Source organism: Streptomyces lancefieldiae (genome assembly GCF_031845825.1).
GTDB lineage: Bacteria > Actinomycetota > Actinomycetes > Streptomycetales > Streptomycetaceae > Streptomyces > Streptomyces lancefieldiae.
Window position 1 is genome coordinate 1 of sequence record NZ_JAVRFH010000002.1, and the last position, 57,671, is coordinate 57,671.

Sequence of the window (57,671 nt, forward strand, 5' to 3'; positions counted from 1 at the left end):
CGGGGTCGCCGCCAGCACGGCCGGCCCGATTCCCGAGGACCCCACCCGGGGAGTGCGCAGCGCGAGCCTGTGGGTCCGCAGCGACGGAGCCCAGCTGGCCGAGCTGGTCGCCAAGGTGGACGCCGGCAAGCTCCGGCTCCACGTCGCCGCCCACCGCCCGTTGGCCGAGCTGGCCGCCGTGCATGCGGACGCCGGCGCGGGGCTACTGCCCGGCAAGACGGTCGTGGTCGTTCCCTGATCACCTCCGACCGCACCTGACCGGACCGCCCGCCGTTCGCTCTTCCGCCGGTGAGCGGCCCAGAAGCTCGACGGCGGCGGCACCGGCGGGGCCCTGCACTGGGGCCTCGCCGGTGCCGCTGAAAAGCGTCACGCTGCCGGCGCTTCGGACACGACCTTCCGCCGGCCGAGCGACTCGCCGAGCTGGACGACGAGTACGACACCCTCGACCACGGCGACAGAACACCGGCTCAGGACGACGCCGATGTCACAGCCGAAGCCCGTCGGCTCGCACGGCATCCTCGTGTTCCCACCGAACCCACGGACGCACCGGCCTGAGACAGGGCGGTGGCCCATGGGGTCTCGGAACTCCGTGCACCGCTACCGCTCCTGGGCTCGGTGACATCGACCGGAAGGACGAGAAGAGCACGCGCGAGCGAGCCCCGGAGGTGCAGACGACGCGGCGGGCCGCCGCCAGGAGCGGGGCGCCCCTCACTGGTGTGGCCGCGCTTCTGCAGCGCGCGGGGAACGCGGCGGCGTCCCACTGGGTGCAGCGCCGGACGGGCACCTTGGACGGGCACTACGCCGCGAGGCCCACGGAGCACCCCGAGTGGGGGCAGTACCACCTCAGGCTCTTCCACGACGAGAGCAACACCAAAGCCGCCCCCGCACACAAGAGCATGCAGCAACTGCTCGCCGCCAACGGCCACAAGGACGGCGTCCGAAACGACAGCCCGCCGTCCTTCGCCCGCAGCGACGGCCGGACCCGGCCGAGGCCCGGCCCGGACGCGAACCGACGGGCGCGAACCCACCGCTCCCTTCGGTTCCGGCCGGCTCAGGGCAGGAGATCCGCCACGAGCGCGGCGACCTGCTCCACCTCGACGAGGAAGCCGTCGTGGCCGCAGGGGGACTCGATGACCCGGAGGCCGTCGGCCGTGGGGATGCCCGCCGCCAGCTCCGCCTGCTGGGAAAGGGGGTAGAGACGGTCGGAATCGACTCCGGCCACCAGGGTCCTGGCCGTCACCCGGCCCAGCGCGGCGCGCACACCGCCCCGGCCACGGCCGATGTCGTGGCTGTTCATCGCCTCGCACAGCACGACATAGCTGCCCGCGTCGAACCGGCGCACCAGCTTGGCGGCGTGATGGTCGAGGTAGGACCCGACCCGGTACCGGCCGCCCGACCGCGGATCCTCCTCGGCCTGGGCGGAGCGGCCGAAGCGGGCCTGGAGTTCCGGCTCGCTGCGGTAGGTGACGTGGGCGACCCGCCGGGCGAGACCCAGTCCCGCGTGCGGCCCGTGCGCCGTGGCGTGGTAGTGGCCTTCGCGCCAGTGCGGGTCGGAGCGGATGGCACGCAGCTGGATGCCGGCCCACGCGATCTGCTCGGCGCTCGCGGCTGCCGTCGTGGCGAGCAGCAGCAGCGCGCCCGTCCGTTCCGGGTGCGCCACGGCCCACTCCAGCGCCCGCATGCCGCCCATCGAGCCGCCCACCACCAGGGCCCAGCGGTCGATGCCCAGCGCGTCCGCCAGGCCGGCCTCGGCGGCGACCTGGTCACGCTGTGTCAGGTACGGGAAGTCGCCGCCCCAGTGCCGTCCGTCGGGGCGGCGTGAGGCCGGGCCCGTGCTGCCCTGGCAGCCGCCGAGGACATTCGGGGCGACGACGAACCAGCGGTCCGTGTCGAGTGCCCGTCCGGGTCCGACCAGCCCGTCCCACCAGCCGGGGGTCGGGTGCCCGGGCCCGGCGGGGCCGGTCACGTGACTGTCACCGGTGAGGGCGTGCAGGACCAGCACGGCGTTGGAACGGTCCGGTGCGAGCCGTCCCCAGGTCTCGAACGCCAGACGCGGGGCGGGCAGCTGGCCGCCGCCCTCCAAGCCCAGCGGCGTCCGGCTCTCGTACCACTGGCGACGCCCTGGCGGGTCCCCCTCCCGCCAGGCCCCGGAGGCCGGCGGGAGGGGGACCTGCGACGGCGACAGTACGGTGTTCAGGACGCCCCCTTCGCCGCCCGGAACCCGGCCTCCAGGTCGGCCTTCAGGTCGGCGAGGTTCTCGATGCCCACCGAGAGCCGCACCAGGCCGGGCGAGGCACCGGTGGCCTCCAGCTGCCGTTCGTCCAGCTGGCTGTGGGTGGTGGACGCCGGGTGGATGATGAGACTGCGGACGTCACCGATGTTGGCGAGGTGGCTGAACAGTTCGACTGCGTCCACGAAGCGCTTGCCGGCCTCGACGCCGTCACGCAGTTCGAAGGCCAGAACGGCGCCCCCGCCGCGCGGCAGATAGCGCCGACCGGCTTCGTACCAGCGGTTGGACGGCAGCCCCGGGTAGTGGACGGCGGCGACCTCGTCACGCTGCTCCAGCCATTCCGCCAGGGCCTGGGCGTTCGCGGAGTGCCGCTCGATGCGCAGGCTGAGCGTCTCCACCCCCTGGAGGAGCAGGAACGCGGAGTGCGGCGAGAGGGCGGGGCCGAGGTCGCGCAGCAACTGGACCCGCAGCTTGACGGCGAAGGCACCGGGGCCCAGCGCGGTCCAGTACCGCAGTCCGTGGTAGCTGGGGTCGGGCTCGGTGAAGCCGGGGAAACGCTCGGCGTGGGCGCCGAAGTCGAAGGTCCCGCCGTCGACGACGACGCCGCCGATCGTGGTCCCGTGCCCGCCGAGGAACTTGGTGGCCGAGTGGACGACGATGTCGGCGCCGTGCTCGAGGGGACGCAGCAGATACGGCGTGGGCACGGTGTTGTCCACGATCAGCGGCACGCCGGCTCCGTGCGCGGCGTCCGCCACGGCCCGGATGTCGAGCACGTTGCCGCGCGGGTTGCCCAGCGACTCGGCGAACAGGGCCTTGGTGCCGGGCCGGATCGCCGCCCGCCAGGCCTCGACGTCGTCCGGGTCGTCGACGAAGGACACCTCGATGCCGAACCTGGGGAGCGTGTGGCGGAACAGGTTGTACGTGCCCCCGTACAGGGAGGCGCTGGAGACGATGTGGTCACCGGAGCCGGCCAGGGTGAGGATCGCCAGGGTCTGCGCCGCCTGCCCGGACGCCAGGGCCACCGCCGCGACGCCGCCTTCCAGCGCGGCGATGCGCTGCTCGAGTACGTCCTGGGTGGGGTTGTGGATGCGGGTGTAGATGTTGCCGGGCTCGGCGAGCGAGAACAGGTCGGCGGCGTGCTGCGTGTCGCGGAACACGAACGACGACGTCTGGTAGATCGGCGTGGCCCGGGCGCCGGTCGCCGGGTCCGGAGCGGCACCCGCGTGGATCTGCTTGGTCTCGAAGGACCAGGCCGAGGTGTCGGGCCCGGTGGGCTCCTCGTCGGGCGTGTGACCGGCGGTGACGGAGTCGATCGGCTGGCTCATGGTGCTGCTCCCTTGCACGGAGGGCGGAGTACGTGACGCGCGGGTGCGCACCGCGAAAGGCTTCGCGGCGCGCTGCCGGCGCGGGGGGAAGGACCGCGTGACCGAGCGCCGGGCCCGTACGGGAGGGGCAGAGGTCGGCGCGGCACGGAGGAGAGGCGGGGCGAAGGCCCGGGCGAGGTGTCAGCTCCGGGCGGTACAGCCCGTGGTGGTGACACGCACGTAGTCGACGTGGCGGCGGGTCACGAGCACGGTCATGAGGTCAGGGAAGCACACGCCGGCGTCGCGGCACCAGTACGGCGGACGGCGACGCGGATCCTGACACACGACCGCAACACGACCGGCCGCCGTCCGCAGCGGGCCCCCGTCGTAGCGGTAGCCGGAGTCGAGGGTGTCCTCCGTGCTGACGCCGGAACTTCGCCCCCTGGCCTCACCGTGCGCGGGTGTCTCGCGCCGGTGGGCCCGTGGAACCGCTCACGGGCGGACAGGTCACCGTTCTCGTCCTCACGCTCACGGCCATCGCCATGGCCATCGCCTTCACGCTGTAGACCCGGCCGAACCCCTCAACGGCTCGCCCTCTGCGGGTGGTTGAGCACCGACGGGAAGCCGGGACGGCTCGGCGCGGCGGAGTTCGTGGGCTTCGGCGAGAAGCAGGTAGCTGCCGGCCGTCCAGGTGTAGGCGCGGTCGCGCAGCCCCTTGCCGGTGAGGGCGTCGAAGTTCTCCGCGAACCCCGAGGTCTCGCACAGGGCGCGGAAGCGGGCGCTGATGTCGTCGGCGAGGTGGTGGTGCCCCGCACGGCGCAGGCCGTCCTCGACGAGCACGGTGGACGGGGCCCAGACCGGCCCGCGCCAGTAACCGTCGGCGACGTAGTGCGGTGAGGCGGGATGTTCGGTGGCCAGGCCGTGCTCGGTCAGGTGACCCCGAATCCGCTCGGCCAGCGCGGCGCTGATGTCCTCCGGCAGATGCTCGCCCAGCACGACGGGCATCAGGTCGAGGAGACTGGCGCCGGCCCAGCCGTCGCCGCTGTCGACCGAGCGGGCGACGAACCGGCCGTCACTCCACAGCTCCTCGAGCATCGCCGCCTGCACCGTGTCGGCCGTCCTGGCCCACCTGCGGGCGTCGTCGGGCAGTGACAGCTCCCGCGCCATACCGGCGAGTTCGCGCAGTTGCAGAACGAGGAAGGCGGCCAGATCGGCGGTGACGATGACGCGTTCGGGGTCGAAGGTGGTGGCGTTGTCCCAGCCGCTGTCGTTGCCGTGCTGGTAGTGGGGCAGAGTGGCGCCCGGTGCGCGCCGTGCGGTGAGCCAGAACTCCGTCCAGCAGCCGAGTCTGTCGTACGCCTCGGTCAGTCGTGCTGCCCCGAGGGGGTGCGGGAGTCGTCGGCGCAGGTGGCCGAAGGCCCAGCCGTGGACGGGCGGTTTGACGAAGTTGTGCAGGACTTCCGAGTGCGTGACCGAGTCCGGCAGGGCCCCGCTGTCGTCCTGGTGGTCGAAGGGCAGGGAGAACTGGTCCCAGGCCAGATCCGGATGTCCCGGGGCGAGGGCGAGGGCGTTGAAGCAGTGGTCCCAGCTCCATACCTTGTCCATCCAGTGTTTGGACATCAGCACGGCCGGCCGGGTCACGAAGCCCTTGGGGCGGACGGTCGCGGACCACAGGACGTAGGCGGCGAGTTCGGCGGCAGGGGTGGCGGGCGACCGCCACGGCGCCACGGCGTCCGTGAAGGCCGTGAAGGCGTCGCGCGTGGCACGGACGATCTGGTCGAAGGTCGCCTGGGAACGGTAGGGGCGGCGCGCGGTTTCGTACTCCTCGACCGCGATCTCCCAGCTTCCGTCGCGGTCGGCGCCGATGGTGACGTGGCGATCGGTGCTGCCCAGGACCTGGTTCCCGGCTGTTTCCGCCACGGCTCCCGACAGGAGGGTGATCCGGTAGCGCCGCCCGGTCTCGTAGGAGGTGAAGACGTACGCCTCGGCGTGCGGCTCCCGGTAGAAGTAGGTGCCGCTGAACGGGGTCAGAGCCTGCGCCGCCGCGGAGACGCGCATGCTCAGACCGCTGCCCCGCAGCCGGACGGTGTCGGGCGACTCGTAGGCGAGGTCGACCCGCCCTGCCCGGCCGACCCAGCTGAGCAGGTCGGGTGTCGCCTCGACGCGGGTCTCGGCACGGCCGGTCCGCCCGGCGCTCAGGGGCGTGAGGCGCAGGACGGCGTGCATGCCGGTCTGGTGGGAGACGAGGTGGAGGTCCTCGGCGTACGTCTTCTCCGCCACCACGGGCGAGATGTCGAACCAGGATCCGTAGGTGCTGAAGGGGATGTCGTGGAGGGAGAAGGCCGGGCCGGATCGGGCGGCGGTCATGAAGGGTGACTCGTTTCTCGAGCAGGAGGTGACGGCCGTCCGATGCCCGGACGGCGTGCCATCACGACGTGGAGCGGGTGGAGGTCAGTCCTTGACAGCGCCCGCGGTGACGCCGGCGGCGACGTACCGCTGGGCGAGCACGAGGATGACGGCGGCCGGCACCGAGGCGAGGACTGCGGTGGCCATGATGGCGTTCCACTCCTGGTTGTTGTTGCCGATGTAGTGGTAGATGCCGAGGGTGATCGGTTGGTGGGCGCCGCCGCTCGCGAGCGTGCCGGCGAAGACGAAGTCGGACCAGGACCACAGGAACGTGAACAGGGACACCGTGACCACGGCGTTGCGGCTCATCGGCAGGATGACGGACCGGAAGGTGCGCAGGGCTCCTGCTCCGTCCATCGTGGCGGCCTGGATCAGTTCGCGGGGGATGCCGGACATGAAGGCGGTGAAGATGAGCACCGCGAAGGGCACGGCCAGCGTGGAGTCCGCGACGATCAGGCCGGGCACCGACTGGAGCAGGCCGAGGCTGAGGTAGATGGCGTAGAAGCCCATCGCCATGATGATGCCGGGGATCATCTGGGCGGCCAGCAGGACGAAGGACAGAATGCCGCCGCCGCGCGGCCGCAGCTTGGCCAGCGCGTAGCCGGCGGGCGCGGCGAGGGCCACGGTGAGCACGACGGTGGCCAGGCCGATGACGAGGCTGGTGGCGAGGTAGGGCAGTTGCTCGTCGAGGACCCGGCGGTAGCCGTCCAGCGTGCCGTGCGCGGGGAAGAGGTCCGGGGGGCTCTTGCGCATGTCCTGGTCGCGGGTGAAGGACACGTTGAGCATCCAGTACACCGGGAAGAGCATGACGGCGGTGAGCGCGGTCCCCGTCACCGTCTTCCACCAGTGGCTCCGGCTGCGGCGCGGTCGGGACAGGGAGGCGGTGGTCATGAGGCGTGCTGCTTTCGCTGGACCTTCAGGTAGATCAGGCCGAACACCAGGGCGGCGACGACGAGGAGGTTCCCGACGGCCGCACCCGGCCCGAAGGCGGGCAGGGCGTTGCCGAAGCCGAGCTGGTAGGACCAGGTGGCGAAGGTGGTCGACGAGTCCACGGGGCCGCCCTTGGTCATGATCCAGATGATGTCGAAGACCTTCAGGGTGTAGACGAGGCCGAGGAGGAGCGTGATCGCGGACACCGGGCGCAGCAGGGGGAACGTGATGCGCCAGAACCGCTGCCAGGCGTTGGCCCCGTCGAGCGCGGCGGCCTCGTACAGCGACGCCGGGATGGACTGCAGGCCGCTGTGGAGGACGACCAGGTTGAACGGCACGCCGATCCAGATGTTGGCGAGGATCACGGAGGTGAGTGACCACGACGGGGAGGTCAGCCAGTTCACCGGGTCGACGCCGACCACGCGCAGGGCCGCGTTGACGACGCCGGAGTCGCTGTTGAGCATCCACGCCCAGGTGGACGCCGACACGATGAGCGGCAGCAGCCAGGGTACGAGGAACAGGGCGCGCAGCGTCGCCGACAGCCGGAAGTGCTGGTTGAAGAAGACGGCGAGGGCCAGCCCGATCGCGTACTGGAAGGCCAGGCACACGACGGTGAACACGGCGGTGTGCAGCAGGGCCGGCGCGAAGGTCGGGTCGTCGAATACGGTGAGGTAGTTCTCCAGGCCCGTGAAGGGGGCGTCGCCCTGGACGAAGGAGCGGACGGTGTAGTGGCGCAGGCTCAGGTCGATGTTGCGGTACAGCGGGTAGGCGTAGAACAGGACGAGGTAGAGCGTCACCGGGGCGAGGAAGCCCCAGGCGGCCCACTGCTGAGAGGTCGGACGACGCCGTGTTCGGGCGGGGGCCGGGGGTGGGGCGGCGCCGGCCGTCCCCTTCCTGACGCGCGCGGACCGGCGGTCCGGCAACTGGGTCGTGTGAGTCATCTGCGGACCGGGTCCCTGGGCTACTTGACGGCGGACTGGGCCTTGGCCAGCGCGTCCTCGGGCGACTGCGCGCCGCTGAGGGCGGACTGGACCGCCTTCCACAACTGTTCCGAGATCCTCGGGTACTTGGTGCCGAGGTCGTCACTGGTGCGTCCCTTGGCTGCCTTCACCGCGTCGACCCAGGGCTTCAGCTCGGCGTGCGCGGCCAGCTGTCTGTCCCGCACTTCGCCGGTCGGTGCCACGTAGGACAGGGTGGTGTCGGTGGCGTGGAGGTTCTCGGTGCTGGTCAGGCAGGAGACCAGCTTCTGCGAGGTGGCGTAGCGGCCGGTGTCGCCCTGGGCCGGGATGGTGACGAACTCGCCGCCGGTCGGTGCCGGCGCGCTCCCCCCGCCGGAAGCGGGGATGGGAAGGACGCCGTAGTCGAAGCCCGCCTTCTCGGCGTTGGTGAGCTGCCAGGTGCCGTTCTCCGCGAAGGCGTAGTCGCCGCTGGCGAACTCCTGCCAGCTGGTCGTCTGGGTGTTGTTGAGGACCGAGTTGGGGGCGTAGCCCTTCTTCGTCCAGTCCTGCCACAGGGAGAGTGCGGCGGCCGCCTCGTCGGAGTCGAGGTCGGTCAGCTTCGCGCCCGCGCCCCAGAACCACGGCAGGAACTGGAAGCTGCCCTCCTCCGTGCCGATGGCCGAGAAGGTGATGCCCTTCTTGCCGGTCTTCCTGACCTTGTCGAGGGCTGCCGTCAGGGACGTCCAGTCCGTGACCGAGGAGATGTCGACCCCGGCCTTCTTCAGCACGTCCTTGTTGTAGTACAGGGCGAGGGTGTTGGCGCCGATCGGTGTTCCGTACGTCTTTCCGCCGGACTGCCCGGCCGCGAGCAGATTGGCGTCCACCGCGGAGGTGTCGAGCTTGTTCTCGTCGGTCGTGGTGAGGACGCCTGCCTCGGCCAGCGTGGAGACCGCCGGGTTGTCGACGACGAGTACGTCGGCGGAGTTGTCCTGCTGCGCCGCCAGCAGCGCCTTGCCGGAGAGGTCGCTCGTGTCGAAGGCCGTCCTCTTGATCTTCACGCCGGACTTGGCGCCGCAGGCGTCCAGCAGTTTCGCCCAGGCCGATGCCTTGTCGAACTGCGGGTACGGGTCCCAGACGGTGTACGTTCCGCTGTCCGCGCCGCCGGCGGAGGCGCTGCCCGAACCGGAGGAGCACGCGCTGCCGGTCACGGCGACGAGGGTCGACAGAGCCACCGCCGCGGTGAGACGGTGTCTGGAGGATGTGTGCATCGCGGTTCCTTAGTCTTTGGCACAGGTGTGCGCGGAGGCGATGGAGGCGTGCGGGGGCACGCCGGGACCAGCCGAGGGCGGCACCCCGTGGGTGGGCTGCGCTGCGGGAAGGCTGGGGCGGGCGGAAGTGCAGGGGTGAGGTGCGGCGAGAAGACTGGGGCGGGGCGGGAGGCCGGTGGGACGGGGACTGTGCGGGGAGGCGGGGTCCGCCGGGGCCTAGGCCGTGGCCGTTGCGCCGGCCGGGCCGGTGCTGGCCCGCAGGGAGATCGGTGGTGCGAGGAGGTGGTGCCGGGGTGCGGCGCCCTGGTGGTCGAGGCGTTCCATGAGGAGTTCGACGGCGCGCCGGCCCATCTCCGCCGCCGGTACGTCCGCCGCGGTGAGCTGCGGCGTCACCGTCTCCGCCCACCGGCCGGCCACCACGCCGGTGACCGAGAAGTCGCGCGGCACATGACGGCCCGCCTGAGCGAGCGCCCGGTAGAGGCCGCCCAGAGCCGCCTCGTTCAGGGTGACCAGGGCCGTGGTGGCCGGGTCGTCGTGGAGGATCTGCTCCACGCACGCCTGACCCGACGCGGCGTCGTCCCCGCAGCAGTACGTCCGCACGGTCAGCCCGCGCTCCGCGGCGGCCTTGGTGAACCCGTCGAGTCCCCGATGGGCGGATTCGTATCCGGCCCGCAGCAGTTGCTCCGGCCGGTTCACGAAGGCGACCTTGCGGTGGCCGAGGTCCGCGAGATGGTGGACGCACGCCGCCGCCAGCGCGGTGTGGTCCAGGCCGACCCACCATCCGTCCTCCGGACGCCCGGTGCGGCCGATGGCGACCCAGGGGAAGTCCAGCGCGGTCAGGTGGTCGACCCGGTCGTCCTCCAGTCTGATCTCCATCAGGATGGCGCCGTCCACGCGCCGCTCCCCCAGCAGACGTTGGAACGAGCGGTCGCTGTCCGCCCCACTCGGTGACAGCAGGACGTCGTGATCGTGCGCCGCGGCGGCTTCCACGACGCTGCCGATGAAGTCCAGCTGCATACCTGTGTAGTGGTTCCCGGCCGGCGGGAAGACCAGACCGATCGTGCTGGTCCGGCCGTTGGCGAGGGCACGGGCGCTCGCGTTGGGCCGGTACCCCAGCTCGTCGATGACCTGCTGGATCTTCCGGCGGGTGTCGTCCGAGACGGGGCGCTTCCCACTGAGCGCGTAGGACACGGTGCTGCGTGAGACACCGGCGCGGCTGGCGATTTCACCGATGTTCACGGCGGCTCCTCGGTCGGATCAACGGGCGGCTGCGAGGGGGTGGTGCGGGCAAACGGTCAGATGACGCTGAGGCTGCGGAAGAGGTGGCGACCGGCGGTCGAGGTGGTCGAACCGGTTCGCTACGGCGACGGTAGAAAGGACCCCAGCCGCTGTCAACACTCTGCGCCGACTTTCCCGCGATGGCCCGGACACCCCGCTGTTACCGGACCCAACTCCCTCTGCCCTGAGTATTGCTGGCCGGTTTCGCCGGTGCTAGCTTCCCTCGAACCGGTTCGACAGAGGCGGTCGTTCCTGGCGGCGGTCGTTCCTGGCGGTCGTACCTGGTGGCCGTTCCCCTCCGCGCCGGCCGGCCGCGCAACGTTGTTCCGGCGACGCCTTCCCGTGCGGCGCCCTCGCAGACCCACGTCGAGCACCGGTGAAGCCTCTCCACATCCACCGCACCGACTCCTGGAGACCTCAGTGAGACGATCAAGAACGACGGCAGCGGGTGCCGCGGCGGTGGCCGTCGCGGCCACCCTGCTCGCCGGCCCTTCGGCCGGGACGGCCGGGGCGGCGGAGCCCGAACGGCTCGTCATCGACCTCGCCACCGACACGGGCGCCTTCCACGGCGGCGCGTCCGGCTCCCTGTACGGCGTCTACGGGGACGGCGTGCCGAGCCGCAACCTCATCGAGGGCATGCGGCTGCGCACCGTGTCCACCAAGGCCCAGGACGGTCCGCAGCACCCGGGAGCGGACGCTCTGGAGATGTTGCCGCCGTTCGTGGACTCGGGTGGCGAGGACGTCTACATCTACATGACCGACATCTACCGCGGCTTCCCCTACCAGTGGCCGGGCGCCGACGGTCCCGCCCGGCTCGCGGACTTCAAGGAGAAGATCGCGAAGCAGGTCCGCCAGGTCATGACCATGGGCGACTACAAGGACCACGTCGTCTACGTCCCCTTCAACGAACCCGAAGGGAACATGTTCGGCACCGGCGCCTGGAGCTACGACAACGTCTCCTGGCTGGACGACCCGCAGGAGTACTTCTCGGCCTGGAAGGAGGTGCACCACCTGATCAGGAGCCTGGACCCGGCCGCGCGGATCGCGGGCCCCAACACCTCCCTCCTCTTCGACCAGGTCAAGGGCTTCCTCAGGTACGCCAAGGACAACGGCGTGGTGCCGGACGTGATGACCTGGCACGAGCTGTCCTCGCCCGCGGCGATCCGCACGAGTGTGGCCAGGTACCGCGGGTGGGAGAAGGAGATCGGGATCGGCCCGCTGCCGGTCAACGTCAACGAGTACGGCCACAACTACCACCTCTCGGTGCCCGGCCAGGTCGTCCAGTGGGTCTCCGCCATCGAGGAGTCGAAGATCGACGCCGACCTGGCGTACTGGAACATCGACGGCAACCTCAACGACTCCGCCGTGGAGGCCAACAAGGGCAACGGCCAGTGGTGGCTGTTCAACGCCTACGGCCAGATGTCCGGGCACACGGTGCGGGTGACCGCGCCCCATCCCAACGTGCAGTACACGCTCCAGGGCGTGGCCACCCTGGACGAGAGCAAGAAGCAGTCCAGGGCCCTCTTCGGCGGCAAGAGCGGTGACGCGGACGTCGTCTTCCGCAACGTCGACCCCGGGCTGTTCGGGAAGACCGTGCACGCCACGGTGCAGGAGATCCCCTGGACCGGACAGGTCGGCGACTCGGCACAACCGCTGCGACTGACCGACCGGAAGGTCGAGGTCGGCGCGGACGGCACGGTGACCCTGCCGATGCGGGGCATGAACGAGATGTCCGCGTACCAGGTCATCCTCTCCCCCGGCGGCGGCGGTGGTGTGCAGGCCTCGCCCTCGGTCGGCTGGCGCGGGACGTACGAGGCCGAGGACGCGACGTACACCGGCTCGGGCTACTCCAGGAACGGACCGGAGGGCACGCCCTCCGACGTCGGCAAGTTCGCCACGTCCGGCGCCTACAACGTGGGCGGCCTGCGCACCGGCTCCGACGGCGTCCTCGCCTTCGACGTCGACGTCCCGCAGGACGGCACGTACGACCTGAGCGTCTTCGCCAACTCCTACAACCTGTACGGCCTGGTGAAGGAGCGGGGACCGACCAACGTCTTCCTGCGTGTCGACGGCGAGGACCCGCAGGAGCTGCGGCTGCCCCTGGGCTACAAGTGGGTGGTGTGGGGCCACACCGACACGACGGTGAGACTGAGCGCCGGCAGGCACCGGATCACGCTCGCCGCGAAGGATCCCGATCTCGGCGTCACCAGGGGCGACGCGATCATCGACAGGATGGACCTCCGCCTGCGCGACGCGCACGTCACGCAACCGGCCCTCTACGAGGCCGAGTACGCCACGCTCCACGGAACCCGGCCCGCCTACACCCGTGCCGGCGCCTCCGGTCCCGGCACGGTTCCGCTGACCGGCGGTGCCTCCGCGACCTTCTGGGTCCACTCCCCCGCCGACGGTGAGTCCACCGTCTCCGTCGACCACCTGGGCGGCGGCCGGGCGAGCCTGGCCCTCAACGGCGAGAAACTCCAACTGCCGCTGGCCGGAGGCGACAAGAAGGGCACGGACAGGGTGCGGCTGTTCCTCTCCGGCGGCGTCAACAAGATCACCGTGACCGGCGAGTCGGGCGCGCTGGTCCTCGACCGGCTGCGGGTGGCACCGTCGCGGGGGACTCTCGTGCCCAGCGTCTACCCTGCCGAGAAGGGCTCGCTCTCGGGAGCCGTGAAGGCGACCGACACCTACCGCTTCGCCAACGGCGGCAAGGCCGTCACGGACATCGGCGCCGGCACGGCGAACGCCCTCACCCTCGACGTGGTGGCCGCCCAGTCAGGCCGGCACGCGCTGACCATCCGCTACTCGAACGGCGAACAGGCACCCGCCACCCACTACAACCCCGACCCGGTCGCCCGCCACGCCGACGTCTCCGTCAACGGAGGACCGGCCCACCGCGTCCTGTTCCCGACCACCTTCCACTTCAACGACTTCCGTGAGCTGACCGTGCCGGTCACCCTCAGGACGGGCACCAACCGGCTGACCTTCACGGCGGAGGAACTGCCGGACTTCGACGGCGACACCTACAACCAGTACGACCAGCGGTCTCCGTACGCCCCGGTGATCGACCAGGTCGCCGTCACGCCTCTGTCCGCGAGGTAGGCCCCCTCCCGGCGACGGCCGAGGCGAGGCGCCGACTCCCACGGCGCCTCGCCCCAGCTTTGGCCGTTGAAGAACCGGGCCGTTCCGACGCAGCCTCCCCGCGGGGCCCGGGCCCGCCGGCCCCGGGCCCGATTCACCCGCACCCAGAGGCTCCTCTCCACCCCCGACATCACCGTCGCCCGGACTCACGGCTGGGCCCCGGCCGTTCAGAGCCACCACCTTCCGCGCGCCCTGGTCACCGGCTTCGAGAACCGTGGACCGAGGGTCGGTGCCACCCGCGGCTGATCCTTTGCAGCGGATCAGCGGTCCTACAGCGGTTCGGCGGTCTTGCGGGGGTCGTCGGCTGTGATCAGATCGATGAACCGCCGGGCCTGTTCCCCTGCCGGGTCGTGCCGGGTGACCGGCAGGTCGAAGGTGAAGTCGGGGCCGTCCAACGGTGCCTCCCGACGACGGCTGAAGTACACCTCCACCCCTTCGGGCACCTCACGCCGGAGCTCCACCCGGTCCACGACGCAATCCCACCGTTCGAACCACCCGCTGTCCGCGAACTCCCGGGTCACCAGCCGGGCGACGGTGTCCACGGGCTCCTCCCATCTGGTGTCCGCAACGGCACGTGCCAGTTCGGCGTCGTACTGGGCCGCGTCGAAGTGAACGTCCGCGGGCACGGGTACCCGGATGTCGTTCGTGTTCCGCCAGGACGACCACACCACCCGGTCACCCTGGCGCTGGACGGTGACGAAGACGCCTCCGCAGCAGCCGGTGCAGCAGTCGTTGTTGGACAGCTCGATCTCGCGAGGCTCCTCCAGCGCCGCCAGTGGCCACTCATCGGCCGGCCCGGCCCACTCGCGGCGTGAGCAGCTGGACACCCCTCCGGGGTGGATCTCTTCGAGCACGTCCCGACCGTCGATCAGCGGGCGCACCTCCGCCCATTGCTCTATTGCGAGAGGATGCGGTATCGCATGCTTCAGGGCCAGCGTGCTGAGAGGTGTGGGGCGGTTCATGCCTTCAATGATCAGCGACGACGGCCTGTGCGGTAGCCGTCAGCCCGTGGCTGTCGGCGGATGGCTGACGGCTCGTTGCAGGCGGAGTTGGCCGATCTCCGCGGCGTTCTTCATCAGTTCGGCGTTCACCCAGGCAACCATGTGGGCGACGGTGTGCCGGGGGCCGTTCTGCCACGGGAACGGGGCGGTCGAGTCCAGGTCGGCGTCGGTGAGCCGGTCCAGTGCCCTGCCCCAGTCCGCGCGTAGACCGTAGAGCCACTCGACGGCCGGCTTGCCCGCGCCCGGCCAGGTGATGTCGCTTCGCTCCCGAGGCGTTCTGCCGTGCGCGTGGTCGATGGCCACGCTCCACCACCAGCCGATGTGCCAGCTCAGCCAGCCGATGGTCGGTACCGGAACGGGGTCGGGTTCACTCTCGGCCCAGTCCGGCACCCATGTGCCGTCGTCGGCCCGACGTACCGTCCAGCAGTGTGCGGCGGGTTCCCACAGGAAGTCGTCGGGTTCCAGCTTTTCCAGGTGGTACTCGAACAGCGACCAGGTCAGGTCGAACTGCCAGCGCAGCAGGCCGAGCGCGTACCGCGGGGCGTGTTCTTTCCGGGAGGCAGTCACTGGCCGACTCTCGCACACCGCCGGTGCCGTGGGGAATCGGGTATCCGGCAGCATCATCCTGCTGCCCAGGGGGCATCCCCTCCAGGAACAGGTGCACGCGAGGCACCACCCCACCCCCGGTGTGGCCGGCGGGACCGAAGGCCGGCTCATGGCGCAGCGGGCGGAGGTCGACTGTGTTCGCGTGATCGGTCAGTTCCACCGCCGCAGTGTGTCACCCTCCGGGTCTGCCTGTGCGAGAGGCGAGAGGGTACCGACCAGCGGGGCGGGTGGGACGGCTCCCTCCCACGGCGAGCGTTCGAGGCAGGTGGGGGACCCTGGTGAACGGGGGCCGTAACCGCCCAGCGTTCCGTGGCCGGCCGTCGGCGCCGCCCTGTTTTCGCTCACGCCGCAACCCGCTTGGTCGCCGCAGCGTCCAACTCCACGACGAACGAACGCCGATCACCCGGGAGAGTACGTGAAGAAGGGCCAGACGACGGACGCGGCGAGGGAGAGGGACCGCGAGAAGTGGATGGCGCGTTTCCAGGTGCGGCTGGCCATGCAGCCGGGCGTGGACCGGGAAGTCGTGCTCCGGGCGGTCAAAGACGTCACGGCCCACTGCGCGGATACGGGAGAGCATCCGCAGACTGCCTTCGGTGACCCGGACGCCCACGCCGTGCAGGCCGCCGCGCGGCTGGTACCGGCGGACCGGGCGGCGCGCGAGAGGCGGCACAACGCCGTGGTGGACAAGCTCCGCTCCGTCGTCAAGAGGGCCGAGGACGTCACAGGTCTGTGACCGGTCGAAGGGGCTTCCCTCAAGGTCCGGCACACGGGTTCCGACACGGGGCGAGGTCCGCCGGCAGGCGGTCGGCTCACTCCTTGCCTGATCTCCCTCCTCGCCCGGGAGGACGCGGCACGACACGCTCGGGGCGGCCCGGCGTCGTCGTTCACGGGACGGCGGTTCCCCGTGCCGGGGCACGATGGTGGTGACGATGATGCGAGGCGGGTGGGGGATGCGGTCGGTGGGCCGGTTCGGTGCGGGCCTCGCGGGGAGCGTGCTGGCAGCGGTCGCCGGTGTGTCCGGCTGCCAGAAGCCGGATGTCGTCCGTACCGGGGCGGAAGGCTCGGGCATCGCAATCCGGTACGAGGCGCCCACGGACACCGACCGGGACGACGCGGCGTTCCTGCGAAGGCGGAAGGTGGTGGAGGAGGCCGCGTCGGCGATTTCCGCCCTGGTCGAGGTGGACCGGCGGGTATCCGTCGGCGTGGTCTCGTGTGGCGGCGAAGGGTCCTCCTACGATCCCGAGCTCACGCACGTGGAGGTCTGCTACGACGAAGTCTCCGAAACGCGGGAGCTCTTCCGGCGGGCCGGGCCCGGTCGGGCGGACGACGACGTGGCAGCCGTCATGCTGGAAACGCTGTACCACGAGATGGCGCACGCCCTCGTGGACGTCCTCGAACTGCGCGTGCGCGGCCGGGAAGAGGATGTCGCCGACCAGTTCGCCGCCCTGATGCTGCTGCGCGAGGGCGCCTCCGGTGAACAGCGGTTGCTCGCCGCCGCCGACGCCTGGCACCTGTCCGAGGTCGCGAACGAGGATGCCGACGACGGGCCCGACGAGCACTCCTCGGACGGTCGGCGTGCGGTCAACCACCGCTGCTACGTCTACGGCGCCGCCTCCGGCCGCCACCGGGGCCTGGTGGGCGCGGACGCCCTGCCCGCCGAGCGGGCGAAAGGGTGCGCGAAGGAGTGGAACGCCGTACGCACCTGGTGGACGACAGCGCTCGCACCTCACCTGCGGGCGGGCTGACCCCCCGTACGGACCGACGCTCAGCGACCGGCGGTCATCGCTGGGGGGTACGCGGACGACGCCCGGTGGCCCGGCCGTTCCCGGCCCGGCGAGGCGGGCGCCGGACCGGGAACGGCCGACGCCGCCGCCGGAAGGCCCGTGTCCTGCCGCAGGCGTCGAAGATCCTGGTTGTTCGGACGCGGGGTCGGGGGCTCCTCCAGTGGCACGGCCGTCGTTGTGTCTACGGCACCAGGACGACCTTGCCGACCACGGTGCCGGATTCCGCCAGTCGTACCGCTTCCCCGACCTCGGTGAGCGGGACGCGCGCGGCGACCTGGGGGGCGAGTGCGCCGTCGGCGAGCAGGGAGAGGACCTGGCCCAGGTCGGCGTGCAGCTTGCCGCGGAAGGTGCCGAGCCTGCGCCGGCCGGCCCAGATGTTGTAGAAGTGGGCGCCCTTGCCGCCCGGCAGTGCGTTCCAGAGCATCAGGCGGGCGAACAGTTTGAGGACCGGGGCCCTCGAGGAGCCCGGGACATCGCGGGTGGAGGCGGTGCCGTAGGCGACGAGAGTGCCCTGGGCGGCGAGCAGGCGGTAGGAGGCGACGATGCCCTCGCCGCCGACGTGGTCGAACACGGCGTCGTAGCCCTGCGGAGCGCGTGCGCGCAACTGGTCGTGCATGTCGTGGGCCCGGTAGTCGACAGGGGTGGCGCCCAGTGCCCGGACGGCGTCGTGGTGGTTGCTCGAGGCGGTGCCGACGACCTGGGCGCCGGCGATGCGGGCGAGCTGTACGAGGGTGGAGCCGACGCCGCCGTTCGCGCCGTGCACGAGGACGGTGTGTCCGGGGCGGATCTTCGCAAGGCGGTGGAGCATCTGCCAGGCGGTGATGCCGTTGACCACGAAGGTCTCCGCGTCGGCGGAGTCGACGGACTCGGGTACCTCGGTCAGGTCGCCGGCCTCGACCGTGACGTGGCTGGCCCAGGCCCCGGTCTTGGTCAGGACCGCGAAGCGGCGCCCCAGCAGGTCGCCGGGGACGCCCTCTCCCACGTCGACGGCGCGTCCGACGAGGTCGTAGCCGGGGACGAAGGAGAAGGGCGGCTGGTCGTAGTACTTGCCGCGGCGCATCTGCTGCTCGGCGAAGGAGACACCTGCGGCCTCCATCGCCAGCCCCACCTGACCGGGGCCGGCCGGGCGGGCGGGCCGCGTGCGGACCTGGATGCCGTCCGGGTCGACGATGCCGGGCAGCACCGCTTCGGTGACGGTGGACGGTACGTGCGCGGGGACGTCCGCCGGCCTGGACCGGGAGGCGTCGGTGGGGCGGCCTTCGGCGTCGTACATGGGCTTGCTCCTTCTGGGATGTGATGACCGGTGACTGAGGGCGGACGAGTGGTGGGGCTGCCCGGGCACCCGGCGCGGGCGGGCGCCGAGGGCTCGAACACGGGTCAGAGGGCGGAGTCGGGGATCCAGGAGCCGTGGATCATCGCCGGCACCCGTCGGGGGAGGTGGATGGTGGCGACCGGGGGCATGGCGAGGTCGGAGGCGTCGAGGACGAGCATCTTCGACGCGTCGGCGTTCAGGTCGCTCACGAGGGTCAGTAGGTATCCTTCGTCCTCGCCGGTGGTGCCTTCCGCCTGGACGAAGACCGCCTCGCTGGGGAGTTGGCCGGTACCGAAGGGCAGGAGCTGACGGGCGCCGGTCATGCGGTCGTACTTCACCAGGGTGTGGACGCCGATCCCCAGGTCGTCGGGGAACGACAGCGCGTACTGGAAGCGGTGCTCGCTGCCGGTGAAGGTGTCGTTGATCGTGGGAAACTCCACGATCAGGTCGTCGGTCTGCTGCTCGTGGACGGTTCCGGCGGCCAGGTCGACGGTCCAGCGGCGGCTGCGGGATCCGGAGACCGGCTCGGCGCCCCGGTCATCGGCGCCGACCCACCAGTTCCAGGAGCGCTGCCAGCCCTCGCGGCCCACCGTGGGGCCTTCGACGACGATGTGCCCGCGGGCGTCCTCGTAGGCGTTGGCGAAGTGCATGCCGTATCCCTGGCCGATCTCGAACCAGCGGATCCGCCGGGCGCCGCCCGCTCCGCGCGGCATGACGCCGATCCGTGAGGCCTGCGCGTCGCTCCAGCCGTACGGGATCCCGGAGTGTTCGGCGGGGTCGAAGGTGACCGAGCCCTCCAGGAAGACGACGTGGTGCTCGGTGATCGCGAAGTCGTGCTTCAGCGCGGCGCTCGCGCCGGGTACTTCCTGGCTGTACAGCACGTGGCCGTCGGCGGATGCGACGTGGTGGATCAGGTACGGCGGGAAGGGCGAGGAGGCGAAGAAGTGCAGCTCGCCGCTGACCGGGTCCTCCTTGGGGTGGGCGGTCATGGCGGAGGTGAGCTTGCCGCCGAAGTCGTAGGCGCCCACCGTCTCCAGGTCGGCCGTCAGCTCGAAGGGCAGCGCCGCCTCCGACAGGGCCAGGAGCCGTCCGCCGTGTTCGATGACGTGCGTGCCGGCCGTGCTGGCCGTCAGGTCGGGGCCCTGGTCGGTCATGTAGGGGGCGCCGCCCAGGGCGGGGGTGTGGACCCAGCGGTTGCGGTACCACTCGGCGCGGCCGTCGCGCAGCCGGATGCCGTGGACCATGCCGCTGCCCTTGAACCAGTGGGTGGGGGTGATACCGGGCTTGGGGTTGTGGCTGTTGCGGATCAGACGGCCGGTCAGTTCTGGCGGCAGGGTGCCCTCCACGGTGAGCTCGGTCGCCGTCATCTCGTCGGCCACGGGGGCGTAGTGACCGGTCAGGTAGGGCTTGCTGGCCATGATGAACCTCGGTTTCGAGTGGAGGATGTGCCGGACAGCAGGAATGTGTGGTTAACCACTCACTTTTCGGTGCGAAAAAACGGGCGGCCGCCGGGTACGCCGACGCGGGGCCGCCCGTCCGTGGCGTGTCAGTAGTGCGTGATCCCGGCGGTCAGGGTGCGGGTCCAGGGCGCGGAGATCGCCTCGGCGTCGATGGAGACCAGCAGGTGGCACAGCATGCCGGTGGCGAAGAACTGCTGCACCTGCTCCTCGCTGCCCCCCGACGCGCCGCGGACGTACTCGACGCTGCGCGCATACCCCGCCCGTACCGCCTCCCTGATCGCCGGTTCCGAGACCGCGGCAGCCTGGGCGTGCAACTGCACCAGCATGAGGTCGTTGTCGCTGATCAGGCGGGCGTAGGCGTCACCCATCGAATCGAGGACCGCTTCGGGGGCGCTGCTCTCGGCGTTCGCCGCACCCCCTTCGAGAGCGGCGCGGACCCGGACGAAGCAGTGCTCCACCACCGCGGTGAACAGAGCCTCCTTGTTCGGGAAGAGGCGGTAGACGTAGGCCTGCGAGATCCCGGCGGCCTTGGCCACCTCGGTGGTGGTGGTCCCGAAGTACCCGCGAGCCGCGAACGCCCCGATGGCCGTGCGCAGTACCGTCTCCCGACGCTCTTCGGCTGTGGACAGTTGGCGGCGCTCCGTCTTCATGTGAGTACTCAACCACTCACTCTTTTGAGGTGTCAAGTGCGGGAGCCCGGCCAGGACCGCAGTCCAGGGGCGTAGCGATTGACGCCACTTGATGAGAGTGGTTGACTACTCACACGCCGTCGGGAAGCCGTTCGGCCGCACTCCTCCTGCTTTTGCGCCCTTCATGCGCCCACTCCCCCTGCGACGCGAGGTCCACCGCGACCCGCACCACCCTCAGATAGTGAGTGAGTAACCACTCTTTCCACTCTTCCCACTCTCATGACGCCTCGCCGTCATCGGCTCACCTGCCGGGAGGAACACTCGTGCTCAGCTTCACCACCGCACTCCTTGCCGCACTGCCCCTGGCCCTCGGGAGCGGCGGCCCCGCGCCGGCCGGGATCGACGAGAAGGCCCCGGTGATCAGCCGGGACGACATCGTCATCGACGCGCCGCTGGACCGTGTCTGGCGCATCCAGACGAACGTGGAGAACTGGCCCGCCCGGCAGCCGGGGGTCAGCTCTTCGGTCAAGCGGACCCCGGGGCCGCTGCGCCCGGGTTCCTCGTGGGTGTGGTCCGCCGAGGGCCTGGAGGACATCACGTCAACGCTCAAACAGGCGCAACCGGGACGCCCCATCGTCTGGGGAGGACCGGCCCAGGGCATCACCGCCGTGCACATGTGGACCTTCACCCAGGCCAAGGACGGCGTACACGTCCACACCGAGGAGTCCTGGACCGGCGACCCCGTCACCGCCGACACCGCCTACCTCCAGAGGGCACTGGACGCCTCGCTGGACGACTGGCTGCACAACCTCAAACAGCGGGCCGAGCAGCGACACCCCGAACCCAAGGGCGACACCTGCCCCTGACCGGCGGGCGCAACCACGTCCCTCCCTCCCGGCCCGGCCGTCCGGCGCCGACCAGCATCCCGAAAGGCATCATGTCGCTCCCGCCGTCCGTCCCTCCCCCGCACCGCCCCGGCCCCGTCCTCTTCCTGCTGGCCGGTGCGCAGTTCCTCGTCGTACTCAACACCTCCATCGTGAACGTCGCCCTGCCCGCCATCGGCCAGGACCTCCGTCTGGCACCGACAGGCCTGGCCTGGGTCGTCAACGCCTACCTCATCGCCTTCGGGGCCCTGCTGCCCGTCGGTGGCCGCCTCACCGACCTGCTCGGGCACCGCACCGCCTTCCTGTCGGGTCTCCTCGTCTTCGCCTCTGGCTCCCTCGCCGCGAGCATCCCCTCGGAGGCCGGCCCGCTCATCGCGGCCCGTGCGGTCCAGGGAATCGGCGCGGCCCTGCTGTCACCGGCCGGCCTGGCGATCCTGCTGGCCCACTGGCCGCCGGGGCCCTGCCGCGGGAAGGCCCTGGGCATCTGGGGGGCGGCCTCCGCGGCGGGCGGAGCCGCGGGAGTCCTCCTCGGCGGGGTGCTCACCAGCACCCTGGGCTGGTGGGCCGTCTTCGCCGTCAGCGCCCTCCTGGCCCTGCCGGGAATCGCGGCCGCCCCTCCGCTCCTGGGCCGGGGCGAGCGGGTGCGCACCACCCGCCTCGACGCACCCGGCGCGCTCGTCGTGACGGCCGGCCTCACGCTCCTCGTCTACGGCCTGGGCGCCAAGGACGAGATGCCGTGGCCGGACTTCGTCCTCCCGGCGGCCGGGTCGCTCCTGCTCCTGACGCTCGTGCCGATCGAGCGACGCGTGAGGGATCCCCTGCTGCCCCCGGCGCTGCTGCGCAACCGCCCGGTCGTGACGGGCAACCTCCTGATGCTGCTGCTCGGAGCGGTCTGGGTCGCCACCTTCTTCTTCCTTCCGCTCTACCAGCAGAAGGTCCTCGGCTACTCGCCCCTCGAAGCAGGCCTGACGCAAGTCCCGCTGGCCGCGGCCCTCATGGCGGCGTCCTGGGGCGCGGGACGGCTGCGGGGCACGCTCCTGCCCGGTCTCCTCGTGCTCACGGCCGGCCTGCTGTGGCTGGCCCGGCTGCCGGTCGACGGAGCCTTCCTCACCGACCTGCTCGGACCGTCCGTACTGATCGGCTCCGGCCTCGGCCTCGCCTTCGTACCCCTGACCGCGCTGGGCGTCGCGGAGGTGGATCCACGGCACGCCGGCATCGCAGGCGGACTGATCAACACCTCCCGGCAGATGGGCGGCGCCCTCGGACTCGCGATCCTCACCACCCTCGCGAACCCCGCTGCCGACCGGGTCACGCCCGGACCCTCGTCCCTGGCACACGGCTACCGCCGCGCTCTCGTCGCAGCGGCCCTCATCGCCCTGCTCGCCTCCGCCGGAACCGGCATCCACCTGCTGCGCGGCCGACGCCGTGCGACGGTGACGCCGCCGGCTCCCGCCGGGAAGTCCCCCGTAGGCCGCCAAGGCTGACACCCCGGTGTTGCCACCGACTCCGACCATGCCCACCTTTGGAGAAGCCGACGGGCGCCGACCGCAGCGCGGCCGTCGTCGCCTCACACCAGACCGTGCACGCATCGCCGGTGACAATCGGCCGCACACCGAAGCCGACGCCGTAGCCGAGCCGACGCCGGTGCGCCGCCCCGTCCGGGGCCGGCCCGCCCACGGCCTCACCGGCACGCACGTCCGGGAGTTCGAGGAGACCGACGCGGGAAGTAGTCATGCGGGGGGGGTGGCTCCTTCGTCGGCGGTGAGGTGGGCGGTGATGCGCTGCTGGTTCTGGACCAGGCGCAGGCACAGGTGGCGGAGCCGCTGGAGTTCGGTGTCGGGGCCAGCGGACAGGCGAGTGGGGCGGCGAGGCGAGCAGGGCGGCGAGGGCGGCGCAGGTCCACCAGGCGGCCTGCCAGGTGGACGCCGTCTGCATGGGGACGACGAGCAGACCGGACATCAGCGGGCCGTGCCGGTACGGCGGGAGCCCGCCTCCGCAGCGGGAGTGGGTCACCGGCCCGCGCCCGCCCATGACCGGACAGCTCGGCCTCACAGGTACGCCGGACGCCCCATCCACCAGTTGCCCGTGGCGTCGGGGTCCGGACTGGACCAGAACTCGATGACCGCGGTGGTGAACTCGGCAGCTGACAGCACACCGTCGCCGTCGGTGTCGAGGTGGCCGAACGCCTCGGCCGCCGACTCCTCGGAGAGTCGAGGGAAGTGCCCCCGCTGGAAGGCGAGGAACTCGTCGGGGCTGATCCGGCCGTCCTGGTCGATGTCGGCGATTGCCAGGTAGGTTTCGGCGAGCTTGCCGAGGGTGGCCCTGGCGGCCTCGGGATTCTCGGCCAGCGTACGGGTCGAGGCGACGAACTGTTCCTTGGGGATTCCCTGCATGCCGGTCGGGACGAACGGCAGGTGCACTTCACGCCAGATCGCCAGGTAGGCCTCGACGATCCGCTCCGTCTCCGGAGAACCCTCGGCATGACCGAGGGACGACGCCATCCGACGCCCCATCTCCACATGGTCGCTCTCCGTGAGGACGCCGTTGCCGCTCACATCGAGCTGGTCGAAGCCCTGCTCGATCTTCGCTGTCAGAAAGTCCTGGTCAGCCAATGCCGCCACCCCTCACACGTACCCGAAGCCAAGAGACAGGACGGCCAAGCCCCCCTGCCCCGTCGACCGTACGTCCCGGTGGCCGGCAGCGGCGCCACTTGCGCGCATTCGTACACCTACGTGTCACCGGGCGTGCCGGCGCCGGGCGGACTCCGCCGCGGGGCCGGGTGGGCGGTGTGACGGGAAAGCCCGAGTACTTGCCGACGCGAGAACGGTGTCCGGCGGCAACGGGCCGGGCATGCAACGAGTGGTCGAGCCGGTGGGCGTGAGGGGGGCAACCGATGATGTCGAAGGTCGGAGCCGGGGCGCTGTTCCTGTTCTGCTACGTCGATGCCCTCACGGTTCTCGCGATCGGCGACTGGGTCTCGGATGTCGGACCTCCTCTGCTCTATGGCAGCCCGGCCGCTTTCCTCGCCGGGTTCTTCAGCCCTGCTGTGCATGCCGCCTACCTGCGGTACGAGAAGCGCGGCACGGACCGATAGGCAGGGGCCGGGCCGGGCGGATTGGCTGCCGGAAGATCATCCCGAGAGGCTGTTCTCTGGGCCGGCGCCACGGCGAGTTGGCCCATGCGCACCGATCCTGGGGGGAGCGGGGGTCTCGACGACTACTTCACTGCCGACGATCAGGGCGCGGACCGCCGGCGCAGCACGGCCTCCGTCCAGCGCACGCCCAGAGGGGTGCGTCCACCGGGCACGGTCCCGTGCCGGGCACGCCTGCCCAGGCCCGGCGACATGCGCCGGCTCGGGTTCGCGCCGATCCCGGGAACGAGCGCACGGCCGGCCATGCCCAGGAGAGCGGGAAGCAGCCCCAGCGCCAGTACGACGGCGGAGGTGACGGCGCCCGCGAATGCCAGCCCCATGGAGGTAAGCATGGGGACGCCGGCGACCGACAGCCCGGCGAGGGCGATGACGACGGTGGCGCGGCGAAGACCACGGCGCTTCCCGCGGTGGCGTTGGCCCTGGCGACGGGCTCCACCACGGGCATGCCGGTGGCCAGTTGGGCCCGGTGTCGCGAGACGATGAACAGGGCGTAGTCGATACCGACGGCGAAGCCCAGCATCATCGCCAGGGTGGGTGCGTTGTCGCTCACCCCGAGCATCGAGGCAGCGCCCATCATCGCGGCCATCGTGCCGACGACACCGAGGACGGCGGTCAGCATCGGCAGGCCGGCGTCGACCAGCGAGCCGGACGTGACCACGAGGATGACCAGCGCCACCCTCAGGCCCACCAGCTCGGTGGGCCCGATGGGCGCGGTCGACTCGGCGAAGGCGTCACCGCCGTGCTGACGTGAGTCGTTGAGCACGTGCTTGTGCCGGTCGCGGACGGCTGCCTTCGCTCAAGATCGTCTGCCGGCGGATTCCCACCACATCGCGAAGCAGCCCGAGGTCGAGGTCGACGTCGCCCGCCCGGCAGCGGACCAAGACGTGCCGCGGCGTGGCAGGCAGCGGTCCGATCTGAGCCTGTCAGGCATCGCCGTCAGCCACGCATACTGCTCGGAAGCGCGAAGATGATGAGCCAAACGGATTCGGGGGGGGCGGATGCGGCCACAGGACGTTCTCGGGCATCGTTACGAACTCGCGAAATTACTGGGGAGTGGCGGGTTTGGCCAGGTTTGGCAGGCCTTCGACACCAGGGTGAAACGTCAGGTGGCAGTCAAGATCGGCCATCCGCAGTCGGCCGAAGAAGCGCGACGTTTCGCAATGGAGGCCCAGCTCGCGGGTAACCTCACCCACCCGAACATCGCAGCCTTGTACGACTATGGCGAGACCCTGCACGAGGGTCGAGCTCTCGTCTATCTGGTGATGGAACTGGTCTCGGGCGAGACCCTTGCCGAAGTCCTCAGCCGCGGCGTTCCTCCGCTTGCGTCCTCCCTTTCCTGGGCGAAGGACATCTGTGCAGCGCTGGGCGCCGCACACGTCAAGGGAGTGGTGCATCGGGACATCAAACCGGCCAACGTGATCATCATGGATCGCGGAAGAGGCACGGCGAAGGTCCTCGACTTCGGTATCGCCAAGCACCAGGCGGACACGGGCATCACCGCCGATGGACAGGTCATCGGCTCCTGGTTGTACATGGCGCCGGAACGATGGGACAGCGCTGCCGCGGTCGACGGACGCGCCGACCTGTACGCCCTGGGTTGCGTCCTGATGGAGATGTTGACGGGACAACTCCCCTTCACCGGACGGGGAGCCCACGAACTGTTCGCCCAGCATGCCGCCGGCGCACCGCCCCGCCCCAGTTCGTTGCGGCCGGGGTTGCCCGAGACGGCGGACCGTCTGGTCATGGACCTGCTGGCCAAAGATCCCGTTCAGCGACCGGCAAGCGCCCAGCGGGTGGCAGACCGTCTGGCGGACATCCTCGGGCACGCCCGGTATCCGACCTTCGGCCGCACGACGCCCGCCCACGACAACCCGAGCCCGCCCCTGGGCCACACCCCGACGCTCCAGCAGACCGAGGGCGATCCCGTACACGAACCCGACCCTGTACGCGTGGCCCTGGAACGACGGCTCGACCGCGTCCTGGCCCACTACGCCAACAGCGACGAGGCAGAGTTCGCACGGATGCTCGATCTGCTGATCCACGACCTCGACGAGGCACTCGGAGCGGATGATCCCCTGTCCGTCGAGGCGGGCTATCAGCGCGCTATGCACTCCTGGCAGTCGGCACACGACCAGGGCGGTCTGGAGAACATGCTGCCGCGGCTGATCCGGGTGCTGGGCCTACAGCATCGCCGCACCATTGATGTCCGAGCCGTCCTGACCGGAAACACCGCGGCTCGCGGGCACATCGATGGCAGACGGTACCTCCCCGAACTCAGAGAGATCATCGCGCAGGCCACCCGAGTACTGGGTGCCCGCGATCCCATCACATTGACCGCCCGACTGGACCTCGCCGAAGCCCTGGACCGCGAATACGACGCGTACGGTCGGCCCTTGCCGAGGCACGGACCACGCGACGACGCGCAGGCGGCCCGCCGCCGTGTCCTGCTGGAACCACTCCTGCCCGACCTCGAGCAAGGGCTGGGCGACGACTCTCGCGTCGTCGAGGTGAGGCTGCGGCTGGCCCTCGACACCTACCAGCTCGGCGACTACCGCGCGGCTCTTCCCTTGTACGAACAGCTGTTGCCCACCAGTCCCGCAGCCCTGGCGAGGAGCGACGTACGCCTGCGGATCCAACACGCACACTGTGTAGCCGAAGCCGGAGAGCCCGAACGCGCGTTGTTACTACTGGAAACACTGCTCACTACGGTCAGGAACAGGCCTGGCAACGAGCACCAAAGGCAGGCGGCGACGGCACTCGCCCTGCGCACAGCACTCAAGAAGCAGATCCGGCAGAACAGACGGGCCGGCAACCGCACCTGGTTTCACCTGTGAGCTTGTCTGCCTTCCCGGAAGACCACGATCCTGAAGTCGCTGATCAAAGGATTGGTGTGTCGGGGTTCTGATGCCACAGGCAGGACGCTCTCAAAGAGTCGACGCACGCTCAGTCACCGCCGATCGTGACAGCCTTCGCCCGCGTACAACCCTCCGGTCCGAACGGAAGTCTCATGGAACGGCGCCAGCGGGATCACGCGTCGATTCGATGTCCTCAGGAGGAACATTTGATGTCCGCAAGCACGACCCGTCGGGGTGTCTCGGCCGCGATCACCACTGTCCTTGCTGTCACGCTCGGTGCGGGCGCCCTGTCCGTCCCGGCCACCGCCGCCCCCCTGCCCACCGCCGTGACGGCCGAGACCGGGACGAAGACGGCACCCGTCACGTACCCGGTGAACGGGTACTTCAGCGCAGCCGGAAAAACCGGATTCCTGACCAGCGCGCGGCCCGTCAGCCGCCGCGCGCACACATGGACCCGGTTCGCGGACGGGTCGACCACCACGATCGGCGCCGCTGTGGTCGAATCCACCGGATCGGACGTGGTCGTACTCGGGGAAGGGCCGTCCCTCCGTCGTTCCCCGGTCGTGAAACTCCGCGACATGGCCGTCGGCGGCAGGACCGTCTCGATCGGCCTCGGCCCGCTGAACGGCGTCTATGTGAAGGCCGTTTCCAAGGACACGGTCCTGGCGGAGGTGACGAAGGCGGACGGCTCCATGGAGCTGCACCTCGTCACCCGCACCGACGACACCATCACGCAGCGCAAGATCGAAGGCTTGCCGTCCGGGGCTTTGGGCATCGCCTCCACTTCGCCCCATGACGGCTCGGTCCTGGTCTCCTACGCCCTGCGGACCGAGACGTCGCAGCGGCACGAGTTCGCCGTGGTGGACCTCGCCGCCGCCAAGGTGGTCTTCACCCACAGGACCGACGCGCGCTACACCAGCGGACGCTCGTTCTCCGCCACGCATCTGGTCTGGGCGGAGGATGCGGGCAGGGTCCACACCGTGGACCGTGCCACCGGCGTCGAGACCGTGACCGACTTCGGCCTCTATGAGGGCGAGAGCATGGCCGTCGGCCTGCTGGGTGCGTGGCAGATGTACGGGACCCCGGGGACCCTGGAGGGAGACGGCAGGGGTGACTCGCGACCGCTGGTGCCCTTCACGGCGAAGTCCCTGGCCTCGGGCGAGACGGTCAAGCTCGTCGACTACGTCACCAGCGTCGAGCCCGGCCCCGACAACACGCTGTTCGTGCGCGGTGGCACCGTCGAGCACGGCGACGGGCTCTACCGGATCTCCCTCGGCGCGGACGGCAGGCCGGCCGCCGAGCTGGTCGCCTCCACCGGGAAGCCGGTGCAGCTCCTCTACCTTGGTGCGCAGATTCCGCACACCTTCGACCTCACCTCCCCGATACCGCTCAAGTGGAAGCTCTCCCGGGACAACGTCGACGTCGACCTGAAGATCACCCACCGCGGCACCGGCAAGTCCTTTACGAAGAGGCTGTACATCTACCGCGAGTCCGCCGGCAGCCCCTACTTGTACAGCGACGGGTTCATCGGCATCACGTGGAAGGACATCGCGGCCGAATCCCAGATGGGCAAGGACGCCGAGGCCGGGGAGTACGACTGGTCGTTCACGGCCCATCCGCAGAACGGTGTCGGTCCGGCCGTGGAGGCCTCCGGCAGCTTCACGGCCGCCAAGGGCCTCTCCTCCCCGCACGACGTCAACTGGAACGGCACCCCCGACCTGCTGGCCCGAGATGCCCAGGGCGTGCTGTGGCGGGCCGACACCACGTACGACACCACCAAGAAGACCCTCGTGGCGTCGAACTACAGGCCTGACCGGGTCGGTGGCGGCTGGCAGGTCTACGACCGGATCGAGACCATCGGCGGCATCGGCACCGGTTCCGCCGACTTCATCGCCCGGGACAAGAGCGGCGTCCTGTGGCTGTACGACGTGACCGGCAACGGCTACGGGGCGTCGTTCGCGGCCCGCAAGCAGATCGGCGGCGGCTGGAACACGTACACCCAGATCACCGGCGGCAGCGACCTGAACGGCGACGGCCGGGCCGACCTGGTCGCCACCGACAAGGCAGGTGCCCTGTGGCTCTACAAGAACACCGGCAACCTCAACGCCCCCTTCGCCAAGCGGCAGAAGATCGGCAACGGCGGCTGGGGCGTCTACACCCAGATCACCGCCACCGGCAACATCGGCGGTGCCGCTGCCGGTGACCTCGTCGCCCGCGACAAGAACGGCGTGCTCTGGCTCTACCTCGGCAAGGGCGACGGCACCTTCGCCGCCCGCCAGAAGATCGGTGGTGGCTGGAACGCGTACACCGACACCATCGGCACCGGCGACGCCAACAACGACGGCCGCCCCGACCTGTTCGCGTACGGCCCGGGCAACACCGGTTACTTCTACGCCGGAACCGGCGACTACAGGAAACCCTTCGCCGTCCGGGTCTCCAGCCCGGTCCTGACCGGAGACCCCGCGTACAACCACGTCTCCTGACCCACCCAGCGCCACACACCAGGGAGTCGAGCCGCTTGCGCGACCGGCGGGGCGGAGCCGAAGGCTCGGTCGTCGCGCAGCAGGGCCCAAGAACGCTCGTCGGCGGGCCAGACCAATGACGGCCTGGACGTGTTTGCAGCCCTCGCCGGGCTTCTTGAGGTAGAAGACCCGGTTCGGTCCCTCGCGGATGGTGCTGGTCTGCGCGGACGCAGAGAACGGAGGCCAGGTGGCCGGCGTCCGCGTAGGAGGTCAGGTAGCCCGCGGCGACGACGAACTCGGCGCCGAGTTCGGGCCCATGCCGGGCAGGGACTCGATGATCTCCGCCTGCGGATGGCCGCGGAACGTCTCGCGGATCTGCTTGTCCATCTGCCTGAGCCGGTCGTCCAGCGCCAGGATCTGTGCCGCCAGGTCAGCCACGATCCGGGCGGCGATGTCCTCGCCGGGCAACGTGGTGCGCTGGGCCTGGCAGCCTTCCAGCGCGGTAGCGGCGACTGTTCCGGCGCTGCGCACGCTGCGGTTGGCCGACCACGTCGTGAGCCTGACTCGGCCGCGCCAGTGGATCGCTGCCGGGGTCTGGCAGCCGGCCGGCAACACCGGGGTACCCTCACTGGCCGGCCATCGATGCGTCTTCCCTGATCGGAAGTTGCACCGGACGACCTACAGTCCCAGCGCTCTACGGGCTCGCGGGTCGGGGGCGTGGGTCGGGTCGGGGGGCGAGTACGACTTGGGCTCCGATGAGTGTGGGCTCGGGCAGGCTGCGGTGTTCGGCCCATTCGAGCAGGTAGTCGGAGATGGGCGCGGGCCCTGTGCGACGAGTCGCTCGGTCCTACTGAGCACGGGTTCGCAGAGCGGCATGGCGGGGTGCCGGCGGGTCGGTCCCGTGCCGGTCGGGGCAGCCCCAGCGGTGAGACGGCGGGTCCAAGGGCCTGCTTGACAAGGGGGCTGACTCCACCCTCGGGACACCGGCCAGCAGGATTCCCGTCCGGTCCGGGGCATCCTACCGTCGGCACTGCCGGCAGCCACTTCCGTGCTCTGCCGCGTGTCCCAGCATCCCGCGGAAGGGAAGCGAGCCATGCCCGAACACACTCGACGTACCGTCCTGCGCACCGCTGCCGTCGGCGCGACCACGGCCGGGGCGGCCGGTCCTCTGCGTGCGTCCGCCGCCCCTGCCCGAACCGCAGGGACGGGGGCGGACGGAGCGCCGCCGTCGCAGGCTGACATCGTCCTCGAACCCGGCGACCCCCGCTATGAGGCCCTCGCCGCCCGCGGCTACAACAGGCGCTTCAGCGGCCACCCCCGGCGCATCCACCTTCCCACCACGACCGCCCAAGTCGTCCACGCGGTGCAGGAGGCCGTACGCCGACGCCAGCACGTCGTGGCCCGCAGCGGCGGTCACGGCTTCGAGGACTTCGTGGACAACGACAGCGTCCGCGTCGTCGTGGACCTTTCCCGAATGACGGCCGTCCGGTACGACGACGACCGCGAGGCCTTCATGGTCGAGGCGGGCAGCGGGCTCGGCGCGGCGTACCGGGACCTGTACGTCGGCTGGGGTGTGACCCTGCCCGCCGGATGGTGCACCGATGTGGGACTGGGCGGTCACGTCCCGGGCGGGGGTTACGGCACGCTGTGCCGTCTGCACGGTCTGTCCGTCGACCGCCTGTACGCGGTGGAGGCGGTCGTCGTGGACGGGGCCGGGCGGGCTCGTGCGGTGGTCGCCACACGTGAGGAGGACGATCCGAACCGCGACCTGTGGTGGGCCCACACCGGCGGCGGGGGCGGCAGCTTCGGCGTCGTCACCCGCTTCTGGTTCCGGGACCTGCCGGAACCGCCCCCCTCCGTGCTCTCCTTTCACGCCGAGTGGCCCTGGAAGGACCTGGACCGCGACACCTTCACCCGGCTCGTCGGCGCCTACGGCACCTGGGTGGAGCGCAACTCCGCACCCGGGGCCCGCGCCGCCCGCCTGTACAGCGAGCTGCTCCTGAACCGTGAGGCCACCGGCCGCATCGTCCTCTTCGGACAGGTGGCGGACACCGGGCCCTCCGCGCGCCGCATCCTCGACGACCAGCTCGCGGCGCTCGGCGCCGGTGTCGGGGCCAAGCCCTTCGTCCAGACCCACACGATGTCCTGGCTGACCGCGGCATCGGTCATCGGCAGCCCCGACGTTCCCGGCCCGCTGTACCGCATGGCGGTGAAATCCGCGTACGCCGACCGTGCTCTGTCACGACACCAGGTGCAGGCCATCCACCACCACCTCACCAGGACCGACTACGCGTACCCCGCCGGAATCGTCAGCCTCAACACCTATGGCGGCCGGGTCAACGCGGTGCCGTCCCACGCCACAGCCGTAGCCCACCGCGATTCCGTGCTCAAGGTCATGTTCCTGACCGGCTGGGAGCAGGCCGCCGAGGACGAGCGGCACCGGGGATTCCTCCGCGAGCTCTACCGGGACGTGTACGCGGACACCGGGGGCGTGCCCGCGCGCACGGGTGCCTTCATCAACTACGCCGACGCCGATCTGGCAGACCCCCGCCACAACACCTCGGGCACGCCGTGGCACGCGCTCTACCACGGCGCCAACTACGCCGCTCTCCAGCGGGCGAAGGACCGCTGGGATCCTCGGGACGTCTTCCACCACCGGCTGTCGGTGCGCCCCAGCAGGTCAGGACTTGGGCGGCCCTGACCCCGGACGAGTCAGCGTCCGAGACCGTCCGGCGGACCGGAGGGCTGCTGCAGTCGACGCGGTCCGCCAGGCCGTCCGCGAGGTCCTTGCCCCCGAGGTTCTCGCTCCCGTCCTCGCCCAGCTCACCGCCCCAGACAGCAACAGCGACGGCCCGGCCAGTAACCACACGTTCACGGCGGTCGGAGAGGCGGCCGCAGACCGAGGGGTGGAAGGCCCGGTCAACGGAGTCGACACCCTCGCCCTCGTCGACAACCTCGCCCTCGACGTCAGCGGAGCGGACCAGTGCTCGGCCACGCCGTCACGCACACGCCGCGCCCTCCGGTTCCGGGTCAACTGACTCCGGCCAGTGATCGTGTCCTCCTACGGTGGGACACCCATATCACCATCGCGATCAGGACTCCCGCACAGACGGCACCGATGGGGATGAACACCAACCGGTGCAAGGGAGCAGGCGACGCATACGCCCACGTGTCCCCCGCGAAGACCGTGTCGCCCACGGACACCCCGTTCTTGCCCGTGGTGATGTCACCGACGCCGGTGCGGCCGTCCGTGAACGCCCACGACCCGCTACAGCTGGACGGCGGCAGCGCCGGCCCACCGCCTTCCACACACCGCGTCACACTGCGCATCGTGGCAGACTCACCCGCCATCAGTTTCTGCGCATTGCCGACGATCCACACCACGATCCACGTGGCCAGCGCAGCGGGCAGGAACAGCGCCGCCACGAGGATTCCCATCGGCCTCGACTCGGTCGACGCCTCGTCCCGGGGCTGTGCGATGTCCTCTAACACAATCACCCCTTGTCGCCGAAGCGTTGGCATGTGTATACCCCGGTGCCCCGCGCGGACACCTCCGAGTCCGAAGAGGCTGCACCCGCTCCGGCTCCTCCAGTGGCCACGACCGGCGGGAAGTCGGGACCGCCGCTGTGGGAGCTCCTCCTCGGCGTTCTCCGCAAGACGCCCGGGCAGCCGTGGGTGGTGCGTGAGGTCAGCGAGCACTCGCGAAGGACCATCCCGACCGGGCGACGCCCACCCAGCCGGTCCGCAACTGCCTGGAGACCCTCGTCAAGAAGAACGTCGCCGAGAAGTCGCGTCAGCAAGGGAACGCGATGTACACCGCCTACGCCGACGCAGTCACGGCGCACCACCCGACACGGACAACCCCGCGGATGGCAAGACCGAACAGGCGGCCGAGAAGGTGCCGGCGGAGGTCCAGCGTCTGTGTCCGCCCGCCCGGGCTCCGGACGGGCGTGGTGCGCAAGTGGTGCGTCGACGCCACGTGGACGGTTCGGGCTGGAGCCCGGGACGCCGAGCGGCGAAGACAATCTCCACGGAGGGGCCCGGCGCCATGCGTGTTCCTTCTTCGGTGGGCCGCGCCAACGATTCCGTGTCCTTGCAGCGCTGTACATGTCTGCCACCAGCGGGCGGTCGCCGCTTGGGCGGCACTCCATGGCCGTGGCGAAGTCGATTTGCGATCGCGGTAGTTGGTCCAAGGAGGCCGAACTGTGTGTGAAGCTTTCCCCATGACACACCCTCGTGAAGCAGTCAGGGCCAGGCTTCAGACCGATCGCCCGCACTCCGCCCGTGTCTGGAACTACCTGCTGGGAGGCAAGGACAACTACCCCGTCGACAGCGAGGCCGGTGAGGTCATCCTGAAGACCTTCCCGGAGTTCGCCGCCGTCGCACGGCTGCAGCGACGGTTTCTCTCGCGCGCCGTGCGCTTCCTCGCGGGCGAGGCCGGTGTCCGCCAGTTCCTCGACATCGGCACCGGACTGCCCACCGCAGACAACACCCATGAACTGGCCCAGCGCATCGCGCCGGAGAGCCGCATCGTGTACGTCGACAACGACCCCCTCGTCCTGGTGCACGCGCAGGCGCTGCTCACCAGCAGCGCCGAGGGCGCCTGCGCCTACGTCGACGCCGATGTGAGGGACCCGGCACGGATCCTGGCCGAGGCCGCCAAGACCCTGGACCTCAGCCGCCCGGTCGCCCTGACCATGCTGGGCATCATGGGGCAGATCTCCGACGCCGAACGCCCCGCCGACCTGGTAAACGCGCTGATGTCGGCCCTGCCTCCGGGCAGCTACCTGGCCCTGAGCGACGGCACGGACACAAACGAAGCACTCAACACGGCAGTCAGGGTCTACAACGGACAGTCGGCCAACACCTACCACCTGCGGTCGCCGCAGGAGATCGCCTCCTTCTTCACCGGTCTGGATCTGGTGGAGCCGGGGGCCGTGTCCACGGCCACCTGGCGCCCGGACGCCGAGCAGTCCGAGGAGGACACCGCCGACGTCTCCTTCTGCGGCGTCGCGGTCAAGAAATGACCCTCCCTGCCGGTCGGTACGCCCGCGGAGGCACCCGTAGCGCCGCCGGAAAGCGTGGCTGAAGTGGCAGGGGCCGGAGCAGCCGGACGCCTCGGCCACCTGGGCGACCGGCAGCGCCGTGCTCCGCAACAGCCGCGCGGCGTGCCACGGGCGCGCCTCCCGGTGGCGGCGGAGAGATCGTGGCGTACATGCCGTGGCAGTCGATCGACCCGATCCGGACCGGCGACGGCTACTACCCCCAGCCGCACGGTCAGGTAGCGGCGAAACCACCGCGCGGGGGCGGCGGATCGTCCCTGGTGCCGTACTGCCGCTCGCCCTCCCGCTGCTCCGCTACGGCGGAGCGCCGGCCGGTCGCGTCGGGAGCCGCTCAGGGGCGGGGCTCCAGCACCTCCAGGGTGCCGGTCTCGGTGTCGTAGCTGCGCAAGGTGGTGAGCCGGACCGACAGCGGCGGAGCCGGCAGCAGTTCGGGGACGCGCCGGCCGGCGAAGGCACCTGCCCGCCGGGTACGGCCGAGGGTGATGTGCGGGCTCCAGCGCCCAGGTTCATGAAACGGGCTGAGGGTCCCGGGCGGGCTGTCCGAGGCCACCGCCTCCCACACCCGGCGGTGCAAGCCGGCCAGCGCGAAGTCGCAGTCCAGCGCCCAGGCCAGCACCGAGGTGGGCCGCTCGAAGCGGACCACGCCGGTGAACCGCACCGGCAGCGGCAGGACGGCGGCCACCTCCGCGAGCTCCCAGCGGATCGGGGCGGTCAGCTCCGGACAGGCGGCCAGGGTCAGGTGCGGCCTGTTGGTCGGTGAACGGTGACGCGCCTGACTGGGCAGCCCCGCGTCCGCGAGCCGCCGCCAGGCCTCCCGAACCGCCAGTTCCGCCGCCTCGTCCAACAGAAGCTCGACCGTACGCACCGCCGCAGCCTACCGGCGAGGCCAGGACGAACGGGAAGTTCCCCCTGAGCGACGGCGCGAGACAGGTTCGCCCGCTGCACCACTCCTGTGAGCCGTGCCCGGTAACCTTCGCTGCCGCGCCCGGCAACCGAGCCACGACCGCGGCGGTGCAGCGCGCCAGGGCCACGACGAAGGAACCGGAGACCGCGGCACCGGAGAACGGTGACGCGCCCGGCAGAGAAGATGAAGGGGTATCGCGACCGGATGGCCGCGGTCCTCGACAGGTTCAGGGAGAATCTCGACCGGATCGGCACCTTCGTCAAGGGCATCCAGACCCGGACCCGGACACCTGGGCGGAGCCCCTGAACGACCCGGCGACGAGCGCTGCCTGGATCAAGGAGATCGCGGAGCTGCTGGCCTCGGGGTGACCGGGAGAACCGCCGCGGCACGGTCCCCGCGGCACCTGGGAACGCGTCGGGGGGCGGCCGCCCGACGCACTCCCGACGGGGCGGCTCTCCCGTAGGCCGAGCGAACCGTTCCGGCGGCGTCACGACGCAGGGGCTTCAGCCGAACTCTCCGCCCTTCCGGACGGGACGACCGACCTGCCGCGCCTGCCGGACGGCACGCTGCTCCTCTTCGCCAACCTCGACCTGGAAGCCTGGCCCTCGGGCGGCGCCGTGTACGTCCCGGCCGGGGTCCCTGTGGAGGAGCGGGCGTCATCCCCCAGCTGAGACGTCTATGAGTACGATTCCTCGGAGGAGCTGGATTCCCTGCGTCGCGGCGTCGGCACACTGCGGCTCGTGCCCGGTGTGTCGTTGCCGTCCACGCCGCACGACGACGAGAGGCTCGCCAGCATGCCCATGCGGACATGCATGCCCATGCGGAAACGCTGCGGGGCGTTCGGTCCGACGCGTCCGAAGGCGGCGCAGAGTGGCAGACCGGCAGCCACGCCGCCAACTGGCAGCCATGGACGCTTGAGCAGGACAGGAACATCCGCGCCATGGCGAAGGAAATTCGCACGGTGCGGGGCTGAACCGGCCGGGTGGGAACGGGTGGCGTCGCCGCGTGATGCCGTCGTGGAGTGCCCGATCGTCCGGTGCGGTCTACCCTCTGACCTCTGTCATGGCCCGCGCCCAGCTGCTATCAGGGACGTTCGACCGCTTCGTACGAGAGGGAAACATGCACGCTCACGGCAACGAGTCCGACCACGGCCGCCGGCCAACTGCGAAGTCCGCGGAGCGCGTCACACCGCAGTTACCCCCGCTCGAGACGCTTCAGGGCAGCGCGGGCAATGCGGCAGTCACCGAGATGATCAGTCGGGCCGGAGACTCAAGGTCTGTACAGCGCACCGCCGCACGCCCGCTCGCCTCTGCGCGCGCAACGGGACGTCGTGGGGCTCCGCGGATGCCCCCGCCACGCACGAGGCGGAAAACGTCGAGCAAGGCCGCGGCCAACAAGCTTTTCGCCAAGCAGGTCATGGAAAAGCTCAAAGCCGAGGGGTGGACGGCCGACGGCTCCCATGAGGTGTGGGCACGGATGAAGTTTCACAAGGTAGGGCCGCACGATGCGGCGCCACCGAAAAAGTACAAATCCGGAGACGCGGGCTACAAGGACAATCCCGGGAACACCATTGCCCCCGCATCTTTCGCGGATAAGCGTGACAAGCAGGCAATGCGCTGGGTTTCGACCGCGGTGATGGAGTACCTGAAGCTTCTCGGCAAGAACGCGATCGAGATCCAGGCCGCCGTCCATGAGGGAACCCTCTACTTATCGGCGAACAGCAAGGACGCGCTGGGCACTCTCCAGTCGCAAGCGAACGGCAAGACGGGTAAGGCATTCCTCACCGAGGTCACCGCCAAGGTCCGGGAAAAGGACGGCTTCGACGACAGGAGTGTGGACGACAGGCTCGCCAGGCACACGAGGAAGACGGACGAGCGCCTGATCGGTGCCACCGGAAGCGAGGGGAACTACAGCAACGTCATCGATGCCCTGGGGAAGCCGGTGATGGTTGTCGTAGACGGAGGGGACGGGTTTCACGCCGAACGCAGGATCGTTGGTCACCTTACGAAACAGGCCGAGGGCAAAGCCGAGAAGGACGCCAAGACGGCGGGCACGCCTTATACGCCTGGAAGCATCCCCCAGGTCGTGCCGGACAGTCTGGCGGGAACTAAGCGCCCGTGCGTCTCATGCTACCTGAAACTGTTCCAGGGAAAGGAAGGGATCAACCCCGGCCCGCACTGGATGTCGTCAGCCGCCAACCAGGAGATGCCCGGGTACGACGACAAGGACATCGCCCGGTTCGTCAAGTATCTGACCGACGGAATCTCGAATACGTACGCCACCCTGGTGTGGGAGTGCGATGACGCGAATCACGAAATCACCTTCACTGGGAAGGTCACCACCGAGTACGGGTCGGATTCCAACACGGACGAGGAAGGGGACACCCTCACCGTGCCACCATCAGAGGTGCCCACGGTGGGCGAGGACGCCGGGTAGGGACGGTGCCGGCCCTGGCTGACCTGGCCTCGGGGGCAGGCCACCTCCTGCCTGTGGACGAAGTCGATGCGGAAGTCATCCGGTCGAAGCCTTCGTTCCGGCGGTGCTGAGGGTGGTGTTGCCCGGCAGCGGCCCGGTGACGGTGACCGGGTGTTCGCGCTCGGCTCGTTCCACGTGGCCAGGACCCGAACGAAGCACCTCAGATGCCGTGCACGCGGGATCACCATGACACGACTGCTCGAGCTCGTCGGCGCCATCGCCGTGGCCACCGAGCAGGAGAATGACGGCCGGCCGAGGCCGACCTACTGCTGTCGATCACCATCGACGGCGTACGCGAGCACTGCCCCCGGCTCACCGACCCGACGGCGCGGGCAGGCCGCGAACAGCCTCGCGGGCGATGACGGAGGAACCCTGAGGAGCTCGATGTGGTCGCCGAACTGCCTGACGTGATCGGCCGGGCAGCCGTGGCCGGGACCGCCTGGGCGGAGGTCGGCGGTTCCGGTCAGGGCCTTCGCTCTTCCGGGACCCGGACGCCGTCGAAGACGACGAGGGGTGGGGGCGGCGCACCACGTCTTCGGGGCACGAGCTCAAGCGGGCGGCGTGACCGGGGGCCACACGCCACTCATACCCGAATACCCGACAAAGGCGGTGCGGAGAATGTCGGGTGATCGGGGCCGGGGTCGCCGCACGATGGGGGCATGGACGACATGACCTTGGTATCCCGTTTCCTCCGCGACGGCTTCGTGAAGTTGGAGGGCGCCGTCGCGCCGCGCGTGGCCGCGGACTGCGCGCGGCTGTTGTGGCGGGAGACGGGCTGCGACCCGGACGACGCGTCGACGTGGACGAAGCCCGTGCACTGGGTGGGCGGCATGGCGCAGGGACCGTTCGCCGCCGCACCCAACTCCCCGTTCCTGCAGCACGCGTACGACCTGCTCGTCGGTGCGGGACGCTGGGAGCCGCGTTACTCGCTGGGCACGTTCCCGCTGCGCTTCCCGCACGAGGAGGAGCCGGACGACGCGGGCTGGCACATCGAGGGGAGCTATCTGCCGGAGGGCGAGAGCTGGTACTTCACGAATCTGCGCTCCCAGGGGCGGGCGCTGCTGATGCTGTTCCTGTTCAGCGAGGTCGGTGAGGAGGACGCCCCGACCCGCATCCGGGTCGGCTCACACCTCGACGTGCCGAGGGTGCTGGAGAAGTACGGGGAGGACGGGGCCAGCGGGCTGACGCTCGCGCCCGATCTGGTGGCGGCGTCCGACCACCGGCCGCTCGCCCTTGCCACCGGGTCCCCGGGCGACGTCTTCCTGTGCCATCCGTTCCTGGTGCACGCGGCGCAACCGCACCACGGGGTGCGGCCGCGCTTCATGGCCCAGCCGCCGCTGATGCCGGCCGCGCCGCACGAACTGGAGCGGGCCGACGGCGCGTACTCGCCTGTGGAGATCGCGATCCGCCGGGGCCTGGGACGGGATACCCCCGGCCCGAACGGGGACGGCACCGACCACAGCGCCGGGTAGCGGCTGAGCCAGGCCATGGAGCACATCGAGTGCCATCTCGACCAAGCCGTCGAGGTGGAGAAGCTGGCACGCATCGCGGCCACCTGGAGCACCACCTGCGCCGGTTGACAACTCCGCCAGCAACTGGCCGCGCCGGGATCCGTCGTCCGCCTTCTTCCCACTCAGCCGCAACCACCGGAACGGTGACCGCACACGTACTCCGACACGCCACTTCGGCGGCTTTGCCGAGGCGGCCGACGCGGTTGGTCTCGGCTACTTCGGGTCGCGGTTGAACCGCGCCGTCGACCAGCGGTAGCCGAGCGCGATCAGGGCGGCGCACCAGGCGATGGCGATCCAGCCGTTGTTGCCGATCTCGGTGCCGAGGAGAAGGCCGCGGAGGGTTTCGATGGCGGGGGTGAAGGGCTGGTACTCGGTGGTCGGCTGGAACCAGTCCGGCATCGTTCCGGCCGGGATGAACGCACTGGTGAGGAGCGGCAGGAGGGTCAGCGGCAGGGCCGCCCGCCGACGTGCAGGTCTCCGGCGTCGCCGGTGAGGAGCGTGGACAAGACCTTGACGGCGGTGGTCTTGCCGGCGCCGTTCGGGCCGAGCAGCGCGAACACAGACCCGGCGGCGTCCACGCCCCGCTGATCTGCCTCGGCACCCCGACTACGGCGGCTCACGCCACCTGGGCTCCCAGCAGGCGGGACCCGCCGCCGTGGTGCGGTGGTTCCACTCCCTGCGGTAGACGGACCATCCGCCGGGTGCTCCGCCATCGGCGGAGTGGTCGGTACAGGCCCTGGCGACCAGCTCATCGACGAGCTGGTGACCGGGCCTGGGCCGAGGACCTGCGGCTGGCCCGCGAGGGCGGGCTGCCGCAGCAGCTGACCGAGCGGCGCCGGACGCCTCAAGCCCGCCTGCACCGCGTCCTCGGAAGAGGCCGCCCTGGAGCGGTTCGCCGAGTTCGCCAACGCCCCGGGGGCCAGGAAGTAGCTCGGCGACGAGGCCAACGGAGCATCGGCCGACGGCGATCGGTGAACTGTCGGAGCATGGTGGGGGTGCTCGCATCACGCCGGGCCTCGCTCACCAGCGTGCGGACCGGACGCCTTCGAAAGTACCGGTGGCTTCCGATGTTGGGCGCAGGAACCGTGGACTGACAGTCGAACGTTCTACCGTCCCGCACGGACGGCCGCGGCGAGGGCCTCGCCGACGGACCGGGCTCCTGGAGCGTTGGGATGCAGCGGCGCGGCCGCATGAGTGGGGATCAGTCCCTCGGTATAACGGTCGTTGGGGGCGGCGCAGATGTCGTGTCCGATGCTCAGGGTGTAGGTGTCGACGAAGGCGGCACCGTGCTCTTCGGCCGCCTTCTTCAGTACCGTGCCGAGGTGGTTGAGCGCGGCTTGGAGGTAGTTGGCGTCCTGCTTCCAGAAGGGCTGGACGGGGTGGCAGCCGTCGGTGCGCAAGTAGTTGCCATAGCCGACGACGAAGACCTCGGCATGCGGTGCCCGTCGAGCGATGTCGTCCAGGACGGCGGCGAAGGCCGGTGCCCAGGCGTCGATGCGGGCCCGGACCTTGTCGGTGCCGCCGCCGGTGTTCTCTTCCGCGCAGCTGGTGCCGTAAGGCTGCGGCAGCAGGTTGACGCAGCCCAGCATCTCGTCGAAGAGGTCGGTGTCGTTGCCGCCGATGGTGACGCTGACGATGTCGGTGTCCGGTGTGAGAGCGTCGTACTGGGGCGCGGTTCCCCGGTGCTGGGCGGTGCTCAGATGGTCACTGGTGGCGCCGGAGCAGCTGACGTCGGTGAGTTTCGCACCGAGGGCCTTGGCCGCGATGTGGGGGTAGTCGGACAGGGAGCGCAGACATACCAGGTCGGCCGGATCGGTCGGCGGCACCAGCGGCGCGGCAACGTAGGAATCTCCGAGTGCGACGTACCGCAGTGGTTCGGCCGCGGCCGACGCGGACGTGCCTGATGCCGGGGCCCATATGGTCCCAGTGGCCAGAACGGTGGCCAGGGCTGTGCGCAGGGTCGTTTTCAAGGACGCCTCCATTCGGCACATCTGCGGACGTGGTCCCGCTCTACCATGAGCTTGCTCGAGCAGGCGTGCTGCCGCACGGCGGTCTGCGGCTTCGCTGGGCCAAAGGGGTGATCTGCGACAAGACCGACCGGCTGGGGGATTCCCCCGGCGCCCGCGTTCCAGAACCGACCGCCAAGGACACTGCCACCACCCGGGAGCGGAACAGCGGCAGCGTCGGATGGGCGACCTTGGTCTGCGCAGCCAGGAAGGGCAAGGCCGCGGCCGCGGCACCGTCGTCGCTTCGTTGATGTCGACCGCCCACAGGGCGTCTCGGGGAGCGCGAGTACGTCTGCGACGAGCTCCCAGGGCCGGTGCGTCGTCGAGGACTCGGCGTGAGAAGAGACGTTCGGGCGGCCGGTTCCTCGAGCCATCCAACGGCGACGGCGACTGGCTCACGGCCATACCCGAAACACCGCGGTCCGCCGATCTTACGAGGGGTCGACCCGGACCCACGCTCGGAAGGGCGGGCGAAGCCGAGGCACGGTTCCTGAACCGCCTCGCGAACTGCCCCCCGTGTCGTATGCCCGAGCCGCGGCGACAGCGTGCTTCAGTGCCCCCATGCCCCACCCGGAACACGACCAGGAACAGGCCCGGTCCGTCGACCGCAAGGGCGGCCCCGGGCACACCGTTCTGCTCGCTCTCGCGCTCGCCGTTCCGGCGCTGAAGATCGCGTACACGGTCGGTGGGCGCGAGCACGTGCGGGACGTCATCGTCGGCATGGAGCCCGCCAACTGGCCCGACGTGCTGCTCGGCATGGTACTGACCGAGCCGTTGCTGGGGTGCGTCTTCGCGGTCGTCGTCTCTCGCGTCGTGTTCGCGCTGTTCGCGGCGCGCGGGGCCGTGCCCAAGAGGAGCGGATTCGTGCACACGCTGCGGCGGCTCGCACTGACCGTGGTCAATCCGCTGGCCGTCGGGGTGATCGCCGCCTGCTGCTACGGGGTGTGGTGGGGCCTTGGGACGGGGCTCCTGGCGTTCGCGCTGCGGGAAGGGGTCGTCGTCGAGTACCGGACCGGGCGGCGCGGGCGGCGGCACCACGACAGCGACTACGAGCCGCCGGGGTGGCTGCGGCGCGCGGCCCGCTACGAGCAGTGGGTCGCCGCGGCGCTGACCGTCGTGGTACTGCCGCTGCTCGCCGTCGGAGTGGCGGTCGACGGGCGGGCGTGGACGTCCGTCCTGGAGTGCCAGGTGCAGGACGGGACGGAGACGAGCGAACAGCGGATCATCGAGCTGGGCCGCAAGGGGAGCGGCGTCGTGGGCTGGAGCCTCGACCGGGAGGAGGTCGTCAACGGGGTCGGTTGCACCGAGACCGGGTCACTGCGCGTGCGTGCTGCGTGGTGGTCCGCAGGCGACTGACCTGATCTCCAACGTCCGACTCGAACGGTCCGTCGAACTTGATCACCCGGTTCGGTGACCGGCGGCGTACGCGGAAGCGGCCTTCGTCCGAGCATGTGCTCCGCGGTGCGGTGCCGTACGAGGACGGCCGGAGCGGTCGTACAGCCCTTGCCCGCCTTCGGCCCGCCGGTGTCGACCCACTTGTGGGCCGTGACGCGCGATGCGAAAGTGCCGTCTTGGGAGGACCAGGTTAGTTCCCTACGGTGACCTTGTCACCTTCATTCACCACGTACCCGGAGGGCCCCATGCCCGAGCTGCGACGCATCCCCGTCAACGGTGTCGAACTGAACGTCGCCCTCGCCGGATCCGGCCCGGCCGTCCTGCTGCTGCATGGCTTCCCGCACACCTGGGAGCTGTGGACGGAGGTCATGGCCGATCTGTCCGGCCGCTACCGCGTCATCGCACCGGACCTGCGCGGGTTCGGCGCGAGCAGCCGGGCCGTCTCCGGGTACGACGCGGGCACCCTGGCCGAGGACGCCGCGGAGCTTCTTACCGCGCTCGGCGTGTCCTCGGCCGCGGTGGTGGGCATCGACGCGGGCACCCCGCCGGCCTTCCTCCTCGCCCTGCGTCGCCCCGGTCTCGTCCGGCGCCTGGTCGTCATGGAGTCCTTGCTGGGCAGGCTGCCCGGCGCCGAGGACTTCCTCGTCGACGGGCCACCGTGGTGGTTCGGCTTCCACTCCGCCGCGCACGGCCTCGCCGAGACCGTGCTGGAGGGCCACGAGGTCGCTTACATCGACTGGTTCCTGCGCGCCGGCACCCTCGGCGACGGGGTGCCCCCCGCCGTCCGGGACGCCTTCGTCTGCGCATACACCGGTCGTCAGGCGTTGAGCTGCGCGTTCTCGTACTACCGGGCCCTGCCCGAGAGCTCGGTACAGATCGAGCAGGCAGTCACAGCTGCCCGCCTGACAGTTCCGACGATGGCGCTGGGCGCCCGGCCTGTCGGTGCTGCACTGGAACGCCAGCTCCGCCCGGTCACCGACGATCTCACCGGACACGTCATCGAAGACTGCGGCCACATCATCCCACTGCACCGGCCTCGCGCCCTGCTCACACTGCTGCTTCCGTTCCTGGCCGGTGAGGACGACAGAGCGGCCTGACCGGAGCGAGGGGCCGAGGACTACAAGGCGAGGCGTGCTGACACCGGGCCCTCCTCGGTTCGGTGATCCGGGCGCGGCGACGTGGTTCTGGCTCGCGTTGTGTGCCGGCATGTGCTCGACGACGGCGAGGACGCCAACCTCGGCAGGCTCAACGTGGGAGGCGTCGGCCAGCCGTATGAGCTTCGCTGTGCCCCGGGTCGCGTGCTCGCGGCTTGTCGGCCCACCGCTCGCCAGGTCGGCCAGGGCTTTCGCGATCTGCCGGCGCATGGGGGCGTACGCTGCGTCCGCCTCGCGGAACCCCTTCCCACGGCGATGCCGGTAACGGGGCCGAGGTGGTCCACGTCTTCCGTCGTGATGTCCCCCCTCGGACTCTCCCCGGACGGCCACGACCGACCGGCCACGCCTGACCCCGCCGAAGTTGCGTGAGGCCCTGATCGAGCTGGGCTGGAGGTTTCGCCGCCCTGAGCCAGCAGCAGCGGCATGTCCCCGTCGGCCGGTGTGCCGTTCACCGCGTACGAGTCCAGGGCGAGCGCGACGCCGGCGGCCCCGTCGAGGTAGCCGGAGACGTCGGAGCCGAACGGCACCTTCGTCATCGTGAAACGCAGTCCGAAAGGCAGTACCGGGTCGAAGGCGGAGACGAGTTCGGCGGCGATGTCGTCCCGCAGCTCGGCCGGCCGGGTGTCCTGCCACAGCTCGTCGAGCCGGCCGAGCTGATGCAGGGCCCCCGCCCAACCGTGGCACAGCGCATGGTCCTCGATGCCCCAGGCCGACCGGGGAAGGACAAGCAGCCGGTCCACCGAGGCGCGGGCGAGGTCCGAGAAATCCGTCCGGCCGAGCGCCTGTCCGGCCGGCCACTGACAGTCGGTAGACGAAATCAAGCCATGGATCAAAGGATCGGCCACTGCCGAGGGCGGAGTGGGTTGGTTGGGCCCCTCGCACGTGAAAGGCGGCAGCGCTGCCTGAACTGCCCGAGTGCCGCGCCTTTCGACCCGGTCGGGGAGCGCGAGTCCGACACCGAAGGCGCGGTGTCGACCTACGTCAGGGACAAGGGACTGCACGTCGACTCCATCGACGTCACCAGCACCCGGCCATCGCCGCCCTGACGACGCCGTTGCCCGGCGTGGGTCAGTCGCCGGGTGCGTACTGCGCACCGATCGCGGTCACATGCGAAACCGCCATGACCTCACCGGTCCTCCAGGCCGCGTGAGCCGACCTGTCACCCGGACCCGCGTCAGACCCACGTGCAGCGGTCCACCGGCCCGGCCCGGTCCATGGCTGCTGCCGTCACAGGCTCAGCAGCAGGTCCCGGACCTCGGCGGGCTGGGACAGGAACGGGTGGTGGCCGGCGTCGAGCTCGACGACGCTGCCGGCCCGGCGGGCGAACTCGCGCTGCAGGCCCGGCGGAGTACCGCGGTCCTGGGCGCAGACCACATACGTCGAGGACACCTGCCGCCATGCGGCCGCGCCGACCGGCTGCCCGGTCACCTGCACGCTCTGCCGGGCGAGGTGGTCCGTCGCCTGCCTCTGGATCTCAGGGTCGCAGTCCTGCAGGAAGGTGTCCACGAGCAGCTCGGGCCGAACCCCGAAGGTGCCGGCGTCGGGATCGACGTCGAGGAACGGTGCGGGGCTGCCGTCCCCGAACTCCGACAGGCTCTGTCCGACCTCGGGCAAGTAACTGGAGACCAGCAGCAGGTGGCGTACCGACCCGATTCCCGCAGCGGCCTCCGCGGTGACGATGCCACCGTAGCTGTGGGCGACCACGACGGTCGGCTCGTCTCCGGCCTGCAGCACCTGCCGCACCGCGGCCACGTCCTCGGACAGCCCCGGACCGCCGACGCCGCCGGGCCGGCCCACCTCGCCGCAGCTCGGCAGCGCCGGGGCCACGCTCGGCACCCCTCGCTCCTGCAGCAGCTCGGCGGTTCGGTGCCACCACCACGACCCGTCCCGCACGCACGCCCCATGCACGAACACGACCCTCATAGCTGCCTCCACGCCTGCCTTGACTGCCTGACTGCCTGACTGCCTGACTGTCTTGACTGCCTGACTGTCTTGACTGTCTTGACTGTCTTGACTGTCTTTCGATCAACGGTAGACGTAGCAACCGTTACGTGAAAATGTGGGGTCGTGGGCAGACGACCGCAACCGCAGATCAAGGAGAGGCTGCTCGATGCCTGCGCTGACCACGCTCTCGCGCACGGCCTCCCCGACCGGCTCGAGCCGCTGGCCACCGCCACCGGGACCTCGGCCCGCATGCTGATCTATCACTTCGGCACCCGCGACGCCCTGCTGCGGGCCGTCCTCGGGCGTGCCCGTCAACGCCAACTCGACACATTCGGCGACCTCCTGCGGGTGCGACCCGACGAGCCCTACACGGCCACCCTGGAGCGCGCCTGGACCTCCATCACCGGCCCGGACGGGCAGCCGTACCTGCGGATGTTCGGTCAGCTGCGCGAGAGCGCCGAGCAGCAGTTGTGGCCCAACTTCCGGCGCACCGCGACGACCGACTGGCTCGGGCCGCTCGAGGAAGGTCTGCGCAGTATCGGTCGGCCGGATCTGGCGACGCTCGTTCTCGCTGTCATCCGTGGCCTCCTCATGGACCTCGATGCCACCGGTGACACCAAGCGCACCGACCAGGCCTTCCGTGACTTCCTCGGCGCAGTCGAGAACTTGTCCCGAGATTGCCGGTGGTCGGGTGACGTCGGGTCGTCCGCGGAGTAGTTGGCGGCCGAGGGCCTCTGCTGTCCACTGCACCCGCGGTAGCGCCAGCTGGGCATCAAGCCCGCCCCGGCGGCCCTGAAGGGCGTTGCGGGAGCTCGGCGTGGAGTGGGCGTGACAGCGCCGCCGTCCGGCCGTTGACCCGGCCGGCCACGCCCGGGTACGCAGGGAGGCCCCGGGCTGTCATGGCGCCGCTGGACTTTCCATCGACGCCCGTCATCTCTTCACACGACTGCGCACGGCAAGAACCGCAAGCCCGAGCAGAGCCGGCTCGACGAGGCGGCTCGTCATCTCGACGTATGTTCCGGCGGTGGTCAGGTCCTGCCCGGAGGCACGGAAGATCACCGAATTCGCCACCACTCTCAAGGACTTCTCGAACCGCGCAGTCGACAGACGCCGACGGTACGGCCCTCCCGGGTTGGCCGGGTCGGTCTTCTTCGTAATCAGGGTCACGCTGCGGCCGTCGATCCCGCCCTTGCTCATCAGGTCCGGATCGCCCTGCGGCAGCCCCCACAGCATCATGGCCAGCACGGTGGCCGACATGGCCACACCCAGCCACGCCAGAGCACGGGCGGCCCGCAGACCGTACCCGGACACCGCCCAGTACAACCCAAGGATCATCCGCTCACCACGGGGCGCCTCGAGGTCATGCCGGCGCATTTCCATCTCGCCGTAGTAGAAGTCGGCCGCGCCCGGCTCGTTCTTGCCGTCCTCCAGCGCTTTGCGCAGCTGCCGGTAGACCGGTGCGAGAACGGCGGGCTCGTGCGTCTCGACGCCCTCCGGGGCAGGCGTCCACCCAGGGGTGCCGTACCGGCTCGCACGCCAGTGATGCTCCTCGGCCAAGGTCCGGCGCCGCGTCCATCGCACCGGCAACCAGCCCCGCCGGGACACCCCCTCAGGCGGCAGCGGCAGAACACACCGGCCCTCGAGCCTCAGGTGGTCCAGGTGGACCGTCTCCACGAATCGACAACCCGTCAGGTCGACGTCGGCCAGCACCAGGTGTGCCACATCCACACCGCTCACCGACGTCACACGCACCCGGGCGTCGGTCAGGCCCGGCTCGTCGATCTGCTCGTCCAGGGGGGAGACGAACGGGCTGGACCGACCCGCGACGGTCACCGGGAACTCAAGTACGGCGTCGCTGATGTCGACAGCGGCGTGGCGCAGCCGAAGCGCGGCAGTGGACGCCCAACGCGTCCGCCGGCAATGAAGGTCGCCCGCGGCGACCTCCAGAGTCACCGCGGACTCAAACACCGCGTCGGACAGGTCCACCAGCCCCGGGCAGACCAGGGGGCCGATCACGGCCGTGCCGCGGAACACCGCTCTCCGAAAGCTGAGGTCGCCCTCCGGGCGGGCCTGGCAGAACGACACGTCGCCGCCGATCTTCGCCCCGGTGAACGTGGCACCCGTCTGGAAATGAGCCTCGGAGAACAGCACCTCCTCCCCCAACTCCGCTCCGTCGAAGCACGCTCTGCTCCGATGGAAGTGCGCCCCGTCGAAACAGGCAGGGCCGGCGATCACCGCGTTCTCGAAATCCGCGCCGTCCTCGAAGTAGGCGCCGTCGAAGTAAGCCCTGCCCTGGACGACGAATCCGTCAAAGCGAGCGACGCCCAAGAAGCGCACCCCCGTGAAGTGGGCTTCCTCCCCCGTGGTGGCGCCTTTGAACATCGCGCTGCCGCCGACGTGGTCGACGCAGAACCGAAGCACACCCCCTGTGCGGGCTCCGTAGAACCAGGCGTCGGCGTCTATGACGGTGGATTCGAGCCACAGTTCGTCGGTGACTTTCGTGTTCCCGAACCTGAGGTCCTGCTCGAAATGCGTATCGCGGAAATAGGCGCTCCCCTCGAACACCGCGGCACCGAGGGAGCAGAAGCCGGAGAAGTTGATCTCCTCGAACGTCACATCGCCGGAGAACCGGGCCTCATCGAACTCCGCCTGCCCGAGCAGAGCACGTCCCGTCGCCGGATCCCGGAGCCGGGTGAGCACCTCGTCCAGAAGTGCCTGTGTGAGGGGAGTGCCACGGTGGTCGATGTCGGCACCAGGAGCCAGACCGGCGAGATACGCGGCGCGCTCTCCGGCGTCCAGATGCGCCAGGCAGGTCGCAGAGGTCCCGGCCCTGCGGCCTCGGCAGCGTTTGCCGCCGGCGTCACTGTGCCCGCACTGCGGCCAGTCAGGAGCGTCGTGCGCGTCGGCCTCGGACTCGGATGTGATGGCTTACTCCCTTCCCGTCTCACGCGGCGAAGACGGTGACGTCCTTCCGGTCGAAGCGCTTCGGGCTGTCGACCACCGCCTCGACCCACCAGCGGCCGGGCGTCGCCTCCAGTTCCGCCCGGTACCGGTCGGTTCCGTGTTCCTCGAAGACGACGGGCTGCTTGGCCGTCCTGCCCGACCGCCACATGAATGTCCGCAGATTGCGCCCCTGGAGGTTGTGTCCGAGCAACTCGACCGCGAACGGCCGGCCGGCGACGACGGCGGAGGCAGGGAAGTGCAGAACGATGCCCTCTTCCCCGGCGAGCATGCTACCCGGAGGGCTTCCCCTCCGGACCGCGGCGAGCACGTCCCGCAGAGCGGCGGAGCTCGCCATGTCCGCGTTGCGGAAACCGGTCCAGAGCATCGGGCTCTGATCCCCGACGGCCCAGTCCGCGAGGGCGGACAGTCGCGGCACCGTGCCGTCCCCCGGCCCCAGGGAGCTGTTGTCGCCGGAGGTGAGGTGCAGGCCGTCGGAGGAGAGCGTGATGGCCTCGGGCGTGGGGTAGTCACCGCTGGCCAGGCAGTGGACCGTGTACGGCAGTCCGCCGTCGGGGTCGGTGCGACGGTGCCCGTCCCTCGCCGTCCTGAACTGCTCGTGGAAGTCGAGGACATCGCGGACCGCGGCGGCAGGCAGGCCGGGAACCGGATACCGGTGGTCGGTGACCATCCGCGGCCGGCTCTTCCCCTCGGCCCGGACCGCGGCGTACATCGGCAGCATCTCGGCTACCGCGGGCAGGCCGAGGGCCCAGTCGCGCAGTACCTCGTTCAGCCTGGCACGTGCGTCCGCGCCCGGACCGCCCGTGCCGGGAACCGCGTGCCCGGCCAGAAGACGGGCGGCCTGCGCCAGCCCCTTCTGGGGAGTGCCGAGAGTGACCAGGGCCCGGGCGGTCCTACGGCCGTCCTCGCACTCAAGGTAGTGACGCCCTATCAGGCCGCCCGTCGAGTGGCAGACCAGAATGACTCCGGGGTCGTCGGGACGGTCCGGGTAATGCGCGTCGACCTGCTCGCTCCATCGGTCGAGCTCCCGCGTCACCCGTGTCCTCAACTGCCGGGCGACCAGCCGGTGGGAGAGTCGCCAGTCATAGGTGAAGGAGACGAACTGCGCGGTGAGCGGGTCGCCGAGCGCGGCGCGGATGTCGGGGTAGCCCGCACAGGTCATCAGGCCGGGCACCGAGTCCGGAGAAGTGAGCAGTTCACCGGTGTCCAGACGGAAGCGGCCCTCGGGCAGCGCGTCGCCGAGTCCCGGTGGCAGGGCCACCTCGGCCAGCGTCCCGGCCGTGGGCGACGAGTGGATCAGGGATTCGCTGCATCTCGCCCAGACGTCCTGGCCGTCGCGGCACAGTCGGGTGCCGAGAAAACCCGGTACGAAGACCACGAGGTCATGTTCCACTCCGCTTCCTCCCTCGCCAGTTCCTGCGTTGTGGCACGGCTGCCACCCGGTCCGCGGTCACCGCGCATCGGCCGCGAAGAAGGTGCGCGGCAGTCGGATCAGGTCGCACCGGTCGTTGCCCTGTAGCGCCACCACCAGACCCTCCGGGTCGGGAGCGGTGTCGACGGCCTGGACGTCGTAGCCGCGCGAGGGGATCCCGGGGCCGTCCAGCCATCTCCTGGACCAGACGTCCCACGCGGGTGAGATCATCCGCTCGGCACAGAGCAGGAGCACGGGCCGCTCCACGGGACCTGCGAACACCAGCGAGGTCACTTGGGGGAAGAATCCCTCGAGTCGCTCCGGCGGGTGGAGGCCCTCACCGGAGCAGTCCTTCACATACACGCTGCCGCTGTCCGCCCAGGCCAGCAGGGGCAGGGATTCGGCGTCCTCCTCGTCGTACAACTCCCCCAGGGCGAGACAGGTGGGAGTGGCGCCCATACGGATGCTCTGCTCCACGCCTTCCTCGTGCTCCCGCCATACCCTCAGCTGGTCTCCCAGGTCTCCGGCGATCCAGTACGTGCCGTCCCTCATGACCCTGGCGTCGATGCCGCAGAAGCCGGAGTCGGTGCTGATCTCGCCCGTCGTGTTCTCGGCGGACGGGACACCGGCCGGGATCTCGTACCGGGTCAGGCGCCGGCCGTCCGGTACGCACAGACGCAGCGTCGCCCGGGACGGGTCTGCGACAAGGCTCAGCGCTCGAGCCGGCTGCCCGGCATCACCGCCCAGCGCGATGTCCTGATGGGCCACCACGGACAAGTCCTCGTCGAGCCGCCACAGTCGTACGGTTCGTCCGGCCGCGGCGGCCACCGCCCAACCGTCCGCCACCCGGACCGAGTCCACTGCTGTCACCATTCTTCCATGGGTGAGCTCGGTGGCAGGGTGGTCGGCGGGGGCACCCGGCTCAGGGCGGGACACACGCACCCGGTCGCCCCAGGTCCGGCACAGCAGGGGCGGCCCGCCGGGCGCCGGGGCCAGGGCGACCGCGGGGCGCTCGTTGCTCGGCCGCCGAGGAGTCTCGTGGCCTGCTTCCAGGGCCGGACCCACGTCCACGAAGCGGATGTCCGGGCCGTCGGCCACCGCAAGCAGCCCGTGTCCGCGGGGCTCGAAGGCCATGGCGCCCTGCCTGGGTGCGTCCAGCTGGAACGCCGCCTCGCGTCCGGGTTCCTCGACGGACCAGATCCGCACGACGACTTCTTCGTAGCCGGCGAGCAGCAGTTCGTCGCCGTGACGGCCGAAGGCCAAACCCTGTGCCTTCGAGCGGAACTGCGCCACGCGTCGCACGGTTGGTGGACCGCCGTGGACGGCGTCGCCCGTCTCGCAGCACCAGACGCGCACCTGGTGTCCGTCGGACACGGCGAGCCAGCCGCGCTCCGGAGTCGTGGCGCGGCGCGGGGTACGGGCCGCGGCCGCAGCCAGAGCAGGGTAGTCGAGTGCACCGAGTTCCACCTGCTCGGCGCGGAGGCCGCCGACTCTGTTGACAGGTCGGTCCACCTCGAACAGTTGGGCTCGTTCCCCCGCGGCCAGAACGAACAGGCGTGTCCCCATGGTCACAGCGGCGAGATGCCGCACGTCCACCGTGCGGATATCCACCAGGTGGGTGCCCAGCTGCTGCATGCCGCTCTTCCAGAACCACACCCAGATACGGGACCCGTCGGCCGCCAGCGCGACGGTCTCCGTGGCCATCTCGGCCGTGGCCAGGGCGCGTACGGCGCCGCCCCACCGGTATTCCTGGTCCGGGACGCGGGCACCGGCGCGCCAGAAGTACACGGCTTGGTCGTCACGGGCGACGGTGACCCAGCGGGGCCCGGCGCCCACCTCCCGCACCTCGCTGAGAATGCTCCCGCGTTCACCTCCGGAGCGGGGAAGCCGGCGGGTCAGCAGCCGGGCGCCCGACTCCGGATGCAGGACCTGGATCTCCCCCAGTCCGCCGGCCGTCAGCGTGTCCGCTGGCTGCAGTGCCGCCGCCTTGGTCCCCGCGCGCCAGCTCAGCGCTCTCGCTCCTCCCAGAGGCGCCGCACGACGCCATTCCGGAGGGGCCGGCCGAACGTCGGTCCAGTACTCCTGCCAGGGCAGGAAGCCGTCAATGCGCTGCAGGGCCCGGTAGGTCGCGTCCCGGTGGCTGACGAACGCCGTGGCGCTGGTCAGAGCCTTCCGTGCGAGCAGGTCCGGCAGCGACAACGGGGAGGAAGCGCGGGGAAACGAACCCGCGACCCGGCCGTACAGCGCGGCCCCGTCACAGTTCCGGGCGAGACCTGCGGCGAGGGGCAGCATGACATCGGGGTTCGTCCTCATGAGAAAGTGCACGTCCTGGAAGAGTTCTTGCAGGACGGCCGGCCCGACCTGGGCGGCATGGGCACCCAGGTACTCGAAGGTGTAGTCGTCGGCCTCGCTCCAGTCGGTCCCGGCCCGGGCGCGCAGGGTTTCGACCACCCTGCGGTGTGCCTCCTGTGTGCTCAGTCCCGCGTCGGAGAGAAAGAAGTCGCCGTAACTGGGATGGGCCAGCTGGTGGCGAACACGGTTCGCCGCCTCCCGTCCGCCCTCGTTCCGCGTGGCGACGATGCCGCCGTCGGCGTTCCGGCAGACCTGCCGCACGTCCTCGAGGGTGAGCTCGGGCGTGCCGTCGTCGCGCAGCGCGTTGGACAGTGTGAGCCAGGTCGCATCCGGTGTCAGCCCGGGTCCCTGGATCACCGCCAACGCCCGCAATACCTCACGGGCACGCTTCGCGCCCGGCTGCCTCTCGAGATGTCCTGTCTCCTGCGCGAGCCGCCTGCGCAGGTCCATGCCGCCGTTGCGTATCCACGACAGGAGATCGGCCTCGGTGACGACCTGGGTCCGGCGGGCGAGTTCGGTCGCGACCAGACGGGCGACCAGGAACGATCCCTGACTCTGCGCAGCGATGGTCTCGGCCGTCCAGTCACGGTCCTCCTTCCGCCGCCCGTCCCCCCGGTACGGAGAGTGCTCCCCGTCCAGCACCGACATCGCCATACCGGTGATACTCGCGCGCGCCTCCGCGTCGTCTCCCAGCACGACGGGTTCGACGCTCTGCTCGAGTGTGTCCAGGAGCGACTCCTCCTCCGTGGGGGCGGTGGTGCGTCTGCGGGGCTGGGCACGTGTACCGACGATCACGCGGACGCCCGGCAGCCCGGACAGCGGGTTGAGCAGGTGACGGGCGATGTCGTGTGCCTGGTCCGGGAGAGCCTCGTCCAGTGCGTCGAAGAGCAGGTTGACCGAACCGGCCCGATCGACCAGCTCCTTGAAGGCGTCGGCGTACGTCTTGGACGTCACCCGTTCTTCCGGCAGGAGGGGCGCCCCGTCGACGTGCGCCAGCACCTCGCGAAGGGACGCGGCCAGCGAGTGGGCCGACTGCCCCCTGCAGCTCAGCGCCGCGTGCACGGTTCCTGCCCGGGGCAACGTCGCAGGGTCGAGCTTCGGACCGAGCGTCTCTCGCCAGCTCTGCAGTGAGGTGAGGGCCAGGCGGCCGAGCAGTGCCGTCTTCCCCGTCCCCGCCAGGCCGGTCACCGCGAGCAGCCCTTTCGGGTGAGTCTCCATCCATCGCACGATCCGGCTCAGAGCGTCCCGTCTGCCCGCGAAGTGACGGCTGAGGTGGCTTCCCTCCTCCAGACCGAACTGCTCGGCCTCGATCCACGGCTTCCGTCGTGTCATCACGGCCGGCCTGTACTCCGGACGGTCCGACGCATGGAAATACGGGTTGTCCAGGAAGTTGTTGGGCAGCGCGCGTACTTCGATGCAACCCGGTCTCTGCGCGGGGTCGTCGAGACCGGCGGCCGCGGCCTCCGCGTCCACGGCGTCCCGCAGATAGGGCAGGGGTAGGTAGAGGGCGGACGGTTCGAACGGGCGCGCGTGGTCGGGCGCCACGAAGTCCGGTTTGGCCAGTGCTTCCTCCAGCCATTGAACCCAGCGACCCTCGGGTACCTGCGCATCGGCCCCGGACGTGCCGATGACGGTGAAACCCGCCCGCCGGGTCTCCCTCGCCCTGTACACCGTCGTGTTCCGCTCCAGGTCCAGGGCGTGGCGCAGCGCCTCGTTGAGGGAGTTGTAGCCGTGCGAGGAGCAGGCGTCGACGATCAGAAGGGTGTCGGTCTCGTACTCGGGCCGAAGGAGACGGCCCACGAGATCGACCAGGGAGACGGCTCGCTCGGGTTGAAAATCTCCTGACTGCCAGGAGTCGGAGCAGGCGAGGAAGTAGCCCTCGTCTCCCAGCTGGACGCCGTGGCCCGTCCAGTAGAGGATCTTGCGTTCGGCGCTGTCGGCGAGGAACTCCTCCAGACCGGTCCACAGTTGCCGCCGGGTGGAACCGACCCGGTCGACGGGGAGACTCTCCCCGAACCCCAGTTCCTCGCGCACGGTCTGCGTGAACCGGCGCCGTACCTCTGCCAGCCGGGGCCGGTGCAGCCGCTGCCGCATGCCTTCGTCGGGATGCGTGTAGTCGGACACCGCGACGGTGCCCACCAGGGAAGAGGAGCGCCGCTCGGTCTTCAGAAGCGTCAGCTGATCGCTCACGTCGCTCCGTATCATGCAGTCGACGGCATCCCTCTCATTCCATTCAACCTTATTACCACTGGAGTTGACGATGCGTGACAGATTCACCGTGGTCGGCCGGGCAACAGGCTGCCACCTCTTCGAGGGGGACGGGACGCGGCCCATCCAGGAGGAGAACGTCCGCGTCCGGTACACGCCGGAGCGCGTGGAGTTCCCGGAGGAGATCGGGGCTTGGCGGCGTTCCATCGAGGCGGAGGAGGAGCGCAAGGAGGCCAGCGGCCTGCCGCACCGCTGGAACAACGAGCGCTTCGCGGTCGACCGGGTCGTGGTGACTCGCACTCACCTGGCCGAGGAGCCCGTGGTCTCCCTCTCCCTGCGGGACGCCGACTACTTCGACTTCCTCACCACGTCGCTCAATCTGGAGCGGCAGCAGGAAAACGGCCTCACGCTGCGCAAGCAGTATCTCGAGGACAAGGATCCGGCGGAGGCGCCGGCTTGGATGAACTGCAGTTTCGGTGTCAATGTGGCCCTGGAGACGGGCAAGGACGGCAAGATGCTGTTCTCCCGGCGCAGCGCCCAGGTGGCTGGGCCGAACAGTGCGCGGTGGAACTCCTCGGCCAACGAAGGCCTGGCCCGCGAACACGACCTGCCCAAGGACGGCAGCCCGATCAGCCTGCACGCGGTGGCCCGCCGCGCTCTGTACGAGGAACTCGCCGTTCACAGGACGGACAAGCTTCGTCTGGAGCTTCTCGGTTTTGGACTCGACCTGGTCAATCACCAGTGGGCGGGTTTTTTCCGGGCGGTCCTGCCCGATCTGGACGAACCGACGCTGCGCCTTCGTTGGACGCGAGGCGTCACCGACAAATGGGAACACGACCGCTTCGAGTTCGTGGACTCGGACCCGGAGTCGGTGCTCGGCTTCATCGCGGACAAGCCGGAGGACAGGTGGACGCCCTGCGCACCGACCCTCTTCTACCTCGCCCTTGTACGCGGTGCCGTGGAGCGCGGCAACGGTGACCCGGCCGGCCGGTTCGACGTGGAGCGGGCCGAACAGAACATCATGTCGGCCAGGGGTCTGTGAGGCGAGGGGCCGGTCCGAGACGTCTCGACGGATTGCCCATCCAGACCTCTCCGTGGCCGAGGACGTCCGAGGAACACCTGCGCGGTGACGGTGGCATGGCCCTGGAGCACGACGTCGGCCGCCATCATGGTGTGCGGCCTCACGATCACGTGATCGCCATGGCCACTCCCGGCCACACGCACACCGTCGGCATCACCAGGTCCGCCCTCTGCACGTAGTTGTTGCCACTGTCATCGCGGAACTCGCGGCCGGGTAGGGCTGTCGTGTCGGATGACCACTTCTTCTTCGGTGACCATAAACGCTACGGAACTCACGTCGATGAACTTCGCTTCATCCGGATTGACCAGCTTCTTGTAGTTTTCGGAGGCAAAAAACGCATGATGGTCTTCCCAGCTTTCGAACCAAATTTCGGTCAGGCCGTCGTAGGCGGGGCTCGGGTAGTTCTCGGCGCGCACCGGGTGGGACACGGTGTACTTCCGCACGTAGCGCTGCGCCTCCGGAATTGAGGTGAACAACGGGGCGTGCCGATTCCGGTGATACTCGACGAATCGCTCGAAAGACATTCCTTCGATGCGGTTGATCATGAAGATGAACTTGAGCACCGGCTTCTTCCTTCTTCCTCGTAAAGCCGCGTCACCGTTCAGCTGCAGGGGGCTGCAGGACGCGCGACTGCACGAGTTAACCTAAACGCTCACATTGATGTCAGGGGCAAGCCGTTGTGACCCAGTGCACAATGAGGAGACGGGATGCGGATTGGTGAACTGTCCACCCGGACGGGGGTCAGCCGTCGGTCGCTGCGCTACTACGAGGACCAAGGATTGCTCGTCAGTTCACGCTCTCCCAGCGGACAGCGTCACTACGACGAGGACCACGTCCGAAGGGTGCGCCTCATACAGGCGTTCCTGGCCGCAGGCATGTCCAGCAGCACCATCGCCGAGATGGCTCCCTGCATGGCAGAGCCCAGCAGGCACAGAGCGCGGCGAGCCCTGACGATCATGAATCGCGAGCGAGCTCGGCTCTCTTCAGCCATGGACGGCATCGCCGCTGCCAGGTCGGCGCTCGACCACCTCATCGAGGACAACCAGAAGTACCTGGCGAAGGACACAGACGACGAACCCGGGTGGACCGGGGCGGAGGGGTAGGCGGAAGGAGGCCCACTGCGATGACCGAGTGCCCCCGGGCCGCTGGGCTCGGTTCGCCGGGGCGGGGCGTCGCCGAGCCCGCGTCGCGGGATCGTCAGTCCCGCGCGTCCTGGCCGGCACCACCGGTGACGGCGGTCACCTGCTCGGGGGTGTACCCGATCTCCGCCAGTACGGAACCGGTGTCCTCGCCGAGTTCGGGGCAGGGGCGGCGTACTCCGAGGGAGGAGTCCGAGAAGCGCACCGGCTCCCCGATGACCCGGTAGGCGCCGACGTGCGGGTGCTGCTGGACGTCGAGCATGTGCCCGTTGGCCCAGTAGGCGTGCTCGCCGGCATGGTCGAGGTTCATGACCGGGGCGAACGGGATGGAGTGCGCGGAGCAGAAGGCCTCCCACTCGGCGGTGGTGTGCCCGTCTGTGTAGTGGGCGATGAGCTCGTACAGGTCTCCCACCTTGGACTGGAAGTTC

45 protein-coding genes and 6 pseudogenes (1 of these 51 running past the window's edge) are annotated in these 57,671 nt (G+C 70.2%); 22 read left to right on the forward strand and 29 right to left on the reverse strand.

Features of this window, described 5'->3' with window-relative positions:
- A partial coding sequence (locus RM812_RS02080) for a zinc-binding dehydrogenase (RefSeq protein WP_311570631.1) occupies positions 1-238 on the forward strand: 238 nt, incomplete at its 5' end.
- Between the two features lie 128 nt (positions 239-366).
- On the opposite strand, the gene RM812_RS02085 is transcribed toward RM812_RS02080, so the two are convergent.
- The 8 genes from RM812_RS02085 to RM812_RS02120 all read right to left on the reverse strand — a co-directional run bounded on the left by RM812_RS02085 (position 367) and on the right by RM812_RS02120 (position 10,315).
- Positions 367-516, reverse strand: coding sequence for a hypothetical protein (locus RM812_RS02085; protein WP_311570632.1), 150 nt, complete (start codon positions 514-516; stop codon positions 367-369).
- 535 nt (positions 517-1,051) lie between these two features.
- A complete protein-coding gene (gene metX / locus RM812_RS02090; RefSeq protein ID WP_311570931.1) occupies positions 1,052-2,197 on the reverse strand; it encodes a homoserine O-acetyltransferase MetX in 1,146 nt (381 codons plus the stop codon).
- The gene (locus tag RM812_RS02095; protein ID WP_311570633.1) at positions 2,194-3,555 is read right to left on the reverse strand and encodes a bifunctional o-acetylhomoserine/o-acetylserine sulfhydrylase; all 1,362 of its coding nucleotides are present in this window, start codon (positions 3,553-3,555) and stop codon (positions 2,194-2,196) included. Before RM812_RS02095 ends, metX begins: the two co-directional genes overlap by 4 nt.
- Before the next feature lie 534 nt (positions 3,556-4,089).
- Positions 4,090-5,901: an amylo-alpha-1,6-glucosidase gene (locus tag RM812_RS02100; RefSeq protein WP_311570634.1), complete on the reverse strand. Its 1,812-nt coding sequence runs from the start codon at positions 5,899-5,901 to the stop codon at positions 4,090-4,092.
- An 84-nt stretch (positions 5,902-5,985) separates the two neighbouring features.
- Positions 5,986-6,831 carry a carbohydrate ABC transporter permease gene (locus RM812_RS02105; protein WP_311570635.1) on the reverse strand — a complete coding sequence of 282 codons (846 nt, stop codon included), beginning with the start codon at positions 6,829-6,831 and terminating at the stop codon, positions 5,986-5,988.
- On the reverse strand, positions 6,828-7,811 hold the full coding sequence (locus tag RM812_RS02110; RefSeq protein ID WP_311570636.1) for a carbohydrate ABC transporter permease: 984 nt from the start codon (positions 7,809-7,811) through the stop codon (positions 6,828-6,830). The genes RM812_RS02105 and RM812_RS02110 overlap by 4 nt, the downstream gene beginning before the upstream one ends.
- Positions 7,812-7,831: 20 nt before the next feature.
- Positions 7,832-9,076 (reverse strand): sugar ABC transporter substrate-binding protein, encoded by a 1,245-nt coding sequence (locus RM812_RS02115; RefSeq protein ID WP_311570637.1) that lies wholly within the window; start codon positions 9,074-9,076, stop codon positions 7,832-7,834.
- A gap of 216 nt (positions 9,077-9,292) precedes the next feature.
- Positions 9,293-10,315: a LacI family DNA-binding transcriptional regulator gene (locus RM812_RS02120; RefSeq protein WP_311570638.1), complete on the reverse strand. Its 1,023-nt coding sequence runs from the start codon at positions 10,313-10,315 to the stop codon at positions 9,293-9,295.
- Between the two features lie 459 nt (positions 10,316-10,774).
- On the opposite strand from RM812_RS02120, the gene RM812_RS02125 reads away from it, so the two are divergent.
- Positions 10,775-13,456 (forward strand): cellulosome protein, encoded by a 2,682-nt coding sequence (locus RM812_RS02125; protein WP_311570639.1) that lies wholly within the window; start codon positions 10,775-10,777, stop codon positions 13,454-13,456.
- 308 nt (positions 13,457-13,764) lie between these two features.
- Here RM812_RS02125 and RM812_RS02130 read toward each other — a convergent pair whose 3' ends face one another.
- Entirely contained in the window at positions 13,765-14,457 is a 693-nt protein-coding gene (locus tag RM812_RS02130; RefSeq protein WP_311570640.1) for a hypothetical protein, read from the reverse strand.
- Between the two features lie 39 nt (positions 14,458-14,496).
- Positions 14,497-15,063, reverse strand: coding sequence for a DinB family protein (locus RM812_RS02135; RefSeq protein WP_311570641.1), 567 nt, complete (start codon positions 15,061-15,063; stop codon positions 14,497-14,499).
- Positions 15,064-15,571: 508 nt separating this feature from the next.
- On the opposite strand from RM812_RS02135, the gene RM812_RS02140 reads away from it, so the two are divergent.
- On the forward strand, positions 15,572-15,835 hold the full coding sequence (locus tag RM812_RS02140) for a hypothetical protein (protein WP_311570932.1): 264 nt from the start codon (positions 15,572-15,574) through the stop codon (positions 15,833-15,835).
- Between the two features lie 196 nt (positions 15,836-16,031).
- Entirely contained in the window at positions 16,032-16,847 is an 816-nt protein-coding gene (locus tag RM812_RS02145; protein ID WP_311570642.1) for a DUF4344 domain-containing metallopeptidase, read from the forward strand.
- A 220-nt stretch (positions 16,848-17,067) separates the two neighbouring features.
- Here RM812_RS02145 and RM812_RS02150 read toward each other — a convergent pair whose 3' ends face one another.
- The 3 genes from RM812_RS02150 to RM812_RS02160 all read right to left on the reverse strand — a co-directional run bounded on the left by RM812_RS02150 (position 17,068) and on the right by RM812_RS02160 (position 20,308).
- Entirely contained in the window at positions 17,068-18,159 is a 1,092-nt protein-coding gene (locus RM812_RS02150; protein WP_311570643.1) for a medium chain dehydrogenase/reductase family protein, read from the reverse strand.
- A gap of 104 nt (positions 18,160-18,263) precedes the next feature.
- Complete coding sequence (locus tag RM812_RS02155; protein WP_311570644.1) at positions 18,264-19,616, reverse strand: carotenoid oxygenase family protein; 1,353 nt, start codon at positions 19,614-19,616, stop codon at positions 18,264-18,266.
- A gap of 128 nt (positions 19,617-19,744) precedes the next feature.
- Complete coding sequence (locus RM812_RS02160) at positions 19,745-20,308, reverse strand: TetR/AcrR family transcriptional regulator (protein WP_311570645.1); 564 nt, start codon at positions 20,306-20,308, stop codon at positions 19,745-19,747.
- A 302-nt stretch (positions 20,309-20,610) separates the two neighbouring features.
- Between RM812_RS02160 and RM812_RS02165 the strand changes: the two genes are divergently transcribed.
- Both RM812_RS02165 and RM812_RS02170 read left to right on the forward strand, forming a co-directional pair.
- The gene (locus RM812_RS02165) at positions 20,611-21,153 is read left to right on the forward strand and encodes an SRPBCC family protein (protein ID WP_311570646.1); all 543 of its coding nucleotides are present in this window, start codon (positions 20,611-20,613) and stop codon (positions 21,151-21,153) included.
- A gap of 71 nt (positions 21,154-21,224) precedes the next feature.
- Positions 21,225-22,655 (forward strand): MFS transporter, encoded by a 1,431-nt coding sequence (locus RM812_RS02170; RefSeq protein ID WP_311570647.1) that lies wholly within the window; start codon positions 21,225-21,227, stop codon positions 22,653-22,655.
- Positions 22,656-23,219: 564 nt separating this feature from the next.
- Here RM812_RS02170 and RM812_RS02175 read toward each other — a convergent pair.
- Positions 23,220-23,783 carry an EF-hand domain-containing protein gene (locus RM812_RS02175; protein WP_311570648.1) on the reverse strand — a complete coding sequence of 188 codons (564 nt, stop codon included), beginning with the start codon at positions 23,781-23,783 and terminating at the stop codon, positions 23,220-23,222.
- Between the two features lie 281 nt (positions 23,784-24,064).
- Between RM812_RS02175 and RM812_RS02180 the strand changes: the two genes are divergently transcribed.
- The gene (locus tag RM812_RS02180; protein WP_311570649.1) at positions 24,065-24,265 is read left to right on the forward strand and encodes a hypothetical protein; all 201 of its coding nucleotides are present in this window, start codon (positions 24,065-24,067) and stop codon (positions 24,263-24,265) included.
- Positions 24,266-24,302: 37 nt separating this feature from the next.
- Positions 24,303-24,403: pseudogene (locus RM812_RS02185) on the forward strand (dihydrofolate reductase family protein); the annotation flags it as partial.
- 2 nt (positions 24,404-24,405) lie between these two features.
- Here RM812_RS02185 and RM812_RS02190 read toward each other — a convergent pair.
- Positions 24,406-25,085: pseudogene (locus RM812_RS02190) on the reverse strand (MMPL family transporter).
- A gap of 235 nt (positions 25,086-25,320) precedes the next feature.
- On the opposite strand from RM812_RS02190, the gene RM812_RS02195 reads away from it, so the two are divergent.
- Both RM812_RS02195 and RM812_RS02200 read left to right on the forward strand, forming a co-directional pair.
- On the forward strand, positions 25,321-27,156 hold the full coding sequence (locus RM812_RS02195; protein ID WP_311570650.1) for a serine/threonine-protein kinase: 1,836 nt from the start codon (positions 25,321-25,323) through the stop codon (positions 27,154-27,156).
- Positions 27,157-27,386: 230 nt separating this feature from the next.
- Complete coding sequence (locus tag RM812_RS02200) at positions 27,387-29,660, forward strand: FG-GAP repeat domain-containing protein (protein WP_311570651.1); 2,274 nt, start codon at positions 27,387-27,389, stop codon at positions 29,658-29,660.
- 29 nt (positions 29,661-29,689) lie between these two features.
- On the opposite strand, the pseudogene RM812_RS43325 reads toward RM812_RS02200, so the two are convergent.
- Positions 29,690-30,278: pseudogene (locus RM812_RS43325) on the reverse strand (IS110 family transposase); the annotation flags it as partial.
- A 454-nt stretch (positions 30,279-30,732) separates the two neighbouring features.
- Between RM812_RS43325 and RM812_RS02210 the strand changes: the two are divergent.
- Positions 30,733-32,340, forward strand: a complete 1,608-nt coding sequence (locus tag RM812_RS02210) for an FAD-binding oxidoreductase (RefSeq protein ID WP_311570652.1) — start codon at positions 30,733-30,735, stop codon at positions 32,338-32,340.
- Positions 32,327-32,677 (forward strand): hypothetical protein, encoded by a 351-nt coding sequence (locus tag RM812_RS02215; RefSeq protein WP_311570653.1) that lies wholly within the window; start codon positions 32,327-32,329, stop codon positions 32,675-32,677. Before RM812_RS02210 ends, RM812_RS02215 begins: the two co-directional genes overlap by 14 nt.
- Here RM812_RS02215 and RM812_RS02220 read toward each other — a convergent pair.
- Positions 32,670-33,131 (reverse strand): hypothetical protein, encoded by a 462-nt coding sequence (locus RM812_RS02220; RefSeq protein ID WP_311570654.1) that lies wholly within the window; start codon positions 33,129-33,131, stop codon positions 32,670-32,672. The two genes, RM812_RS02215 and RM812_RS02220, sit on opposite strands and share 8 nt — an antisense overlap.
- Positions 33,132-33,862: 731 nt before the next feature.
- Between RM812_RS02220 and RM812_RS02225 the strand changes: the two genes are divergently transcribed.
- Complete coding sequence (locus tag RM812_RS02225) at positions 33,863-34,666, forward strand: SAM-dependent methyltransferase (protein WP_311570655.1); 804 nt, start codon at positions 33,863-33,865, stop codon at positions 34,664-34,666.
- A gap of 81 nt (positions 34,667-34,747) precedes the next feature.
- On the opposite strand, the pseudogene RM812_RS02230 reads toward RM812_RS02225, so the two are convergent.
- A pseudogene (locus tag RM812_RS02230) lies at positions 34,748-34,936 on the reverse strand (hypothetical protein); the annotation flags it as partial.
- Positions 34,937-35,033: 97 nt separating this feature from the next.
- The gene (locus RM812_RS02235) at positions 35,034-35,567 is read right to left on the reverse strand and encodes a 2'-5' RNA ligase family protein (RefSeq protein WP_311570656.1); all 534 of its coding nucleotides are present in this window, start codon (positions 35,565-35,567) and stop codon (positions 35,034-35,036) included.
- A 201-nt stretch (positions 35,568-35,768) separates the two neighbouring features.
- On the opposite strand from RM812_RS02235, the gene RM812_RS02240 reads away from it, so the two are divergent.
- The 4 genes from RM812_RS02240 to RM812_RS02255 all read left to right on the forward strand — a co-directional run bounded on the left by RM812_RS02240 (position 35,769) and on the right by RM812_RS02255 (position 39,553).
- Positions 35,769-35,912 carry a hypothetical protein gene (locus RM812_RS02240; RefSeq protein WP_311570657.1) on the forward strand — a complete coding sequence of 48 codons (144 nt, stop codon included), beginning with the start codon at positions 35,769-35,771 and terminating at the stop codon, positions 35,910-35,912.
- Between the two features lie 502 nt (positions 35,913-36,414).
- On the forward strand, positions 36,415-36,579 hold the full coding sequence (locus RM812_RS02245; protein ID WP_311570658.1) for a hypothetical protein: 165 nt from the start codon (positions 36,415-36,417) through the stop codon (positions 36,577-36,579).
- 443 nt (positions 36,580-37,022) lie between these two features.
- Entirely contained in the window at positions 37,023-38,042 is a 1,020-nt protein-coding gene (locus RM812_RS02250; protein ID WP_311570659.1) for a hypothetical protein, read from the forward strand.
- Positions 38,043-38,740: 698 nt separating this feature from the next.
- Entirely contained in the window at positions 38,741-39,553 is an 813-nt protein-coding gene (locus RM812_RS02255; RefSeq protein ID WP_311570660.1) for a phytanoyl-CoA dioxygenase family protein, read from the forward strand.
- Between the two features lie 252 nt (positions 39,554-39,805).
- Here the strand turns inward: RM812_RS02255 and RM812_RS02265 are convergent.
- The 3 genes and pseudogenes from RM812_RS02265 to RM812_RS02275 form a co-directional block, all read right to left on the reverse strand.
- Positions 39,806-40,048: pseudogene (locus tag RM812_RS02265) on the reverse strand (ABC transporter permease); the annotation flags it as partial.
- Positions 40,036-40,344, reverse strand: coding sequence for an ATP-binding cassette domain-containing protein (locus tag RM812_RS43000; RefSeq protein WP_394816418.1), 309 nt, complete (start codon positions 40,342-40,344; stop codon positions 40,036-40,038). The gene RM812_RS43000 and the pseudogene RM812_RS02265, both read right to left, overlap by 13 nt.
- A 354-nt stretch (positions 40,345-40,698) precedes the next feature.
- Complete coding sequence (locus RM812_RS02275) at positions 40,699-41,562, reverse strand: SGNH/GDSL hydrolase family protein (RefSeq protein WP_311570661.1); 864 nt, start codon at positions 41,560-41,562, stop codon at positions 40,699-40,701.
- A 597-nt stretch (positions 41,563-42,159) separates the two neighbouring features.
- On the opposite strand from RM812_RS02275, the gene RM812_RS02280 reads away from it, so the two are divergent.
- Positions 42,160-42,954, forward strand: a complete 795-nt coding sequence (locus RM812_RS02280) for a hypothetical protein (RefSeq protein ID WP_311570662.1) — start codon at positions 42,160-42,162, stop codon at positions 42,952-42,954.
- Between the two features lie 284 nt (positions 42,955-43,238).
- Positions 43,239-44,090 (forward strand): alpha/beta hydrolase, encoded by an 852-nt coding sequence (locus RM812_RS02290; protein ID WP_311570663.1) that lies wholly within the window; start codon positions 43,239-43,241, stop codon positions 44,088-44,090.
- Positions 44,091-44,554: 464 nt separating this feature from the next.
- On the opposite strand, the pseudogene RM812_RS02295 reads toward RM812_RS02290, so the two are convergent.
- Positions 44,555-44,938: pseudogene (locus RM812_RS02295) on the reverse strand (lanthionine synthetase LanC family protein); the annotation flags it as partial.
- Positions 44,939-45,374: 436 nt separating this feature from the next.
- The gene (locus tag RM812_RS02300) at positions 45,375-46,070 is read right to left on the reverse strand and encodes an alpha/beta hydrolase (protein WP_311570664.1); all 696 of its coding nucleotides are present in this window, start codon (positions 46,068-46,070) and stop codon (positions 45,375-45,377) included.
- Positions 46,071-46,214: 144 nt separating this feature from the next.
- Here RM812_RS02300 and RM812_RS02305 point away from each other — a divergent pair, with 144 nt between their 5' ends.
- Positions 46,215-46,808, forward strand: a complete 594-nt coding sequence (locus RM812_RS02305; RefSeq protein ID WP_311570665.1) for a TetR/AcrR family transcriptional regulator — start codon at positions 46,215-46,217, stop codon at positions 46,806-46,808.
- 213 nt (positions 46,809-47,021) lie between these two features.
- Here the strand turns inward: RM812_RS02305 and RM812_RS02310 are convergent, their stop codons facing one another.
- The 3 genes from RM812_RS02310 to RM812_RS02320 form a co-directional block, all read right to left on the reverse strand.
- Entirely contained in the window at positions 47,022-48,791 is a 1,770-nt protein-coding gene (locus RM812_RS02310; RefSeq protein ID WP_311570666.1) for a pentapeptide repeat-containing protein, read from the reverse strand.
- A gap of 244 nt (positions 48,792-49,035) precedes the next feature.
- Positions 49,036-50,445 (reverse strand): esterase/lipase family protein, encoded by a 1,410-nt coding sequence (locus RM812_RS02315; protein WP_311570667.1) that lies wholly within the window; start codon positions 50,443-50,445, stop codon positions 49,036-49,038.
- A gap of 57 nt (positions 50,446-50,502) precedes the next feature.
- Positions 50,503-55,005, reverse strand: a complete 4,503-nt coding sequence (locus RM812_RS02320; protein WP_311570668.1) for an NACHT domain-containing protein — start codon at positions 55,003-55,005, stop codon at positions 50,503-50,505.
- A 70-nt stretch (positions 55,006-55,075) separates the two neighbouring features.
- On the opposite strand from RM812_RS02320, the gene RM812_RS02325 reads away from it, so the two are divergent.
- Positions 55,076-56,065: a translation initiation factor 2 gene (locus RM812_RS02325; RefSeq protein ID WP_311570669.1), complete on the forward strand. Its 990-nt coding sequence runs from the start codon at positions 55,076-55,078 to the stop codon at positions 56,063-56,065.
- 230 nt (positions 56,066-56,295) lie between these two features.
- On the opposite strand, the gene RM812_RS02330 is transcribed toward RM812_RS02325, so the two are convergent.
- The gene (locus RM812_RS02330; protein WP_311570670.1) at positions 56,296-56,667 is read right to left on the reverse strand and encodes an EthD domain-containing protein; all 372 of its coding nucleotides are present in this window, start codon (positions 56,665-56,667) and stop codon (positions 56,296-56,298) included.
- Positions 56,668-56,811: 144 nt separating this feature from the next.
- Between RM812_RS02330 and RM812_RS02335 the strand changes: the two genes are divergently transcribed.
- Positions 56,812-57,207: a MerR family transcriptional regulator gene (locus tag RM812_RS02335; RefSeq protein WP_311570671.1), complete on the forward strand. Its 396-nt coding sequence runs from the start codon at positions 56,812-56,814 to the stop codon at positions 57,205-57,207.
- Between the two features lie 94 nt (positions 57,208-57,301).
- Here RM812_RS02335 and RM812_RS02340 read toward each other — a convergent pair whose 3' ends face one another.
- On the reverse strand, positions 57,302-57,671 hold the end of the coding sequence (locus RM812_RS02340) for a CaiB/BaiF CoA transferase family protein (protein ID WP_311570672.1). 842 nt of this gene lie beyond the right edge of the window; the window shows 370 of its 1,212 coding nt (coding positions 843-1,212); its start codon lies beyond the right edge, outside the window; the stop codon is at positions 57,302-57,304.

Coding starts and splice junctions, on each gene's coding strand:
- RM812_RS02290 (WP_311570663.1), top strand. CDS start 43,239: ATGCCCGAGCTGCGACGCATCCCCGTCAACGGTGTCGAACTGAACGTC.
- RM812_RS02155 (WP_311570644.1), bottom strand. CDS start 19,616: ATGGCCAGCAAGCCCTACCTGACCGGTCACTACGCCCCCGTGGCCGAC.
- RM812_RS02100 (WP_311570634.1), bottom strand. CDS start 5,901: ATGACCGCCGCCCGATCCGGCCCGGCCTTCTCCCTCCACGACATCCCC.
- RM812_RS02105 (WP_311570635.1), bottom strand. CDS start 6,831: ATGACCACCGCCTCCCTGTCCCGACCGCGCCGCAGCCGGAGCCACTGG.
- RM812_RS02280 (WP_311570662.1), top strand. CDS start 42,160: ATGCCCCACCCGGAACACGACCAGGAACAGGCCCGGTCCGTCGACCGC.
- RM812_RS02195 (WP_311570650.1), top strand. CDS start 25,321: ATGCGGCCACAGGACGTTCTCGGGCATCGTTACGAACTCGCGAAATTA.
- RM812_RS02210 (WP_311570652.1), top strand. CDS start 30,733: ATGCCCGAACACACTCGACGTACCGTCCTGCGCACCGCTGCCGTCGGC.
- RM812_RS02170 (WP_311570647.1), top strand. CDS start 21,225: ATGTCGCTCCCGCCGTCCGTCCCTCCCCCGCACCGCCCCGGCCCCGTC.
- RM812_RS02110 (WP_311570636.1), bottom strand. CDS start 7,811: ATGACTCACACGACCCAGTTGCCGGACCGCCGGTCCGCGCGCGTCAGG.
- RM812_RS02200 (WP_311570651.1), top strand. CDS start 27,387: ATGTCCGCAAGCACGACCCGTCGGGGTGTCTCGGCCGCGATCACCACT.
- RM812_RS02085 (WP_311570632.1), bottom strand. CDS start 516: ATGCCGTGCGAGCCGACGGGCTTCGGCTGTGACATCGGCGTCGTCCTG.
- RM812_RS02115 (WP_311570637.1), bottom strand. CDS start 9,076: ATGCACACATCCTCCAGACACCGTCTCACCGCGGCGGTGGCTCTGTCG.
- RM812_RS02250 (WP_311570659.1), top strand. CDS start 37,023: ATGGAAAAGCTCAAAGCCGAGGGGTGGACGGCCGACGGCTCCCATGAG.
- RM812_RS02245 (WP_311570658.1), top strand. CDS start 36,415: ATGCATGCCCATGCGGAAACGCTGCGGGGCGTTCGGTCCGACGCGTCC.
- RM812_RS02255 (WP_311570660.1), top strand. CDS start 38,741: ATGGACGACATGACCTTGGTATCCCGTTTCCTCCGCGACGGCTTCGTG.
- RM812_RS02180 (WP_311570649.1), top strand. CDS start 24,065: ATGATGTCGAAGGTCGGAGCCGGGGCGCTGTTCCTGTTCTGCTACGTC.
- RM812_RS02300 (WP_311570664.1), bottom strand. CDS start 46,070: ATGAGGGTCGTGTTCGTGCATGGGGCGTGCGTGCGGGACGGGTCGTGG.
- RM812_RS02140 (WP_311570932.1), top strand. CDS start 15,572: ATGGCGCGTTTCCAGGTGCGGCTGGCCATGCAGCCGGGCGTGGACCGG.
- RM812_RS02225 (WP_311570655.1), top strand. CDS start 33,863: ATGACACACCCTCGTGAAGCAGTCAGGGCCAGGCTTCAGACCGATCGC.
- RM812_RS02130 (WP_311570640.1), bottom strand. CDS start 14,457: ATGAACCGCCCCACACCTCTCAGCACGCTGGCCCTGAAGCATGCGATA.
- RM812_RS02325 (WP_311570669.1), top strand. CDS start 55,076: ATGCGTGACAGATTCACCGTGGTCGGCCGGGCAACAGGCTGCCACCTC.
- RM812_RS02145 (WP_311570642.1), top strand. CDS start 16,032: ATGATGCGAGGCGGGTGGGGGATGCGGTCGGTGGGCCGGTTCGGTGCG.
- RM812_RS02335 (WP_311570671.1), top strand. CDS start 56,812: ATGCGGATTGGTGAACTGTCCACCCGGACGGGGGTCAGCCGTCGGTCG.
- RM812_RS02150 (WP_311570643.1), bottom strand. CDS start 18,159: ATGTACGACGCCGAAGGCCGCCCCACCGACGCCTCCCGGTCCAGGCCG.
- RM812_RS43000 (WP_394816418.1), bottom strand. CDS start 40,344: ATGAGCTGGTCGCCAGGGCCTGTACCGACCACTCCGCCGATGGCGGAG.
- RM812_RS02160 (WP_311570645.1), bottom strand. CDS start 20,308: ATGAAGACGGAGCGCCGCCAACTGTCCACAGCCGAAGAGCGTCGGGAG.
- RM812_RS02095 (WP_311570633.1), bottom strand. CDS start 3,555: ATGAGCCAGCCGATCGACTCCGTCACCGCCGGTCACACGCCCGACGAG.